Below are 55,294 nucleotides of genomic sequence, written 5' to 3'. Positions count from 1 at the left end.
GGGCATGGACTTCGCTTCGCTGGCCCGCGCCCGCAGCGAAGGCCCCAGCGCCGCGGACGGGGGCGACTTGGGCTGGTTCAAGCGCGGCGTCATGGTCGCGGCCTTCGAGAAGGCCGCCTTCGGTCTCCCCGAGGGCGGCGTCAGCGCGCCGGTGCGCACCAACTTCGGCTGGCACGTGCTGAAGGTGGAGGAGCGCCGCTCGGTGGCCGCCGCGTCCTACGAGGAGATGCGCTCCAAGCTGGAGGGCAAGCTGCTCCAGGAGAAGACGGAGAAGTTCCTCGACCAGTACGTGCAGGAGCTGCGGCAGAAGGCCAGCATCGACGTGAAGATGTAGCCGCCATGGGACTTCCGCTCGTCGGCATCTCCCTGGGGGACGTGTCGGGCATCGGGCCGGAGGTGACGGCCGCGGCCCTGACGAAGCCCGCCGTGCGCAAGGTGCTCGTCCCCGTCATCTTCGGGGACGGGCCCACGCTGGCGCGCTTCCCCGTCTTCCGCCGCTACGCCCGCGTGGAGCCCTCCGCCCTGGGCCGCGTGGAAGGCCCCACCGTGGTGGAGGTGACGCGGCTGCCGGAGAAGGACCGCGCGCCCGGGAGGCCCTCGCGCGAGGGCGGCCGTGCGCAGTACGCCTTCGTGACGGCGGCCATCGACGCGATGCGGGCCGGACACGTGGACGCGCTGTGCACCGCGCCCGTGTCGAAGGAGCAGATTTCCCGCGCGGGCATCCCCTTCATGGGCCACACCGAGGTGCTGGCGGAGGCCTTCGGCGTGGACGTGATGATGTTGATGGACGGGCCTCGCGTGCGCGTGGCGCTGGCCACCAACCACGTTCCCCTGGCGGACCTGCCGCGCCTGCTCACCGTGGACGGGCTGACGGCGCAGCTCAAGCTGCTGTCGCGCAGCCTGGAGCCGGTGGTGGGCCACAAGCCGCGCATCGCCGTGCTGGGGCTCAATCCGCACGCGGGCGAAGGCGGGCTCCTGGGACGCGAAGAGGTGGAGGTGATTGGCCCCGCCATCCGCAAGGCCCGCGCGGCCCGGGTGGACGCGCATGGGCCCATCCCCGCGGACGGCCTCTTCGCGAAGCCCGACGCGGTGGGCGCGCGCTACGACGCGGTGCTGGCCATGTACCACGACCAGGGGCTCATCCCGGCCAAGGCGCTGGACTTCGAGCGCACCGTGAATGTGACGCTGGGCCTGCCCGTGCCGCGCACGTCTCCCGACCACGGCACGGCGTACGCCATCGCTGGCAAGGGTGAGGCGAGCTGCGTGCCCATGGTGGAAGCGCTGCTCAAGGCCGCTCAGCTCACGGGGGCCCGTCTTTCGCACCGGACAACGCGGCGACGTGCTCGGCCAGGTCCGCTCCGTCCTTCGCGGGGTCGATGAGCTGGACGTGCGCCCCGGAGCCACTGTCCGGGAGCACCATCACCGTCACGAGGCCTTCGGGGCACTCCCCCAGACACCCTGACTCCATCACCCGCGTCCGCTCCGCGAGCCCCCGTCCCGCCAGGGCCTCCTGCAGCCGGCTCGGCAGGTCCACGCCACCGGCGCTGACCTCCAGCCGCATGAGGCAGCAGTGGCAGACGTGCAACTCGGTGGGCTCCGGGGGTTCGAGCGCTGACATTCCAGGAGGGAGCATAGAAGCCAGCGGGCCGACCCCGCCTCAGAAAATGAAGGGGAAGCGGATGGGCTCCCGCATCCGCACCTGATGCACCGGGAAGGTCCAGCGGCGCACCACGTCCTCGATGCAGCGCGACAGCGGCGTGGCGCGCAGCGCGGCGGTGTCCATGGACACGTTGAGCGTCTCACCGCTGGGGAGCACCGACCACTGCACCATGAAGCGGCCACCGGCCTCCATCGGCGTGCCCTGCGCGTGTGAGCGCAGGCATGCGGTGATGGCGGGCTGGTTCGTCAGCACCACCTGCTTCACGTCCTCCGGCGTGAGGTGCGCCTTCACGTCCACCGCGGGCGGCACGTAGACGGTGCGCGCGGGCTCCTCCGCCTTCGCGCCCTCCGCGTCCGCGTCTTCGGTGAAGCCCAATTCGCGCGCGAAGGCCTCGTCGAGGTCCGCGTACGGCCCCTGCTCCGACGTGTCCTCCTCCACGGCCTCCGCGGCGACGTCGCCCGGGGAAGTCGCGATGCCGTCCTGAGACGCCGCGCCTTCCGCCTCAGGGGCTCCGAAGTCGAGCTCGACGGGCGCGGGAGGCAGGGCCGACGCTGCGTCCGTCTTCGTGGGGGCCTTGCGCTGGATGGGCGCGGGGCGCACCACCGCGAGCGACTCCGCCACGGGCGTGCCCGGGTTTCGCGCCGGCTCCGAAGCAGGCGTGGACGCGCGCAGTCCCTTCGCCGCGTCCTGAAGCAGCGCCGAGCCCATGCCCGGCTGCGTGCTGGAGACCGCCACGGACGACACAGCACCGGAGACGTGCGACGGGGCCTCGAGTGCCGCGTCCGACGATGAGCCGCTCACGGCGGCCTCCGCGGACGTGCTTGCTCCGCTGACGTGCCCCGACGGGGCGGCGGTGCGCATCGCGGCGCCAGCCTGGGCGTCACCGCTCGCGCCGAGGACAGCGCCGTGCGCCGTGCGCCGGAGGGCATCATCGACGCTCGCCCGCGTCCCCGTGGAAGCTCCGCGCACGGAGAGTCCCGCGACCAGCAGCAGGCCCGCCGTCAGCGCGCCCACGGCCGCCGCGCCCATCAACGCCCCGGGACGAAGGCCCAGGACACGGCCTGTCTTGGTCGCGCGCGCACGACGCCACCGCGCGGACTCCGGGGGCGCATGCGTCGGCGCATCACCCCACATGGGCGCAGCCGGCGCACGCGCCAGCACATTCTCCGCACGCGGCGGCAACAAGGCACCCAGGGACGTCACCTGCTTCGCTCCAGGCGAAGTGCGCATCCACTCGGGAATCTCCACCGTGGGCTCGGGCAACACGTCCAGCGCGTGCGAGGTGGACGGCGGCAGGCGCGCCAGCCACGCCGTCTCCTCCTCCGCGAGCGCGAGCAGCGCGCGCATGCTCGCGGAAACCTCCGCCACGGGTGCGGTGGCCTCCACGGCCGCGTCGTCTTCTCCCGCCTCGAGGAGCTCACGGTCGAGATACGCGTCGAGGTCTCCCTCCAGCACCTCGCTCACGGGCACCACGCCGCGCGGCGCCAACGCACCTGGAGTGCTTTTGCCCTGAGTACGGAACTGCCCTTCAGCTCCGGAAAGAAGCTCGTCCACACGCCCTCCCTCGCCCGCGCTGCACTCACCGGCCCTGACTTCGACAGGGCGTGCAACGTAGGAACCAGTCCTCGTCGCGCCACCCCCCACTGTTCGTCCTAGAACGCTGTGCCTCCTGGAGGCACCACGCCTGTCCACTGCTTCACCGGATCAACTCACGGCGGATGGCGCACGCGGACCCGCAACTTCGCGTTTCGGAGATTCATTCCGCACGCGTGCACGCGCGTTGTGCTGACACCCCCCATGTATCGAGCACGCCTCGCATCCGCCCTGCGGGCCTCCAGCGCTCCGACCTGAAGATGACGGATGGCACCGACGCCGTGTCCTTCACCGACGTGTGGCAGCGCCGCGACGGGCAGTGGACGGGCAGTGGAAGAGGGGGTTCGCGTTCAGCAGGCCGGCCGCGCCCGCCGAGGCGCAGCAGGCGCCCGAAGCCGCACCACAGCAGCAGCAGGTCCTGCCCTGGCGTCCCACCGGGACGTTCCACACCCCACACCTCCGATACGCGGCGTCAGGCGCCGCGCACTCCGCACCGCGGCGCCGCCTGCGCAGCGCACGCAGCTTGATACCCTCCGAGCAGCGGGAGGCCGTCATGATGCAGCGCTTGCACGGTGAGCGCCGGTGGAGGCTGCCGGCCCAGGGGGAAGACTGGCTCGTCGTACCGTCCGTCGACCTGGAGCGCCTGAAACATCCACACGCGCCCGTCCCCGACGTCTTCGTCAGCGCCGCCTTGAAGCGCTGGCTGGCCACCCCCGCCGCGCACACGCTGTATGCGATGTACGAAGCGCTCGGAGGCAGCCGCCCGCTGGGCCTGTCCGGCCTGGAGCGCGGCCGGTACGAGCAGCGCCTCCAGCAGCGGCTCACCGAGGCCTTCACGCACCGCGAGCTGGTGGCCCTCCCCATGGCGCGGCCGGTGCTCCTGCCCACGCCCTGGCCGGAGCCACCGCCACAGACGTCCGAGGAAGCCCCCGTCGAGGAACAGACGTGGCTGGCCATCGAGCTGAAGGACGAAGAGGGCAGCCCCATCCCCCACGCGCGCTACCGGGTGACGCTCCCGGATGGAAGCACGCGCGAAGGCACGCTCAACAAGAATGGCTATGCGCGCGTGGACGGCGTGAATCCCGGCCAGTGCCAGGTCACCTTCCCGGAGCTGGACGGGCAGAGCTGGTCATGACGGCCTCGATGTCCGAGGCCTCCTTGGGGATGGCGGCGGTGAGCACCTCGTTGCCACCCGGCGTGACGAGCACGTCGTCTTCGATGCGGATGCCGCGCACGTCCGCGTAGCGCGCCAGCACGTCGCGCCGCAGCCTGTCCCCCGCGCGCGCCATGAGCCGCGCGTCCGACAGGATGGCGGGCACCTGGTACAGGCCCGGCTCAATCGTCACCGCCATGCCGGGCTCCAGGTCCCGGTCCAGCCGGAGTGAGCGGTGGCCGAACTCCGGCGAGCGCGCGCGGCCCGGCGCATAGCCCGCCCGGTCCCCCAAATCCTCCATGTCATGCACGTCCAGGCCCAGCAGGTGGCCCACGCCGTGCGGGAAGAAGAGCGCGGTGACGCCGTCCACCACCAGCTCCTCCGCGTCTCCCCGGAGGATGCCCAGCGCCACCAGGCCTCGTGCCAGCTCCCGGTGCGCGGCCAGGTGCACGTCGCGGTAGCGCGTCCCCGGACGGACGGCGTCGATGCTGGCCTGCTGCATGCGCAGCACGACGTCGTACAGCTCGCGCTGCGTGGTGCTGAAGCGCCCCGTCACCGGCCACGTGCGCGTCACGTCACAGGCGAAGCCAGCGGGGCTCTCACCGCCCACGTCCGCCAGCAGCAGGTCTCCCTCGCGCAGCGTGTGGTCATAGCGCAGGTTGTGCAGCACCTCGCCGTGCACGGTGACGATGGGCTGATACGCCGGCCGCACGTCGCGCGAGACGAACTCCGCCTCCATCGCGGCGCGCACCGCGGCCTCCAGGATGCCCGGCCGCGTGGCGCGCATGCCCGCCACATGGGCCGGCGCCGTGACTTCCGCGGCCTGACGCAGCTGCGCCTGCGCGGCGTCGTCATGGCGGAGCCGCAGCGCAATCATCGCGTCCGCCAGCGGCACGTCCACCGCCGCCAGGTGGCCGGGGCGCACCTCGCGGCCCAGCAGCGCGGCCACGTCCAGGCACGTCTCCCAATCTGGAGTGGGCAGCGTCGCCACGTCGCGGCCCTTCAGCGCCGCGGGTAGCTCGGCGCGCGAGCGCACGGTGCAGCCCGTGCGCTCCGCGATTTCAGCGAAGCCGGGCACCGCGCCGTCCCACAGCGCGTCGTCGGGGCCGGGCTCGGGCAGGTACAGCGTCCAGCCCTGGCCGTCATGGAAGCCCACGCCGTCCGGCGTCGCGAGCCCGAAGAGGTAGAGGAAGTGGCTCGACGCGCGAAAGGGGAACTGGTCGGCGGCGTAGTTGCGCGGGCGGGGGCGGCTCGACGCCAGCAGCGCGGGCGCGCTCCCCAGGACTTTCGCCAGCTGCTCCCGCCGCCGGGTGAGAGCGGAGCGCTCGGAAACGGAAGGGAGCAGCATTCTGGAACCTCGCGTTCAGGCCCCCAGCGGGCGCTGGGGCAACAACTTGAAGAGGAAGGCCAGCAGGTCGTCGAAGTGGCCGCCCTTGCGGAAGACGGCGTCCACCGGCATGTCGATTTTCCCGTCATGACCGGTGACGAAGACGACCTTGGTCTTCGGCATGTGGTGGCGCACCAGCGGAATCAGCCCCGTCCCAAAGCCGTCACCCAGGCTCTGGTCCAACAGCACGGCGTCATACGCACGAGGCCGGTTCAATAATCCCGCGGCCTCCGAATAGGAACCAGCGGTGACGACCGCGAAGCCCGCATCCTCCAGCAACGCGGACAGCGTCATCCGGTTGGAGGGGTCGTCCTCCACGAGCAGCAGGCAACGCCCGAACGTCCAGTTCGTCTCCATCACTTGCTCCCCCGAGTCACGTCACTTCGGTCATGCGCCCCGGCCTCCGCGCCCGTGAATTGAATCTCCACGTAGGTGCCCCCGGAGGGGCCCGCGCCCAGGTCCAGCTGCCAGCCATGCCGCACGGCCGTCCGGTGGACGATGCTCAGCCCCAGGCCGGCGTGGTGGGACCGCGTGGTGAAGAAGGGCTCCAGCGCGCGGGAGTACGCCTCCGGCGCCAGGCCCTCTCCGGTGTCCTCCACGCGCAGGCACACGCCGCTCTCGGTGTCGCGCGTGTGCACCGTGAGCGTGCCACCGCGCGGCATGGCCTCCAGCGCGTTGTCCACGAGGCAGCGCACCAGCAGCGCCAGGTCCTCCGCCTCCAGCGGGACGCCGCCCTGCTCCTTCAGGTCGCGCACCACCTCCACGGACGGCGGCACCTGGGCCTCGGCGAGCGCGTGCTCCACGCCGACGCGGGCGCTGCACCGGGGGCGCGTGCCACCCGTAGGCGGCGGCGCGCGCTTGGAGAGCACGTCCTCGGCGGACGTCAGCTCCTTCTCGATGAGCTGGAAGAACGTCTCCACGCGTGGGTCCGCGCTCCAGAGGTCCGTCTTCTTCACCTGCCGCATCAAGTAGAACGAGGCGTTGCGGATGCTGGCCAGCTTGTTGCGCAGGTCGTGCCGCAGGGTGGAGGCCACCACGTCCGCCACCGCCGCTCGCTCACGCGCCTGGAGGTCTCTGCCTGCCATGGGTCAAATCCTCGCGCCTTGCGGCCCTTGCTGAGGCCGGCCTCGCACCCGTGCAATCGCCTGTACCAGCTCGCGCAACGGTACCGGCTTGGTCATGCACACCACCGCGCCCTGCGCCGCCACCCTGCGCAGCATCTCCGGCACCACGTGGCCGGACACGGCGATGATGGCGACGGACAGGTTCGCCGCGCGCACCTTGGACACCAGCTCCGGCCCGCTCATCTCCGGCATCACCAGGTCCAGCACGCAGACGTCGTACTCCCCCGAACGCAGCGAGGACAGCGCCTCCTCGCCGCTGTACACGGCGCGCGCGCGCAGCCCCACCGTGCTCAGGGCGCGCACCATGCCGCGCGCCACCTGTTCGGTGTCGTCCACCACCAGGACCTGGGGCGCCGCCGCCGCGCGCAGCACCGTGTCCAGCGCGTGCGCCACGTCGAAGGGCTTGGGCAGCACGGTGAAGGCGCCCTCGGCGAGCGCGTCATCCACCAGCTCCTCCGCCGTGAAGGCCGTCATCAGCACCACCGGCATGTCGGGGCGCTCCTGCTTGATGCGGCGCAAGAGCTCCACGCCGTGCAGGCCGGGCATGCGGATGTCCGTGAGCACCACGTCCACGGACTGCTTCTCCAGGAGGCGCAAGGCCTCCTCACCATTGGCCGCCTCGAGGACCGTGTGGCCCTCCAGCTCCAGGTTCGCGGCCAAGGTGATGCGAAGCGACTCCTCGTCGTCGACCAGCAGGATGCGCGCGGGGGCCACTGCGACGTCCTCCATCATGCGGCCTGGGCCGCCGCTGCCGCGGGGAGCTCAATCAGGAACTCACTACCCCGCTCCGCTTCGCTGCGCACAGAGATTGTGCCGCCATGACGTTGCACCATGTTGGCGACAATGGCCAGCCCCAAGCCGGTGCCACGCGTCTTCGTGGTGAAGAGCGGTTCGAAAATCTTGGGCAGCACCTCCGGAGGAATCCCCGCGCCGTCATCCACGACCCGGACGCGCCAGGGGCTCGCGTCTCCACCTTCCGCCACGACTGAAACCTCCCCCGTGCGCCCCACGGGCATGGCCTCCACCGCGTTCTGCACCAGGTTCACCAGGACCTGGCGGAACTGCTCCTTGTCCAGGTGTGGCACCGGCAGCGACTCCGGCACGTCATTGATGATTCGCACCCCTTCCCGCTGCGGCACCACGCCAATGGCCTCGTCCACCAGCGGACGCAGCGGACACGGCTGGAGCGCGGGCGGACGCTCGCGGGCGAAGTCGAGCAGGTCGGAGATGATTTTCGCGCAGGCGTTCAGCTCGCGCTCCATCAGCCCCAGGAACTGGGGCACCCGTGGGTCATTCGCGGCCCCCGCCGGGTCCTTCGTGAGCTTCCGGGAGAGGTAGGCGTGGGAGTTGCGCACGGCGGCCAGCGGGTTTCGCAGCTCGTGCCCCACGCTGGCGGCCAGCTGTCCCACCGCGGCCAGCTTCTCCACGCGGATGAGGTGCTCCTGGAAGCCGCTGAGCTCGCGCAGGGCGCGGTCCAGCTCGCGCGCCTTCGCGTACTCACGCTCGCGGGCCAGCTCCAGCTCCGCCCGGCGCACCGCCACCTCGCGCAGCTCGCGCAGCATGCCCCGGCACGAATACACCAGCACCACGTCGATGAAGGCCACCCAGAAGGCGTGCTCCACGAAGCGCCACAGCTCCGGCGGAAAACCGCCGTAGAGCGAGTGCGACCACATGGTGCCGCGCAGCACGTGGTCCACGACGGTGGTGATGCTCGCGGTGAGCAGCACCCACGGGTCGCGGTACAGCGCCAGGAAGGCCAGCGAGCCGAAGATGTGGAAGTGCGTCTCCACCCGGCCGTCCGTCAGGTAGATGAGCAGCGAGGACCAGAGCGCCTGGCATACGGCCACCACGTGACGGGTGGGCGTGGAGCCCGGGCGCCAGCGGGCCATCAACATCGGGAAGGCGCTGAGCAGCGTGCCCACCAGCAGGGCCGCCTGGAGCTGCGCGCCGCTGCTCCGCGGACCGAACAGGGCGATGACGATGCCCACCCCCCACTGGCCCAGCATCAGCCCCGCGAAGAGCCGGTCCGTGCGGACCTGCACCGCGGACAGGTGCTCGCGGAACAGCCGCGCGGCGCGCTCCTTGAGCGCCAGGGGCGGGCTGGACGTCTCATCCCGCGCCGGGCTCATGGCGTGCTCCCGCGGGGGTCTTCCAGCTCACAGCCGTAGACGGCGTGTCCGGCCAGCGCTTCCGCCGGCGCGTCCTCCAGCAGGGCCTCCACCGCGGCGCGCCCGGCGTTGTCGCCCGCGTGGCCCCGGGCCGTGGTGATGCCGCCGCTGAAGCGCAGCGCCCCACCCGCGTCGTAGAAGAGCACCTGACCGGAGGTGACGGCGCCGAAGCGCTCCGCCTGGACGCCGCCCTCGTCGCGCAGCGCGGTGACGCCCGGAATCGCCGCCGCGGAGCGCCACAGCTCGCCCTGCTCCCAAGCCTCGCCGGTGCCCTCGGGCTTGAGGAAGAGCACGAAGGCGTCCAGCCGCCCCCGCGCCTTCGCCATCACCCACGAGAGCTCGCCCAGGCTCGCGCGCGTACAGGGGCAGCGCGGGTGCGCCAGCATCACCAGCGTGGGGCGGCCCTCCACGCGTGGCACGGTGGAATCCCCGGGCCAGCGCGCGGGCGCCGCCAGGGACTCGCCGGGCGTGAGGGAGTAGCGAGCCATGGCCAGCGAGCCCGCCACGACGCCGCCGAGCCAGACGACGCCGGACACCACCCACCACCCACGCCTTCCCACGGGGCCCCTCATCGCTCAGCCCCCGGACTCGCCCGCGACCCACGCAGGCGCCCCGCGCACGGAGCCGTGGCGAACTTGGCAAGTGAGGCTGTCGAGTGGACGGCGGCGGTGGTGACGAGGTGGGGAGCCTCGGCGTCGACCCGCAGCACCTGGAGGCGCTGGGCTTTCATGGCGTGACAAGCCCCACGATAGCGCTCAGCACCCCAGGCCTGTCATGGGTTTGAATGGCAAATGTTCGGAAGGTGCGCCGCGCGACCGCCCAGCTGGATGTCTGTAATGAGAATGAAGCGCCGCGCGAGGGACACCGTCACCGGTGGTGCGTGTGGAGCGCGTCCGCGTAGTGTTGGAGCTGGCGCCTGGCGGCGTCGAACGCGTCCGTCACCGCTTGATAGGCATCCTCGTGGCCGGTGCGCGCCTGGGGGTCCCGGGTGGCGACGATGTTCCTTCCCGGCACACTCACATCCACACGCACGTGGAAATGCCGGCCGTGCTGCTTGTGCCGGTGCGGCTCCTCCACCACCACATGGCACCCCACGATGCCGTCGTAGAACTGCTCCAGCTTGCCGGCGTGGTCACGGATGTACTCGCTCAGGGCCTCGCTCGTCTCCATGCCCCGATAGGTGATTTGCAGCGCTCGGTTCATCGTCCGCCTCGCGTGGTGGTGCCCCCCAAGAAGGGGGCATCGGGTTGCCTCCCTTCCGGATGCATTTGCGCGGCCAGCGCGCCAGGTCCGCGAAATTCCATCAGCGCCGCGAAAGCCACACGCTGCGTTTGCGGCGAAATGGGACACCGCCGCAGTCCCTGCGTGGCGATTTGCCCCACCACCCCTGGGAGGCGGGCGTGGGCTCGCCCGGCGCCACGCTCAACCCCCGGCGGCCACCTCGAGCACCGCCGCGCCATGGACCTGGCCCCGCCGCAGCGCGGTGAGGGCCTCGTTGGCGGCGGACAGTGGGAAGGTCTGCACCTGTGTGCGCACCGGCACCGTGGGCGCGAGCGCGAGGAAGTCCAGCGCATCCGCCCGGGTGAGGTTCGCCACCGAACGCACCACGCGCTCCTCCCACAGCAGCGCGTAGGGGAACGAGGGGATGTCGCTCATGTGGATGCCGCCGCACACCACCACACCGGCCCTGTCCACCGCCCGGAGCGCGGCGGGCACCAGGGCGCCCACGGGCGCGAAGAGGATGGCCGCGTCCAGCCGCTCTGGAGGCACGGTGTCCGAATCCCCCGCCCACTCCGCGCCCAGCTCCCGCGCGAACCGCTGGCCCTCCACGTCCCCCGGCCGGGTGAAGGCGAAGACGCGCCGGCCTTGATGGCGCAAGACCTGGATGAGCAGGTGCGCCGCCGCGCCGAAGCCGTAGAGGCCCAGCAGGCGCCGCTCCCTCCCCGCCATGCGGAGGCTGCGAAAGCCGATGAGGCCCGCGCACATCAACGGCGCGGCGTGGACGTCGGGGTACTCGGGCGGCAGGGGGAAGCAGAAGCGCTGGTGGGCCACCGTGAACTCCGCGTAGCCCCCATCCAACTGGTACCCGGTGAAGCGGGCCTGCTCGCAGAGGTTCTCCTGTCCAGCGAGACAGAAGCGGCAGCGGCCACAGCTCCAGCCGAGCCAGGGGACGCCCACTCGCATGCCCACGGGAATGGCCGTCGCCCGCTCGCCCGCCGCCTCCACCGTGGCCACGATTTCATGGCCGGGGATTAGCGGCAGCCTGGGCTTCGGCAGCTCCCCGTCCACGACGTGCAGGTCGGTGCGGCAGACCGCGCAGGCGCGCACCCGGAGCAGCAGCTCCTCCGGGCCGGGACGGGGAATGGGCAGCCGCGTCTCGCGCAGGGGCTGCCCGACCTCGCGCAGCACCATCGCGCGCATGCTTCCTTCCATGCTTCACCCCCTGGCGCCGTGCGCTCCAGGGCAGGGCGCCCGGGATGAAGATGGAGGGGCGCCTCAAATCTGGACACCCGCGAGCAGGCCCGGCCACATGCGCACGGTGGTGCGGCCCTCGTCCGCGACGTGGCGCCACTGCGGCCCGATGCCCAGCTCATTCCAGCGGTCGCTGTCCTCCCAGGTGACGAGCGTGTTGGCGCTGACGCCACCGAACACCGCGAAGTGCCGCGCCACCTGCCAGCCCGCCATCAGCCGCAGCTGCCCCAGGACATGGTCCGTGTCATCGAAGAGCCGCTTCGTGTGGACGGAGCTGCCCACCAGGTCGATGTCGACGAAGAAGCGGCCCGCGGGGATGTGGCCGCCCAGGCCCGCGCCCAGGACATAGCGACGACGGTCCTCGTCGAGGGAGGGGCTGTAGCCCACCGTGAACAGCGAGTAGATGTGACGGCCGCCCAGCTTCACGCCGACGTTGGTGAGCGCCACGTCGCTGGCCCAGGCCTGCACACGGGCCTGGCCGCCGCCAACGAGGCTGAGGATGCCCACCGCCTCGCCGTCCAGCTCGCGGGCCACGTTGAGGATGCCCACCTGCGCGCCCGCCACGTTGCTGGCGATGTTGATGATGCCCACCTGCGCGCCGTCCACGTCGCCGCCCACGTTGATGATGGAGAGCTGGGCGCCGGAGAGGCTCCGCGCGTAGCTGACCCCCGAGGACATCTGGAGCCCCGTCATCTGCCCCGCCACGTTGAGGCCCGCGGAGGCCTGGAGGCCGTGGACCCGCCCCGCCGCGATGTTGGCGCCCACGCCCAACTGCGCCCCCAACAGGCCCTTCCCCGCGATGTTGACGCCCACGCCCAACTGCGCGCCATTCACCGCGCCCGACGCGATGTTGCCGCCCACCGCGAGCTGCGCACCTTCCGCATTCCCGCGCACCACGTTGACGCCCACCGTGGACTGCAGGCCCAGCAGGTCCGCGCCGGCCACGTTGGCGCCCACGGAGAACTGCGCGCCCGTCACCGGCCCTCGGACCAGGTTGGCGCCCACCGCGAGCTGCGCGCCGCTCAGTCCGCCTTCCCCGACCCAGTTGCCAGCAATCGACATCGCCAGGCCGTCCACCCGCTTCGCGTGCGTCGCCACCAGGCCGATGGACACGTTGTTGACCACGTTGCCGGTGTGGAAGCCCGACGTGCTCAGGCCCGGCAACAGGGAGAGGCTGAACGGGATGTGCACTTCGTTCGCGTCCGTCTCCGCCTGCTTCTCCGCCGAGGCCTCCCCAGGCGCGGAGGCGCGCACCTCACCACCCACGGCCGCGTCCTCCGTGGAGGCCAGCGGCTTCGCATCCGGCCGAGACGTGTTTCCCACGGCGTCCGGCGTGGCGGGCACGACGGTCGCTTCCGCCGAGGGCGCCCCGTCCGCAGAGGTGTGAATCACCGGCTGCTCCGCCGCGGCCACCAGCGGCGGTGCGGACAGCTCGCGCGCCACGCCCTGCCAATCGACAAACGCCGCCCCGCGCGCGGAGGACGCGGGGCTCGAGGACGGCCCGCCCGCCGTCTCCTCGGCCGAGGCCGAGCACGCCACCACCGCCACCATCATCCCCGCGCACACCGAGACCTTGCGATTCATCGCCTGGACCTTCCCTGGACTGTTGTGAATGCGGCCCGGCCCGCATCGCGCGAGCACCCGGGCCAGGAGGAGTCATCGGGAGGCGTCACCGCCCCGCTCGTGCAAGGGAACACCGGCGCCGCGCGGAACTGTCACCTGTCCGCTTCAGCGCAGCCACCGCCCACGAGCGCCCTCCGCCCAGCCGCTAACATCGCGCGCCATGTCCTCCCGTGCCCCGTCCCGCCGCGACGTGCTCACCGCGACCCTGGGTGGCCTGCTCCTGCCCGGCGCCGCCGCCTCACAGCCCGCGCAGCCCCGCTCCACCGTGAAGCCCCCGGAGAAGACCGCCGCGCCCTCGCGCGGCCGAGGCGCCGCCATGCTCACACGCCCCATCCCCAGCACGGGTGAAGCGCTGCCCGTCATCGGCCTTGGCACCTGGCAGACGTTCGACGCCACCCCGGACGCGCGAGCGCCCCTGGTCGAAGTGCTCCGCACCTTCCTCGACTCGGGCGCGCGCCTCATCGACTCCTCGCCCATGTACGGCCGCGCGGAGTCCGTGGTGGGCGAGCTGCTGCGGAAGCTCGACGCGACGAAGACGCCCTTCCTGGCCACCAAGGTGTGGACCACCGGCAAGAGCGAAGGCATCGCGCAGATGCGTGAGTCCCTCCGGCGCATGGGCCAGGGCCGCATGGACCTGATGCAGGTTCACAACCTCGTGGACTGGCGCACGCACCTGCCCGTCCTGCGCGACTGGAAGGCCCGTGGCGCCATCCGCTACCTCGGAATCACCCACTACGCCCGCGGCGCCTTCAATGACTTGGAGCGCATCATCCGCGAGGAGAAGCCGGACTTCGTCCAGCTGCCCTACTCGGTGCTGGAGCGCGACGCGGAGAAGCGCCTGCTGCCCGCCGCCGCCGAGCACGGCGTGGCGGTGCTCGTCATGCAGCCCTTCTCCAGCGGCACCCTCTTCGAGCGCGTGCGCGGCCGTCCCCTGCCCGGCTGGGCCGCGGACATCGACTGCACCAGCTGGGCCCAGGTGTTCCTCAAGTTCATCCTGGGACACCCGGCGGTGCACTGCCCGCTGCCCGCCACCCGCAAGCCCTCGCACGCCGCCGACAACGTGCGCGCGGGCTTCGGCCGGATGCCCGACGAGAAGCTCCGCGCCCGCATCGTGAAGGCGCTGGAGGGCTGAGCGGCGACTACAGCTCCGGGTCCGGCGTGTACTGGAGCTCCCCCGTGGGCTCCAGCACCAGGCCCGTGCCGGGCTCGTCCGCGTCGTCGTCGCGGCCCACCTCCAGCACGGACTCCTTCGCGTCCCACTGGCCCAGGTAGTACTCGCCGCCCGCGGCCATGCAGGCGCGGCCCTCCGACACCACCGTCTCCACCACTTCCTTGAGGTCGCTGGTGGCGCGCAGCAGCGTCCACGACTTGCCGTCCTCCTTGAAGCCCTCCACCAGTTCCTTGAGCTCGGCGTCGCGAGGCGCGCCGTCGGGCAGCGCCTGACGCTCCCACGTGCGCGGCTCGCGCTGTGGCTGACGGGCCTTCCACGCGCGCGCCAGCGCCAGCAGCTTCTCCTCCGCCGCCTCCTGGAGCGCGTGCATCTCCTCGGGCAGGTCAATCTCCTCCAGCGCCAGCACCGCCGTCTCCAGTTGCAGCGCCTTGAGGCTCCACTCGTTCCACGCCGTCTTCAGCATCCGAACCCTCGCTTTCCTGTCCGGCCACCTACCACACGCCCGCCTGCCCTGGCGGCGGCCAACCCACCGCCCTGTGCCCGCCGACCTCCGCGCTGCCTACCTTGTGCTCCCAAGGGAGGCAGCGATGGCCAGGAAGAAAAAGGACACCCAAGACGTCACCGAGCACTTCGATGACCTCATCCAGGGCATCAAGGTCGCGATGATGACCACCGTGGAAGCGGACGGCAGCCTGCGCAGCCGCCCCATGTGGACCCACGCGCGGGACTTCGACGGCGAGCTCTGGTTCTTCACCCGCGAGCACTCACCCAAGGTGGACGAGGTGACGCACGACCACCACGTCAACCTCGCGTACTCGGACCCGACCCGGGACCGCTACGTCTCCGTGAGCGGCCGCTGCCAGTTGGTGCTCGACAAGGAGAAGGCCCGCGAGCTGTGGAACCCCACCCTCAAGGCCTGGTTCCCCAACGGCTTGGATGACCCCGAGCTCGCCCTGCTCTGCGTCCGCGTGGAGAAGGCCGAGTACTGGGACACGCCCAACAGCCGCATGGTCCAGCTCGCCGGCATGGCGAAGGCCGCCATCACCGGACAGCCCTACGCACCGGGCGACCACCAGAAGCTCGACCTGGATGACAGCGCCCCGCTGCCCCACTGAGCCGGACCGGGCCCACCGGAATGGGCCCATATAAAGGAGGGACGGCGCCTCGCGACGGCTCCGCCCCCTCCTGTCCCACTCACACCTTCTTCATCCTTTACGCAGGATGGGTCACCATGAACCCATGGCGAACCTGTCCGAGGAGTGTGCCGTGGATGTCGTCCTTCTGACGACCTGGTGTTTCTCTGACAGCGTCGATCTCCTCGCCTTGTACCTCCGGCTGGGCTGATCCATGAGTGCGGCGCCTTCGGGTGGTAAGAGCCGCCACGCTCATGACGTTGAAGTGACGAACGCTTTAGAGTATCAACCATCCGCTTTCGAGATTTTCCGCATGCACGACCGGTATCGTACCGACCCGCATACGGCCGACTCGAATACGTCTAACGAAGGAACATCACGATGGAAAACAAGAGGTCGGTCGCGAAGCCGGACGGCAAGCTCGCGGTCTTGATTCCGGGTCTGGGCGCTGTGTCCACCACGCTGATGGCGGGTGTCGAGCTGGCGCGGCAGGGCAAGGGTCACCCCATTGGGTCGCTCACGCAGATGGGCACGGCCCGCCTGGGGAAGCGCACCGACGGGCGCACCGTGAAGCTCAACGAGCTGGTTCCCCTGGCGGAGCTGAAGGACATCGCCTTCGGCGCCTGGGACATCATCCGTGAGGACGCGTACGAAGTGGCCGTGCGCTCGGGCGTGCTCAGCGACAAGCACCTGGAGGAGGTGAAGCCGTTCCTCCAGGGCATCAAGCCGAAGCAGGGCGTGCACGACGCGGAGTTCGTCCGCCGCATCGAAGCCAACCACATCAAGGCCACCAAGACGCACCGCGAGAGCATCGAGGCGCTGCGCCAGGACATCCGCGACTTCAAGAAGGAGCTCAACGCGACGCGCGCCGTGATGGTGGTGTGCAGCAGCGTGGAGACCTTCCGTCCGCTGCCCGAGTCCTTCAAGACGCTGGCCGCCTTCGAGAAGGCGCTGGACGAGAACAGCCCGGACATCAACCCCACCGCGCTCTACACCTACGCGGCCATCAAGGAGGGCGTGCCCTTCGCGAACGCCACGCCCAACGCCAGCGTGGACACGCCGGCGCTCCAGGAGCTGGCCAAGCAGGAGGCGGTGGCCGTCGCTGGCCGTGACCTCAAGAGCGGCCAGACGATGATGAAGACGGTCATCGCGCCCGCGCTCAAGGCCCGCATGCTGGGTCTGGACGGCTGGTTCTCCACCAACATCCTGGGCAACCGCGACGGCGAGGTGCTGGACGACCCCGCGGCCTTCAAGGCCAAGGAAGTCACCAAGTCGAGCGTGCTGGACACCATCCTGCAGCCCGACCTGTACCCGGAGCTGTACAAGAAGTACGCGCACAAGGTGTCCATCCACTACTACCCGCCCCGCGGCGACGCGAAGGAGGGTTGGGACAACATCGACATCACCGGGTGGCTCGGCTACCCGATGCAGATCAAGGTCAACTTCCTCTGCCGCGACTCCATCCTGGCGGCCCCGCTGGTGCTGGACATCGCGCTGTTCCTGGACCTGGCCAAGCGGCTGGAGTGGCGCGGCATCCAGGAGTGGATGTCCTTCTACTTCAAGAGCCCCATGGCGCAGCCGGGCCTGCCGGTGGAGCACGACCTCTTCATCCAGCTCACCAAGCTGAAGAACACGCTGCGCGTCGTCGCGGGCGAGGACCCCATCACCCACCTCGGGCTCGACTATTACGGAGATGACCTCCCGCTCTCCAAATAGGGTCACCGCGCTCACGTGGCTCTCCACCGTCCTGGGGTTGAGCCACCTGGCGCTGGTGTACGCCACCGGCCGGCTGCGGTGGGACCACGTCGCGGCGGACGCGCTGATTCTGGGGGTGGCCTGGGCGGGCCCCCGCCTTCAGCGCTTCCTCCGCGGTGGGCTCGCGTTGTGGCTAACCGGGATGCTGCTGGACAGCCAGGGCCTCTGGCTGTTCCTGCGGGGCCCCATCCACACGGGCGACCTGTGGGAGCTGGAGCGCCAGTGGTTCCCGGCGCCCGGCGGCACCCACTGGCCCGACTGGTGGGCCACGCGCTTCACCCCGGCCTTGGACCTGCTGTGCGGCTTCGCCTACGCGGCGTACCTGTACGAGGTCTTCATCCTGGCCCTCTTCTTCTTCGTGAAGAAGGACTCGCTCTTCGAACGGCTGTGCTGGGGCTTCCTGGCGGCGAACGCGATAGGCGTCGTCATCTACGTGCTCTACCCCGCGGCGCCGCCCTGGTACGTGCTCCAGTACGGGCCGGGACCGGCCGACCTGGCCGCGGCCCCCAACCCCGCGGGCACGGCCCGCTTCGACGCGCTGCTGGGGATCCGTTATTTTGCGGGCTTCTACTCGCGCAGCACCAACGTGTTCGGGGCCATGCCTTCCCTGCACGCGGCGTACCCGTTCCTGGTGATGATGTTCGTGTGGTCGCGCGGCTGGGCCTGGCGCATCGCCACCGGGCTGTTCGCGTTGCTCGTCGCCTTCTCCGCCGTATACCTGACGCACCACTACATCCTGGACGTGCTCGCGGGCCTGGGTGTGGCGGCGGTTGCATTTCTGGCGGTCGAAAGCGTCTACGCCCGCGTGACGGCCTCCGCACCCTGGGCCGTGTCGTTGACTACAAGAGGAGACACCCGTGCTTGAGAACCTGATGGCGTGGTTGACCGGAAACATGTCTCCGTCCGCCCGCATCTGGACGGCGCTGGCTCCGGCCATCGTCGCCTGCACCTACTTCCTGGGTGGGCTGCTCGTCTTCTGTATCCGCTGCGCCTTCAAGGGCATCCCCCGCGACGAAGAGACGCTCAAGCGCGGCAGCACCGTGCTGGTGGGCTTCTTCCTGCGGCACTACTTCTTCTGGATCATCCAGCCGCTGTGGGCGGTGATTCTGCGCTCGGGCCTGCCGGCCAACGCGCTGTCCATGCTGTCGGGCCTGCTGGGCGTGTCGTCCGGCGTGGCGGTGGCGGCGGGCCGCTTCGCGCTGGGCGGCTGGCTCTTCCTGTTCGCGGGCATCCTGGACGTCATGGACGGGCGCATCGCCCGCACGCGCAAGGAGGCCAACCCCGCGGGCGCGGCGCTGGACTCGGTGCTGGACCGGTACGTGGACTCGGCGATGCTCATGGGTCTGGCCTGGTACTACCGGGACACCTGGGTGCTGCTGCCCGCGCTGATGGCGCTGCTCGGCTCCTCGCTGGTGCCCTATGTGCGCGCCAAGGGTGAGGGCCTGGGCGTCAACGTGCGCGACGGCGCCATGCAGCGGCTGGAGCGGGTGCTCTTCATGGGCGCGGGCACGGCGCTGTCGCCCATCCTGGAGGCCGTCTTCTGGCCCGAGGAGAAGCACCCCATGCACTGGCTGGCGGTGGTGGGGCTGGTGTTCGTCGCCGTCATGAGCAACGTCACGGCGCTCTCCCGCTTCCGCAACCTGGTGAAGGCGCTGGCGCCCCAGCGGCAGGAGGCGCGCTCTGGCAAGGCCATCATCGGCCTCAACGCCGTGGCGGGCGCGCTGGCCACCGCGGTGGACTTCGCGCTGGTGCTGGCGTTGGTGGAGTGGGTGGGCATGCTGCCCGCCTGGGCCACGGTGCTGGGCTGCGGCCTGGGCGCGGTGGTGAACTACTCCATCAACCGGGTGCTCACCTTCAAGAGCACCGGCGCGGTGGCGCGGCAGCTGGCGCGCTACTCGGTGGTGAGTGGCACCAGCGCGCTGCTCAACGCGGGCGGCGTGGCGCTGCTGACGCTGCACCCGCAGCTGGCCTACGCGCTGGGGTGGTGGCTGGTGCGCGGCGTGGTGTACTTCGCGTGGAACCTGCCGCTGCAGCGTGACTACGTCTTCAACAATGAGACGACGGCCGCCGAGGACCCGCTCATGGAGCAGCGCCCCCATGCGGCCTGAAGGGCGCTTCCAGGTGCTGAAGGGCCTGGCGGTGGCCACCGCGCTCGTGCTGCCCTCGGTGGCGGCGGCGGGCGCGGTGCTGGAGCCGAAGGTGTCCCCCAGTGACAACTACGGGGAGAACTTCACCTTCATCGGCGACCTGGACGGCGGCGCCTTCATCTTCGTGCAGTTGACGGTGACGAACATTGGTCCCGGCTCGCGCATCGGCCTGTGCCGGACCACGGTGCTCACGCCGGGACAGAAGGCCTGGTCCGCGCAGGCGAAGGTCAAGGCGCGCGACTGGAGCCATGACGCCAAGACGTCGACGCTGAAGATGGGGCCGTGCTCGGCCCGCTCCGCCGAAGGGGCCACGCGCGTGGAGGTGCCGCTGGAGGGCGGACGGGTGCTGCTGGAGTACGCCGCGCCCATGACGCCCCAGGGCCAGGAAGGCACGGCGGTGGAGGTGGGCAAGGACCGCTACCACCACGAGGTGACGCTGGCCTTCAGCGCGTTGAAGGCGACGGTGAGGCGGCCCAAGGGCGAGGACGTCGTCTACACGGGTGGCGGGTACGCGGACCACACGCGCTCCACCATCGCTCCGGCGAAGCTGGCGAAGCGGTGGGTGCGCTTCCGGGCGCTGCGCGGCGGCGAGAAGCTGGTGCTGCTGGCGCGTGAGGGGCAGGACGGTGAATACGGCCCCGTGTACGCGTGGGAGGAAGGCGCCAAGGCCCGCTCGCTGGAGCACTTCACGCTGGCGCGGGAAGGCGTGAAGGAGCGGAGCTCGTGGAAGGTGGAGCTGTTCGCGGACGGCGCCTCCGCCATGGTGCTGCGCTCCACGTCGCTGCTGCAGCGCAGCGCGCCGGTGGAGGAGCTGGGCGCGGTGCTGGGCGGGCTGGTGCGCACGGTGGTGGGCTCGCCGGTGACGTACCTGCACCGGGCGGTGCTGGAGCGCGAGGGCAAGGCGCCGGTGACGGGGCTGATGGAAGTGACGCTCGAGGGCGACCTGTGAGCCTTGCGCTGCTGCGGGAAGTGCACCACGTGCCGGGTGTGCGCGGCTGGGTGCGCAAGCAGGTGCTGCGCTCGGTGGCGCGCTGCGTGGAGTGGACCACGAAGCTGCCGGGGCGCGGGCTGAACGTGTCGCGGGTGAATGACTGGCTGTACGTGGGTGGCGCGGTGCCTCGCTCGCGGTACGCGGAGCTGAAGGCGCGTGGCATCACCGCGGTGATTGACGTGCGGGGTGAGCGCTGTGACGACGCGGAGGCGCTGAAGGCGCTGGGCATCGAGCTGCTGAATCTGCCGGTGACGGACCGCTATCCGCCGTCGGTGGAGCAGGTGATGCGGGGCGTGGAGTGGGCCCTGCCCCGGCTGGAGCAGGGCGGCACGCTGTATACCCACTGTGAGCACGGCGTGGGCCGGGGCCCGCTGGTGGGGCTGGCGGTGATGGTGGCGCGTGGCTGGGAGGCCCCGGCCGCGTACCGCGAGCTGCGGCAGGCGCGGTGGCAGTCCACGCTGAATGACCGGCAGCTGAATGGGCTCGCGGACTTCGTCGCCGCGTGGCGGGCTCGGACGTCCGAGCGGGCGGCGTAGGCCACAGATGACACCCCAGGGTCCCCTATCCGCGACGGTGGCATGGACTGTCGTGCTGGCCCTTTCGACAGGCGCACTGGGGTGCGGAACCAACCCCAACGTTCGGGTCAGGCGGCTGGAGAACGGTCGGCTCCAGGTTGACGGTCCCCTTGCCGGGCCGTTCAAGACGACAGAGGAACTCGCCGCCACAGGCTGCGAGCTCATGACCCGACAGGGTGGCGCTTCGGCAGGCCCCGCAGGCTCCGAATACTGCGCGCTCAACTACTACGCACCTGACGAGGATGCGTTCTACTTGAGCTACCTCTCCGACTTCAGAGACCGGGCGGACACTCGCGAGGCAAAGACCTGCTCGATGCCCGAGCTCCTCAACGACCCGGAACGCGTGAATGCCATCATCACGGGCGGCGACCACACGCATCCACACAATCCCCGCTTCTCCGCCGCGGACCTGAGTGGCAACTGGCATCCCACCCGTGCCGTGTCCCCGCGCTCAGGCCGAGTGCTTCAGCGCGAGCTCTACGTCTTCCATAAGCGAGGCGACGCCCCCTGTACCGCGTACAGCTTCAACTACGCGACGCGGATTGTTGCTGCACTCCGTGACGGCCAATGGGTCCCCATTGGCCACGTGTACGACGATAGAGGCAACATCCGGATGTTTGAAGGCATGGGCTGGCACGTCGAATGATGGGAATCACCTCATGAAAACGTTCCCGCTGGTCGCGCTCCTTGCCTGCTCAAGCCTGCTGCACGGCTGCGCCCGGTTTGGCTACTACAAGCTCCCCAAGGCCGAGCGAGCCCCCGCGGAGGAGGCAGCGAAGGTGACGTTCCCCGACTCCATGGAGCAGGGAACGCACCTGGATGGCCCAGCGATGGCGGCACTCGAAGTCGCGATGAACGACTTCCTTCCCCCGGACGCCAAGGCGGAGGCCCGCACCGAGGAACTGGCACGGTGCCTGTCACAGCGGAGCACCTACGACGTGACGGTATTGAAGCAGGACGACCAGCTCTACTTCGTCAGCTTCCTGCCCAGGCTTTCCCGATGCGGAATCGAGCTCGCCGCCCCCATCATGGATGCGGGCGCGACCTATGCCATCGATGGGCACGGACGGATTCTGAGCGAGCTCTAGCAACTCGCGCAGACGCTACGGCCCACTGAAGAGCGCGAGGCCCCGCGCCACCCAGGCGCGCGCTCTGTCCTCCACGGCATAGGTGAAGCCATCACGCGAGCCGCGGGCATACACCTCCTGGGAACCCGCCGGCGCGTCCGGAACCTCATTCCCGATCCACAGCGTCTGCACGGCGCCGCCCTCCTCGCGCACCTCCACGGAGGCCACGGGCGGAGACAGGCCCGCCTGCGCGTCCTGCACCGCTCCATCGACGAGGCGCGAGGCCTCGAGCTGTTGGAGCCAGACGAGCCGCGCCTCCACCTGTGACGCGTCGAACCGGAAGGACTCCGGCGGCGACTGTGGCTCACGCAGCACCCAGCCCTGCGCTTCCTTCGCCACCACCACCGTCGTGTCACCGGTCTGGATGCGCACCTGGTTCACCTTCTCCAACGCGAACCGCAGCAGGCGCAGGTCACGGAAGTCCACCAGCCGCTTGCGCATCTGCGCCGCCGACACCGCGGACACCTCGTACACCCGCGCATCTCCCTCCAACTGGACGAAGACGGTGTCCCGGGCCTCCGCCGCGCGGCCCAGCCGCAGCACCACCGTCTTCCCACTCTTCAGGCGCGCCTCCACCGTGTCATGCGCCTGGGCGAGCGCGGCCTTCGCCTCCGCGGCGGCCTCCCCCGCGAGCACGTCCTGCGCCTCGACCTCCAACAAGTCCCGCACGACCTGCTCGACCCCGCGCGCGCTGAACCGGAAGCCCTCCGGCACCTGCGTCCCCTCCGCGAGCCGCCAGCCGCCCGCCGCGCCACTCGACGTCACCGTCACCGGCGCATCATCCCCGACACGAAACACCAGCTGCGTGAAGTCCTCGGGCGCCCCGCGCACCAACCGCGCGTCACGCCAGTCCATGACGCGCCGGCGCCACAACCAGCCCAGCCGCGTGGGGTGCTCGAAGACGTCCGCGTTGGCTGCCTTGCGCACGTAGGTTCCACCGTTCGACGCCCCATCCTTCCCCAGCACCAGCGCCAGCGGAGGGCGGTCCTCCTGGAGGATGCGGACCTTCAGCCCACGCGCGTCATTCAGCCAGAAGTCGTTCAGCCGGTCGGCCTCTCCGCTGACAAACTTCGCGCCCGCCACCCGGGACAGGGCCTCCAGCGCGCCCTTCACCATCGCCTCGTCCGCCAGGTAGCGGCTCTCCGGCGAGCCCGGCTCCGCGACCGTCCACCCAGCGCCGTCCCGCTGCAGCGTGGCGCTGCGGACGCCCGAGAGCTCCAGCCCGGTGACACGCGCCGGGTCGAAGCCCGACAGGTCCAACTGGCGTCCACCCCCGCTGGCGCCCGGCTGCTCCGGCGGCTGCTCACCGGCGACGAACATGAACACGAGCAGCAGCACGGCTGCGCCAACGACGATGACCAGCGCCTTCTTCATGGCTCTCCCTCGGCTCCGGGCCCAGGGAGAACCCTTACTTCACCCCCGCACGTCCCGGCATCCCCCTCCGTGACTTTCGGCGGGGACGGCTCATGGCGCCCCCGCCGTCGCCTTGCGCCGCCACGCGGCCGGCGTCACCCCGTGGACGCGGCGGAACTGGCGGATGAAGTGCGTCACGTCCGCGTAGCCCACGCGCTCCGCGATGATGTCCACGCGCTCGTCCGTGCCACGCAGGCGGCGCCGCGCCTCCGCCATCCGACACTCCAGAATCCACTCGCCCACCGTGCGGCCCGTCTCCTGCCGCACCACGCCCGCGACGTGCGCGGAGGAGCGCCCCAGCGCCTTCGCCACCTGCGCGAGCGACAGCGGCTCCAGGCAGTGCGTCTCGATGTACGTGAGCGCCTTGCGGCTCAAGCCCAGGGAGGGTGGCTCGCTCGCGCCCGTCTGTGCCGTCATCCGCTCCAGTTCGATGAGGACCAGCCGCAGCAGGGAGCGCGCGGCCTCCTCATGCCCGGGCTCGTCGCGCGCCACCTCCTCCGACAGCAGCCGCATCCACCGCGCCAGCCGCCGGCGCTGCGGCACCGTGGGCCGCAGCACGGGGTGACAGCCCTGGCGCACCCGCAGCAAGGGCCCCAGGCGATTCGCGCCCCCGCCGTCCTCGCCCAGGGCATCCGGATGGAAGGCCACGCCCCACCCTTCCGCGTTCGAACCACCGGCCCCGTGCGCGTCCCCAGGCGGAATCAAGTGGACGTCTCCCGCCCTGACGACCAGGTCCCCCGCGTGCCGCATCTTCGACTCGCCTCGCGTCACCAGCATCACGACCGCGTAGGCGTGCACGGAGGTGGCGCGCCCGGCCCGGTGGTGGACGTGGAGGCGCCCCGCCCATATCGGCAGCCGCCCCTGTTCGAAGTCCAGGCGCGACGACGACGAATCGGGCCCACAGGACGGCGCTTGTGGCTCGGACGGCATCGCCCCTTCGTAGCGAGCGAAGCGCCCGGGCTCAACCCTGAGCAGGTCCATGCGCGGCGCCCGCCCGTTCCAGGTTCAGCTCATGGTTCACCATGCCCGCCGCCATCATCCCCGCGGACGCCGCCGCGATGGCCGCCTGCATCCGGGTGCCGAGGTCCCCCGCCGCGTAGATGCCCGGCACCGACGTCTCGCCCGGCCCCTTCAGCTTCACGAAGCCGTCCTCGTCCAGCTCCAGCCCCAGCCGCAGCACCAGCGGAGACTGCCGCTGAGCGGGACGGTCGAAGAGGAACTCCCGAGGCACCCGGGTGCCATCCTCCAGCTCCACCGCCTCCAGCTTCTCCCCGGCCGCGATGAGGCCACGAATGCGCCGCGTCTCGAGCCGGACCCCCGCCTTCTCCAGCAGCGCGCGCTTGTCGGCGGGCACCTCGAAGCCGTCCAGCGCGAACACCACCAGGTCGCGGGTCCACCCCGTCAACATCACCGCGAAGTCGAGCGTCATCTCGCTCGCGGCCAGCACGCCCCAGGCCCGGTCCTGAATCTCCCAGCCGTGGCAGTACGGGCACTGGAAGATGGCCTTGCCCCACAGGTCGCCGTAGCCGGGCAGCTCGCGCATCACGTCCACCATCCCCGTGGCCAGCAGCACCCGGCGCGCCTCCACCACGTCGCCCCCTTCGAGCGCCACGCGGAATACCGCCCCGGCGCGCTCGACGTTCAGCACCCGCGCCTCGCGCAGCGCCACGTCATAGGGGCGCAGCTGCTCCCAGGCGACGCGCCGGAACTCCCGGGGCGGGATGCCATCCCGCGTGAGGTAGGTGTGCACCTCCTCCGCCGCCGCGTTCCGAGGCGTCCCCGCGTCGCACACCAGGACCTTCTTGCGGCCACGCCCCAGCGCCAGCGCCGCGCTCAAGCCACCCGGGCCGCCACCCACCACCACCACATCCACCACGTCCTTGCGCTCCATGTCGTCCGTCCTCGTCGCGTCCATCGCGTGTCTGCAGCCCAGGGGCAGCGCGGCACCGGCCAGTCCCAGCCCGGCCAGCGCCAGGGCCCCACGGCGCGTCCATGCCGCTCGATTCGTCATGGAGCAGTGCTAACCGGCGGCTCCTCGACTCGGGAGGGCGCGGCTTCGCGCCGAATCGGCGGATTCGCGCGTTCGCGCGTTCGCGGCGGCACACCCTCGAAGGGCGCCATGGCGGGCGGCCTGACGCCAGGGTGTGGCTGTCCGGCCGCAGTCCGAGCCTCCAGGCCCTGGTACACGCATTGCTATCCCAGCCAGCATCAGGAGGATGTCATGCGCTACGCCATGGTGCTGGGAGTCACGTTGGCCTCGTTCGGGGCCGCCGCCGAGGAGCGGTGGACCGCGCCGTATCAGCTTGAAGCGGTCTCCGGCCGCACCACCCGCGTCATCCTGGGCGAGCAGGCGCCGGAGGACGTGGCGTCACGGCTCCAGGTCATGACGCTCGTCGGCACGCGGGGCCTGGCGGTGGCGCGCTTCCAGCGGACGGAGGCCGTGTGCACGGGCGAAGAGGACGCGGGCCTGCCGCCGGTCTGCCACACCGTGGGCGTCTACACACAGGCGGAAGGGACGCCGGACCTCGGTGAGCACCTCGTGGCCCTGGCGGGCACCGTCACCGGCACGGTGAGCCTGCCCGCGCCCAGGACGGCGCCGGAGCGCCCTGTCCCCGGGCAGTGGACCTCTGACACCTTCGAGCGTCCCGTGGACGAAGGCGCCGACCCCTTCACGCCCGAGGGCCTTCCCGTCCCTGGCTACCGGTGGAGGACCTCGCCCGAGGGGCACGTGACGCTGGAGTCCAGCCGCGACGGCCAGAGCGAGAACACACGCGTCCCGCTGGACACCTGCACCCAGGAGCGGCAGGGCCCCTTCACCCGGCTGGAGTGCTTCCCGGGCCCGACACCTTTCGCGCCAGCTGACTCCCCCGCCGCCTCATTGCTCTACGTGGACCGGCGGCCCCTCGTTGTCAGCTTCGCGGACTACGGCGAGGCCAGCACGGACCTCGTCGCCTCGCTGCGAGTCGGCGGCGACACGCAGTACCTGGTCCGCGTGGGGCTCAAGGGGCAGGCGGTCACCGGGCTGCTCTTCCGCGAAGGGAGCGCGTGGCGCCTCCTCCTGCGCCCCGCGGACTATCCCGTGCTCGGCTGCTGACACGGCCCGCGCGCGGGCGGCCCACTGTGACGACCTACTGACGCCGCTCCGGCGTCATCGCCTCCGGCCGCCGGTAGTCGGTGGGCTCGAGCACGTTCTGGCTCCTGCACTGGCACGTCTGGCAGCCGCGCTCGCGGTCCATGGTGCAGTTCGTCCCGCCCAGACAGGTGAGCTCGCGTGACTCCGGGCAGCGGGTATCACCCGCCTTCTCCTCGCGCTCGCCCGAGTGACGACACCCCGCCAGGGTCGCGGCCCCGAGGAGTCCCATCAGCAGCCACCAGCGACCCGCGCTCCGCATCCGGCTCATCACGCCACCTTGATGAAGGGTTGAGGGCCTTCGCGGCCCGGCCCCCTGTCATATCGAGCGCGGGCGCACGGGGCCAACGGTGTCTGCCTTCACGCCTCCGGCGCGGGCTGCTCGGTCTGCTCATCCGGAGACGTGCTGTGCTTGCGGCGCCAGCGCTCCACCATCAGCAGCAGCGACGGGAAGCCCAGCAGCACGATGACCAGGTTGATGCCGAAGCCCAGGTTGGCCAGGTCCCCGATGGAGTTGAGGCCCGGGTGCTTCGCCAGGATGAGCGCGACGAAGCCGATGGCGCTCGTCAGCAGGCCGCCCGTAATCGCCCGGCCCGTCTCCGCGTACACGGAGACGAAGTCCGCGCCGCGCTCGCCCAGCCGCTGCACCAGGTGCACGCCCGCGTCCACCGTGGTGCCCACCAGCACCGGCAGCACCATGATGTTGAGGTAGTTGAACTGCAGCCCCAGCAGCGACATCAGCCCCACCAGGCCGATGACGGACAGCAGCGTGGGCAACATGCAGATGAGCGCGGTGCGCAGCTTGCCCAGCGTCAGCCACATGGCCACCAGCACGCTCAGCACCGCCGCCGCCAGGATGCGCGGCCCCTCGCGCGACACCATGTCCAGGATGTCCGCCAGGATGAGCGCCTCGCCCGCCGCCGACACCTGGCTGCCGTCCGGCATCTGCAGGCCACGCACCTCCTTGGCGAACTTCCGCGTGCCCTCGCCGTCCGACAGGCTGACGCCACCGGCGTACACCAGCACCACGCCGCCCGTGCTGCCATCCAGGCTCTCGAACTGGTGCCGCACGCTGGTGGGCAGGGCCTCCTGGGTGAAGGGCTTCGCCTTCGCCATGTTCAGCGCGCGCGCCAGCGTGATGCGCGTGTCCTCGGGCAGCCGCTCCGGGTCCAGCTTCTCCAGCTTCGTGGAGATGGCCTGCAGGATGGCCTGCTTCTCGTCCTGCCGCTTGGGGACCAGGTCATCCAGCGCGCCCACGAAGTCGATGGTGGAGTCCTTGCCCCGCGCCGCCTTGCGCGCCTCCAGCTGGCGCACCACCTCGCGCTCCATCTCCTGCGAGTCGGTGAGCACCACCACCGGCGTCTGCGAGTAGCCCAGGATGTCGTTCACCTTCTGGTCCAGCACCGCCGACGCCTGCTTGTAGTCCTCCAGCGTGCGCGAGTCGTAGTTGAACGAGATGCGGTGCGCCTGGGACACCAGCGCCAGCACGCCCACGCCTACCACGAGCCCCACGCCCCGGTAGGAGCGCGGCAGCCAGCGGGCCAGCAGGCTCAGCGGCCCGGCCGACTCCGCTTGCTGCACCCGCGGCGCCCAGCCCCAGCGCGTGGCCAGCCCCAGCAGCGCGGGCAGCAGCAGCACGTAGGAGAAGATGCTCACCAGCATGCCCACCGCGGCGATGATGCCGAACTCGCGGAACGCCCTGAACTCCGACATGGCCAGGCTGAGGAAGGTGAGCGCCGCCACCAGCGCCGCGATGAGCGCGGAGAAGCCGGTGTGCCGGAAGGACTCATCCACCGCTTCCTCGGAGTCCATCCCCTCCGAGCGCAGCGTCGTGTAGCGCCCCAGCAGGTGGATGCCGTGCTCCACGCCCAGGCCGCCCAGCACCGCCGCCAGGAAGCCCGTCAGGAGGTTCACCTGCCCGTAGGCCAGCCCCACGAAGCCGTACGTCCACCCCAGGCCCGCCATCACCGGCGCCATGGTGAGGCCCACCGACAGCGCGCTGCGGAAGTGGAAGGCCAGGTACGCCAGCAGCAGCACCATGGCCAGCGTGGACGCGCTCGCCAGGTCGCTGACGATGACGCGCTGCTGATCAATCTTCTTCTTGAAGGTGCCGGTGACGGCCGTCTTGAAGCCGGGCCCGTACTTCGACAGGTCCTGCTGCGCCAGGAAGTCCTCCACCTGGGTCACGACCGTCTTCGAGTAGTTCAGGTCCGCGGCGCTGCCCCGGGGCTTCGCCATCAGCACCACCATGCGCTCGGTGGGGTTGATGTAATAGAGGTCGCCCTGGCCGGAGAGGCGCTGGTTGGCGCGGCCGGTGTATTTCTGCTCGATGTCGGCGAAGTCCACCGACGGCGGGTCCTCCTCCAACAGCGAGACGAAGAGCGGGTTGGCCTGCTGCTTCTCCCAGAGGATGCGCGCGTCGATGCGCTCCTGGATGGTCTCCAGGTCCTCGACGTCCACGTAGTAGAGCGAGTGCTCGTCGAAGAAGGCCCGGGGCCGCTGGTGGGAGACGTAGCGAATCTCCGACAGCGCCCCCAACTTCGGCGCCAGGTCGTCCGCGAAGCGCTTGAGCACCTCCGGGTCCGCGCCCATCCCCACCACCACCACGTTGCCCTGGCCACCGAAGCGCTTGCGCAGCTTCTCGATGTCCTGAACGCTGGGGAAGTTCTTCGGCAGCAGCCCCACGAAGTCCGCGTTGAGCGTCAGCGTCCTGGCGAAGTACGCGCCGAGCACGGTGAGCACCAGGGCCAGGAGCAGCGCCTGGAAGGGCTTCCGGTGGTTCCGCACCGCCAGGCGGCCCATGGCGCCCTCGAACCGCTCCGACCAACGCTTCTCACTCATGCTTTCGACACCTGCATCTGTTGACTGGCCGAATCGCCGGACACCTTGGGCACGCGCTAACGGGAGAGTCAACGCGTTTATGCCGTGAGGCGGAAAGTAAGGCTACGAATCACCTGCCTCGTGTAACGCGCCCTTCGAGCGAATGCTCGCCTGCTTGCGCGCCTCCGACACGCCGTCGCCCAGGGGAATACGGCGGGTTGAATGGACGCCATGCGCGCTGTTCGCTGTCCCTCCCTGGTGGGCAGACAAGCAGGCGTGGACGCCTGCATCGCACCCCCACCGTGGTCACGTTCCCCGGCGACACGGGCTCGCGCGTGCGAGCACACGAGGGAGGGGAAGCCGCTCCGCCCTCCGCGCGACCGGGAGGACCGGGGCCGCGGGTGGTGGCCGCGGGCCGATGATGGGACCGCATCCGAACGACACGACTCCTCCGGGCGAGTCGCGGTGGATGGGGCGCGTGGAGCGCGCGCTGGGCGCGATGGCCGCGCACAACCACCGGCGTCCGGTGGTGGCGCTGCTGCTGGCGCTGGTGCTGGCCGCCGTGGGTGGCCTCTTCGCGCGCGGCCTGCACCTCAACGCCAACCTGGTGGACCTGCTGCCGTCCTCCTTCGAGAGCGTGCAGGACTTGCGGGAGCTGGAGCGCCGCTTCGGCGCGCTCGGCTGGGTGGCGGTGGTGGGCGAAGGCGCGGACCCCGAGTCCCTGAAGCGCTTCGCGGAGGACCTGACCCCCAAGCTGGAGGCCTTGCCCGGCATCCGCTTCGTCGAGTCGCAGCGCCCCGGCGCCTTCTTCCGCGACCGGGCCCTGTACTTCCTGTCGGAAGCGGACTTGCGAGAGGTGCACCGCCGCCTGGAGGCGCGCCTCCAATGGGAACAGCAGCGGGCCAACCCGCTCTACGTGCCGCTGGTGGAGGAGGAGCCGCCGTCCCTGGACTTCTCCGACCTGGAGGCGAAGTACGCGGGCGGCGCCGGGCAGCGGCTGTCCACCCGCGAGGGGGACTACTACCTGGATGAGGGCCAGCGCCGCATCGTGCTGTTGGCCAAGCCGGACACCACGTCCGCGGACCTGGGCTTCTCGCGCAAGGTGACGGACGAGGTGCGCGGGCTGCTCGCCGCGCAGGACCTGTCCAAGTACGGGGCCGGCTTCAAGGTGGACATCACCGGCACCTTCCAGAAGAAGCTGGACCAGCAGCGGCAGATTGCGCGCGACATCGGCGTGGCCTCGGCGGTGGCCACCACGCTGATGCTGCTCTACCTCCTCTTCCACTTCCGCAGCGCGCTGGCGGTGGGGCTGGTGCTGACGCCCGTGGGCGTGGGGCTGGCGTGGACATATGGCCTGGTGGCGCTCGTCTACGGCGAGGTCAACCTCCTGACGGGCTTCCTGGGCGCCATCCTCGGAGGCCTGGGCCTGGAGCACGGCATCCACCTGCTGGGACGCTACCTGCACCTGCGCGGCGAAGGCCACGCCTCCGAATCCGCCACGCGCGCGTCCTTCACGCACACCGGCGGCGCGGCGCTCGTCTCCGCGTTGGTGGCGGCGCTCACCTTCTTCGTGCTGGGCACCTCGCGCTTCCGCGCGTTCCGTGAGTTCGGCGTCATCGCGGGCGTGGGCATGGGGGTGCTCATCGCCGCCTACGTGCTGGTGCTGCCCGCGCTGCTGGGCCTGGCCTCGCGCTGGGGGTGGACGCCCCGGCGCGCCTCCGTCACCACCGCGCGCGCGCCCATGGGCCACCTGCTGCTGCGCCGCCGGTACGTCGTCACGGCCGTGTCCGCCGTGCTGCTGCTGGGGCTGCTGAGCCAGACGGGGCGCGTGCGCTTCGACTTCGACTTCGGCTCGCTGGAGGACCAGGACCTGCCGTCCTTCACGCTGGACCGCGAGGTCAACCGGCTCATCGGCTATTCGCAGAGCCCGGTGGTGGTGCTCACCCGGTCGCCCGAGGAGGAACAGGCGATGGTGGAGCGGCTCCACGCGCGGCAACGCGAGCGGGGCAAGGACTCCACCATCGACTTCGTGGCCTCGCTGTCCTCGCTGGTGCCCGAGGACCAGCCGCGCAAGCAGCGCGTCCTCCAGGACATCTCGCGGCTGCTGGAGCGCGTCCCGGAGGACGGGCTGGAGGCCCGGCAACGGGCGCAGGTGGCGTCGCTGCGCAGGCAGGCGGCCGCACCGCCCTTCACCCGTGACGACCTGCCGCCGAGCGTCCAGCAACAGTTCCTGGGCCGGCAGGGCACGCCGGGGAGCTTCGTCATGGTCTACCCGTCCGTGGAACAGTCGGACGGGATGGCGGTCCGCACGCTGGCGCGGGAGGTTCGCGGCGCGGGGACACCGGACGGCTCGCGCGTCTCCGCGGCCGGCGAGTCCATGGTGCTGGCGGACATCCTGGACATGGTGACGCACGAGGCGCCGCGCATCCTCGGAGTCACCACGCTGGCGGTGCTGCTGGCCATGTGGCTGACGCTGGGCGGCCTGCGCATCGCGCTGCTGTGCATGGCACCCACCGTGCTGTCCCTGGTGGCGCTGCTGGGGCTGATGCCGCTGCTGGGGCTGGAGTTCAACTACCTCAACATCCTCGTCATCCCGATTCTCATCGGAACGACGGTGGACGCGGGCGTGCACCTGCTGACGCGCTTGTCGTCACCGGGTCATGACTTCGTGTCGGTGTATTCGGAGACGGGGAAGGCCATCTGCGGCGGCTTGCTGACCAGCGCGATGGGCTTCGGCGCGCTCTTCCTCGCCGACCACCCGGGCCTCAACTCCATTGGCGCACTTGCCAATCTGGGCTTCGCCACCAACCTCCTCATCATGCTGGTGGCCTTCCCGGCCCTGCTGCTGGTGCTGTCGGAGCGCAGGCTGAAGCGCCATCCCGCCCGAAAGGAATCACAGAAACCGGAGCCGCCGCGTCGCTCGGGGCGCGGCGAGCCCACGCACGCAAGCTGAAACACACACCCACGAAGGAGGGAGCAACATGGCGAAGCAGATGAAGCGGGGTTGGATGTGGGCCGGAGCACTGGCGGGCACCCTGGCGTTGGGAACCGCGTGTAGCGCGACGGAGGCGCCGGTGCAGGTGGCGCAGGTGGACCCGTCCACCGGACAGACGGTGACGCCGGGCACCGCGCCGGGCAACACCACGCCGGGCACGGGCTCGACGAACACCAACCCCAACACCCTGCCCCCGGCGACGAACCCCAACACCCTGCCGCCGGGAACGTCCACGACGACGCCGGGCACGGGCGGCTCCGGCACCACGCCCTACGACACGGGCGCGGAGGGCGCCACGTCCACCGTCCCCGGCACCACGCCCTACAGCGCGGACGCGGGCACGGGCGGCTCCGGGGTGCTGCCCACGCCGGGCATCGGCACCACGCCCGAGCTCGACGCCCCGACGGGCACCGGGACGTCCAACACCGTCCCCGCGCCCTCCGGCGTCCTGAACGACGCGGGCACCGGCTTCTAGCCCCGCGCGGCGTCACCCTGAAGCAGCGCCCCATCCGGCACCGCGGGCCTCGCGGTGTCGCTGATGGGGCGTTGCCGTGCTGGACAGGCACGTCCGCGCCTGCTTTGTCCCACGGGCATGGAGACCCTCGTGACGCGCCTGTTGTCGCTGCGAGTGGGCCTGCCCCGGGAGCTGGGCGTGGCCGGTGCCACCTCCCCGCTGGAGCGGCCCTGGACCAGCGCCATCTTCAAGGAGCCGGTGACAGGCCCGGTGTGGCTGTCACGCACGGGGCTCGCCGGAGATGGCCAGGCGGACCGCAAGGTCCATGGCGGTCCGGAGAAGGCGGTCCTCGCCTACCCCGTCACGCACTACGACTTCTGGCGCGAACGCCTGGCGCGAGACGACGTCGGCCCCGGTGCCTTCGGTGAGAACTGGGTGTTCTCCCAGGGCACGGAGGCGGACGTCTGCATCGGAGACGTGCTGCGCGTGGGCGGCGCACGCGTGCAGGTGTCCCAGCCTCGCCAGCCCTGCTGGAAGCCCGCGCGCCGCTGGGGACAGCGCGACCTGTCGCTGCTGCTCCAGCAGACCGGCCGCACCGGCTGGTACTACCGCGTGCTGGAGGAAGGGCCCGTCCAGGAGGGCGACGCGGTGGCGTTGCTCGAGCGGCCCTTCCCCACCTTCACCGTCGCCTTCGCCCACCACGCCATGCACGGCCACGCGCCGGAGGACGCCGCGCTGCTGGCGGAGTGTCCCCTGCTGACGCCGAACTGGCGTGACTCGCTCCGCAAGCGCGCGCAGGGCAACCGGGGAGACGACCGGCCGCGGCTGGTGGGCCCCAACAGCGCCGACTGAAGGACACTGCGCGTTTATCAAGCCGCCCCCGCGTCTCATTCCCGCCGCCGCCTGGAGAGCAGGCGGCCATGGGAGGGGCCTCTAGCAGACCGCTCATCGGCTGCTCACGTTCCCGGCCAGCAGCAGCCAGACAGCCACTGACCGGAGAACGAACCATGACGAAGTTCCTCAAGACGAAGGCCGTCCTTGCCTCTCTCGCCGCCGGTGCCCTCGCCTTTGGCACCGCCTGTAAGTCCGACTCGGGCGCGACCCGAGAAACGACGGACACCCCGGACACCAGCGGCATGGGCACGATGAGTGACCCGAACACCGGCACCAGTACGGACACCAGCACGGACACCACGACACCACCTGGCACGGGCGGCACGGGCATGGATGACCCGGCCCTGTCGCCGGAGTCGGAGACCGTGGACCCGAACAGCATGGACCCCAACGCGGACCCGACGCTGAACCCGGGCACCGGCACGGAAGTGGACCCGAACCTGGACCCGGACATGAGCAGCGAGCCGGGCACTGGCGGCGCGGGGGACGTCGAGCCGCTCGACACCTCGGACCCCGAGGACCTGGAGGCGGATGACGACTCCACGCTGGAGCCGGGCACCGGCGGCAGCGGCATGATGGAGCCGGACACCCGGATGACGCCGCCCACGCCGCTCCCGGAGACGGACTCGACGCGCTAGGCCGGCCCGCACTTCACGGCGGCAAGACGATGCCCGCGGCGACCGTGCCGCGGGCATTGCCCTTTGTGGCGCGAGACACGACGGCGAAAAAGACGATGCCCGCGGCGACCGTGCCGCGGGCATCGCCCTGTGTGTCGTCAGCGACGGACTCAGCTCACGCTGAAGCCCGGATTCGGCTGCGGTGACTTCACCGGCTCGATGATGCGTTGGCTGCCACCCGTCCCCGGCGTGCCGGCGGGACCACCCTCCGGCTGCAGCGCGGGCGGACTGCCGCGCGGCGAGCGCTGCGCGTCCTCGGTGTCTGCGTTCCGGTCAGGCGCGGTGGGTACGGCTTCAGGTGGAATGTGCAACACGTCCTTCTTGCTCATGGCGGCCTCCTTTCCTCCAACCTGGGGACACCCTCTCAAAAGGGCACCTGGCAGCGGGCCCCCTGCCTGAACGGTTGCTGATGACTTTGGATGGTTGCCCGCACACGGCCCGCCGTATGGATGCACCCACGCCTGCCGTGCGTGACCACGTTGAGGACGAGCGGGCAGCCACTGCCCGTCAGTGGCACCTTCGAGGAGAGCCACGCTGAAATAGTGAACAGAACCTGAACCACGGTTCAGAAGCGGGGTGGGATGAGATGAGCGTGAAGTTGGCATTGGCCGGCAGGCGGCGGGGAAGCGAACACCTGTTCTCCCCTCCCGAGGGCCCCATCCCCTGGCTCCAGCGGATGTCGTCTTGGTTCCACGAGCACCACGGCGAGCTGCTCGAAAGCGCCGTCCTGGGCACCGGCCCCCTGGGCGCCCCCACGCTCCGGCTGCGGCTGCACCCGGCGGCGGGCGAGGTCGCGCTGGTGGCCACCTCGGGCGCCCACGTCTCCGTGTCCGCGGAGACCTCCGCCGTGGGCCCCGGCTACCACCGCTTCCTCTGTGAAACGCTGAGGGCCCTGGGTGACGCGCTCGGCATCGCCTGGGCGGGGGAACGCGCGGCCGTGAAGGGCGGCGACCCCACCGGCTACTTCCACACGGGAGACGCCGGGCCCGTGGACGTGCACATGCTGGCGTCGCTCCAGGAGGCCGTGGGGCGGGTGCTGCGCATGCGAAGCCACGGCGAGTCCGGCTTCGCGCTGTCCATGCGCTTCGGCCACACCTTCGAATATCCCGGCGCGCTGCTCACGCCGCTGGGGCCCCGCGACGCGCGCTGGCTGGTGGACGTGTACGAGGACCCGCGCCGCGGCATCGACGTGTTCCCCTGGTGGACGCCGGGCATCGACGCGCGCATGCGGCTCAACCGCGCGCGGTGCCGCTTGTGGACGGACGTGGTCTGGCGCCCACCGCTGCTGGACGACGAGCGCCACCTGCTGCGCGACGTGGCCCGCCTGCTGGAGCAGGCCTGGCGCGAGGACCCCTCGCTGCCCTACCCCTGGCGAGAGTGGCAGGAGGTGCTCGGCTTCCTGGGCGTGGGCGGCACCCTGGCCGAGGAAGTCCACCGGCGCGCCTCGCAGGCCCCCGGCGGCCCACCCCTGGGCTACCGGCGCGGCGAGGTCCAGGTGGCGCTGCCAGCGGGCTGGGAGATTCGCATCCCCGGGTCGCTCGCGGAGGCGCACCTGCAGGATGGGACGTGGGTGGCGCGGGACCACCGGCGCAGCGTGCGCTTCGTCCCCTTGGAGGACGGCGGCGCCAATGGCCTCATGCCGTCCTTCATGGAGCGCCGGGCCATGGACCTGGAGCACCACGGCGTGCGGGTCAGCGGACGGGCCTCGCTCCGCGTGGAGCCGGGCGAGTGCCGGCTGACCGCCTTGTGCAGCTCGGGCAAGCGCCGCGCCCTGTGCGTGGTGAGCTTCGACGACCCGGACGAGCAGGACTGGGCGCTGGGGACCTGGCGCTCACTGGACCACGCTGCCGCCGCGTGACGCTTGCCAGCCCAGAGGGGCCATCCCACATTGGGCGGGCCTTTCCATCAGAATCGAGAGCCTGCAATGAGTAGGGAAGTCTGGCCGGGCAAGCCCTGGCCTCGTGGCGCCACCTTCGATGGTTCTGGGGTCAACTTCGCCGTCTACTCCCAGGTCGCGACCCGCGTGGAGGTCTGCCTGTTCGACCCCGCGGACCCGACGCGCGAAATCGAACGGTTCGACCTGCCGGAGTCCACGGACTTCGTGCACCACGGCTACGTGCCGGGCCTGGAGCCGGGCACGCTCTACGGACTGCGCGTCCATGGCCCGTATGAGCCCGCGAAGGGCCACCGCTGCAATCCGCACAAGCTGCTGGTGGACCCCTACGCCAAGGCGCTCTACGGCGACGTGGACTGGCGCCAGCCGGTGTTCGGCTATCCGCTGGGGCACGCGCAGCAGGACCTGGCGCGCGACGAACGCGACAGCGCGGCGGGCGTGCCCAAGTCCGTGGTGGTGAGCGACTTCTTCGACTGGGGCAATGACCGGCGCCCGGACATCAGCTGGCGCAAGACGGTGCTGTACGAGGCCCACGTGCGCGGCCTCACCATGCGCCACCCCGGCGTGCCCGAACACCTGCGCGGCACCTACGCGGGCCTGGCCTGCCCGCCCGTCATCGAGCACCTGCAGAAGCTGGGCGTCACGTCGGTGGAGCTGCTGCCGGTGCATGCCTTCGCGGACGACTCGTTCCTGGACGACAAGCAGCTGTCCAACTTCTGGGGCTACAACACGCTGGGGTACTTCGCGCCGGAGCAGTACTACGCCAGCCGCAAGACGCCCGGCGCCGCCGTCGCCGAGTTCAAGGGGATGGTGAGGGACCTGCACGCCGCGGGCATCGAGGTCATCCTCGACGTCGTCTACAACCACACCTGCGAGGGCAATCACCTGGGGCCCACGCTGTCGCTCAAGGGCATCGACAACGCGAGCTACTACTGGCTGATGCCGGACGGGCGTCACTACCTGGACTTCACCGGGTGCGGCAACAGCGTCAACGCGTCCAACCCGCAGGCGGCGCGGCTCATCATCGACAGCCTCCGCTACTGGGTGACGGAGATGCACGTGGACGGGTTCCGCTTCGACCTGGCCACGGTGCTGGGCCGCACGGGTGAAGGCGCGTTCGACCACAACGCGGCGCTGTTCCAGATTCTCCACCAGGACCCGGTGCTGGGCCGCGTGAAGCTCATCGCCGAGCCCTGGGACGTGGGCCTCGGCGGCTACCAGGTGGGCGGCTTCCCTTCGCCCTGGCGCGAGTGGAACGGCAAGTACCGGGACGGGCTGCGCCGCTACTGGAAGGGCGATGAGAACCTCGCCAGTGAGATGGGCTACCGGCTCACGGGCAACGCGGACCTGTACGCGGAGGCGCGCCGCCGGCCCCAGGCGAGCATCAACTTCGTCACCGCGCATGACGGCTTCACGCTGCACGACCTGGTGACGTACAGCCACAAGCACAACGAGGCCAACGGCGAGCACAACCGCGACGGCGCGGACGACAACCAGTCGTGGAACTGCGGCGTGGAGGGTGAAACGGACAACGCGGACGTCATCGCCCTGCGCGAGCGGCAGAAGCGCAACCTGCTGGCCTCGCTCTTCCTGTCCACCGGCATCCCGATGATTGTCGCGGGTGACGAGATGGGCCGCACGCAGGGCGGCAACAACAACGCGTACTGCCAGGACAACGCGCTGTCGTGGGTGGACTGGAACCTGGATGAGCGGCGGCAGAAGCTGCTGGAGTTCACGCGGAAGCTCATCCACTTCCGCCACCGCCAGCCGGTGCTCCAGCGCCGCCGCTTCTTCAAGGGCCAGCACCTGTGGGACTCCGAGCACAAGGACCTGACGTGGTTCCGGCCGGATGGAACGGAGATGAAGGCGGAGGACTGGGAGAAGCCCTTCGTGCGCTCGCTGGCGTTCCTCCTGGGCGGCGACGCCATCCCCACGCCGGACGAGCGCGGGCAGCGCATCATCGGTGACGCGCTGCTGGTGCTGCTCAACTCGCACCATGAGCCGGTGACGTACAAGCTGCCGCCCGCCGCGCAGGGGCAGCGGTGGGAGCTGGAGCTCTGCACCACCGACGACAACCGGGGACCGGAGCCGGTGAAGGGCGCGACGTTCGAGCTCATCGGCCGCTCGCTCGCGGTGTTCCGGCAGGTCACGGACGTCACGGACTGAGGCAGACGCTGCATGTTAGGGTTCCCCGCCGAGGCCTTCCTCGGCGGGTGCGGCACGCCGGTGCCGGAGCGAGCGCCTGAGCGCGGCAACTCGCCGCCAGGGCGCTCGCACGCGCCGGAGGAACCGTGTCGCGGGATGCGCAGGAAGCGGGCGTGAAGCAGGTGTACGGGGAGATTGCCTCGGCCTACGAGGCGCTCTTCCCCGCGCTGCACCGGTACGAGGAGCGGGTGGAGCGCTTCCTCGCGGCGGTGATTGCGCCCGGCGCCCGCGTGCTCGACGTGGGGTGCGGACCGGGGCTTCACACCCGGGGCCTGGACGCCTCCATCGCCGTGGTCGGCACCGACCTCTCCGAGGAGATGCTCGCGCTGGCCCGGACGGCGAGGCCCGGTGGCGCGTGGCATGCGCACAGCTACCACCAGCCGATTCCTTCCGAATGGGGCCGCTTCACCGTCGCGCTCGCCATCGGCTGCCTGGACTTCTGCGACGACCTGCCCCGCGTGCTGAAGCACCTCGCGGAGGCGCTGGAGCCGGGCGGCAAGCTGCTCTTCACCGTGCTGGAGCGGCGGCCGGGGTTGGAGGGGCACGAAGCGCCCGTGCAGCCCATTCAGACGGCGGGGCCGGCGGTGACGCTGCACCTGTACTCGTTCGAGGAGACCGCTCGGGCCGTCACGGCGGCGGGGCTGCTCCCTCGCGCGTACGCGCATGCGCCCGGCTGGGTCCAGCTCACGGAGCAGCGGACCATGTGGTTCGGCTGGTGGGAGGTGGAGCGGCGCTGAGCGTGTGGCTCTGGGGCCGCGCTTTCGTTGCCTGAGGACCACGAACCGGCCATTCCAAGGTGTGCACGGGGCTTGCACTGGCGCCCTCCCAGGAGGCATCGACACGTGAATCAGCTGCGTTGGACCTACATCGGGGCGTCTGTGCTGGCAGTGGCAGTGGGTTGTACGGAAGCGCCCCTCCGTGGCGAGGCGACGCCGCAACGGGTGGCGGTGGCGCTCGTGGAGGAGGGCTGCGACCCGGAGACGAACTTCCGGTGCCTGTGCAAGGGCACCGTCGGAGACGCAGCGCCCCACCTCGTGGAGGTGGGCGTGGACCTGGAGGTCCTGAGAGAGCGCGGATGGCCGTGCGTGCCGGGTGACTTCGACCAGGACGGTGAGCAGGACTACGCCTTTCCGGGCGAGGGCTACTCGTGCAATGGGTCTGTCCCCGTGCAGGTGCTCTTCACGCGGGGCGGGCACATGAGGGACGTCCAGACGCTGCCGCGCAAGTTGAGCTGCCTTCAGCGCTACGTCTCCAATGACGCGTCCCTGCCTCCGGGACAGGGCTTGGTCGACTGGGGTGAGGGGAACGCCACCTGGATCTACCGGTTCGACGGCAAGGGCTGGCTCGCCACATCCCATCTCTCCGAGACGCACTGATTCGGTACAACCGGGGCCGCTCGAATCCCTCCACTCCGACGCGGCATCGCCGCTGCCGAGGCTCTTTGACGATGACGCTGCTTCCTCCTCGCTGGCTTTGTGCCACTGCCCTGCTCGCGCTGAGCACCGCCTGCACCCGAACCCCACCCGCCGCGGCGGTGGAGCGGAGTGTCCCCGCGAAGGCGCAGGGTCCGGACGCGTACGTGCTGGCGGATGACGTGAGCGTGCGGAAGCTCGCGCCTGGCGTGTGGTTGCACGTCACGGTGGTGACGTTGGAGCCATTCGGCCGCGTCTCCACCAACGGGCTCATCATCGAGGACGGTGAAACGTCCTTGTTGGTCGACACGGGCTGGGATGCACGGCAGGGCGCGCTGCTGCTCGACTGGGCCCGGGACACGCTTCGGCGTCCGGTCCGCACTGCGGTGGTGACGCACTTCCACGAGGATCGCCTCGGCGGTGTTCCGGCGCTCGTCCCTCACGGCATCCCCGTCCATGGCTTGGCGGAGACGGCACGGATTGCCACGTCCCAGGGCCGGCCGGGCCCCACGGAGACCTTCGCCGACACGCGCACGGTGGGCTCACTGGAGCTCTTCTTCCCCGGGGCCGGCCACGCGAAGGACAACATCGTCGTGTGGCACAAGGACAGCGGGGTGCTGTTCGGCGGCTGCTTCGTGAAGGACGGCGCCGCGACGAACCTGGGCAACGTGGAGGACGCGGACGTGGTGGCCTGGCCCGCGAGCCTCTCGCGGACGCGACAGCGGTTTCCAGAGGCTCGCGTCGTGGTCCCGGGGCACGGACAGCCCGGTGGGCCGGAGCTGCTGAGCCACACGGAAGCGCTGCTCCGCTGAAGCCGCGACGGACGGCAACCGGTCAGGCGCGAGCAGGGTGACAGTGCCTCGCCCGCGCGGGCAGGAGCGTTGGCCAACGCACCGTGGTGGGTCGTCCCACGCTCGCCTGCCTGCCGATGAGGGTCCGTCCCCGGACATTCCCACACGGCGCCAGGGTTCACGGACATGGGCGCGGCTCCGTGCCGTCCCTACCGTCCCGCGGAGAAGCACGGGCCGGTGGGCGCAGGGGACGGAGGGAGACATGAGGCTTGTGGCTGCGGTGTCGCTCGCGATGGTGGCGAGCGCGTGTACGTCAGTGCGGATGGAGCAGCGGGACAGTTGCTGGGTGAAGCAGACCCGGGCCTTCCCCTCCACGCTCAAGGAGGAAGTGGGGCCCTGCGCCCGGCCCGTGCCCGTCTGGTCCGAGGACCGGCTCACGCGGCTGGTGCAGGAGTGCGTGATGCACACGGACTACCGCTGGCAGAGCAGCGCGCTGATGGCGTGGAACCGGAGCGAATCCCTGCCGGAGCGGGAGGCCGAGGAGAAGGTCCTCGCGGCCTGTATGGCCCGGGCGGAGACCATCCTCAACACGGAGAAGGGCGCGCTGGAGCAGCGGCTGAGCGAGGTGGCGCGGGAGCGGGACACGCTGAAGGCGAGCATCGAGCAGGAGCGCAACCAGCACCAGGCCACCCTCACGGAGCAGCTCACGCGTCACGACGCCAGCATGGAGCGGGCGCGCGACCAGATGCATGAGAGCAACAACCTGCTCGCGGAGGCGCTGGGGGAAGCGGCGAAGAAGCCCGCACCCTCGGCGGTAGCGACGGCCACCTCCACGTCCAGCAGCGAGGGACTGGCGAACACCCAGACTGACTCCACGCAGCGCAGCGACGCGGCGCTCCGGGGTGACGTGTCGTCCTCGGCGCGGCGGAGCTCGTCGTCCCAGGGGACACAGACCGCGCCGCCGCCGAGGGTGATGAAGCCCATCATCGACACGGACACGCCGCCCATGTGCGAGCTGTCTTCGGCGACGCTGGCGAAGGCGAATCCGTCGCGCGCGTCCTCGGGGAAGAAGCGGACCGGCGTCCAGACCGCGGCCGAGTGCACGCCGATGAAGCCTGAACCCTCCTTCCTGCCCACCGAGCCGGAGGAGGCCATCCTGGCGACGCCCGCGCAGCAGACCGCGAAGGCGCCCATCCCCCTGGTGCCCCAGGACGCTGACGACGTGAAGTGAAGTCGCACGAAGAACGGCCGCCCCTTCACACGAAGTGGGCGGCCTCCAGTGCATAGCCCTGGGCAGGCAGCGCCTGCAGTGCGTCTCGGAGACGAGGGGAAATGAGCAAGCGCGGCTCCGGCCTCAGCTCACCACGCCGGTCGCCGAACAGCTTGTCGGTCACCGCAACGTCGGCGTCGTCGAGGCTGGACCGTTCAACGTACAGCTCCGAGATTTGATTGAGCCCCGCGATGTGCCCCAGCGGGCATCGGAACGCGTCATCCTCGTCGAGGTCGAACGGGTTGTTCCCCGCCACCGTTCGTGTGCTCAAGCTCCGAGGCTTCGACGTCACGATGAGCTGCAACCAGTCTGAGGACAGTGGTTTTCCTCGCCCTTGATGGAGCACGGGGCGCAACTCCGCACCTCGCAGGCCGCTCTCGCGGAATGCCGTCGCGAATCGGGAGGACACCACCACCTCACCCGCGATGGTTTGTGCGATGTCCTTGCTCTTCGGAATACGCCGGGTGTCGAGAACCAGGTCGGATGCTTGCCGAGCGCCCGCACCGCAGTGCCTGCACGTAGAGGACTCGTCATAGGTCGTTCCACACATGGCGCCTGTCGGCTCGAACCGCGCGCGAACAATGAGGTTGAGAAGCTCCGCGGCACGGAGTTCCTTCTCGGTGTAGCTCCGGTGGAGATTCCACGACAGGAAGAACGCGTCGCCACGTTCTCCATAGGCCCGATGAAGCTGCGCGATTCGCCCTACCCGCGCATCATCGACAGGCAACACCACCTTACGGATGGAGCCCCCTAGCGAGACGCCCAGCCCGGGGTCGAGGTGCATGCGCGCATCCCGCTCGGCGATTCTGAATTCGATGGTCTCTCGCATGGTCAGGGCGTGATGCCAATCAACTGAGGGATGGGATACTCGGAGTAGACCGCCAGGAGAAGCTTTTGAAGCTCCTGCGGGGTGGGTCGCCGACCCTGGCCATACGGCCAAACACGCCGAAACTGCTGAGTCACGGCCTTGTGGTAGGCAGTCGGCAGACGGTACGTCTGTCCGTTGCTCGCACCGCCCAGATACAATGGGATGAAGTGATGGTTCTCATACCCGGTGCTGTTCGGGTAGGCATCTTGAGCGGCCTTGAGTCGCTGCACGTAAAGATGCCGCGCTTGAGCCACCACCGCGTGGTCCGCACCACGACGCGCGGCGCGCTGTGCCTGACCGGGAGTTGGCCGTGGATTGAGCGCCGGTGGCCGACGCATCGGCCCACCACCCCCCCGCCGCATGGGCCGTACAGCGAGAGGCTCCGCCTCCTCCCAGGCAAGCGCATCCCACTCCAAGGGCAGAAAAGCGCTAACGGGCCCGGAGTCTCCCGCGTGGGGACCCTCGACATAGGAAGTACCATGACCGGGCGGCAATGCGGCTTTCGGTCCTGAGGCACAAGCAAACAGGAACTGCGCCAGCGCAATGCCCACGAGGGCCAGAGTGGGATGACGCAACGGTTCACTCCTTTCAAAAGTGATGAACACGTCCGGCTTTCGCGTTCCGACTCCACAATCCCGATGCGGCGCGCCGACTCATCCATTCCAGCACGCATTCGGTCCACAGAGACATGCCGGAGACGCGCTCCCCACTGTCAGGCCAGCCGCCGTCCCCCGTCCCTCAGCCCCGGCGGAATCCAGAGGTGTCACGGGGCTGTCCCCGGGCTCCCGGCTCTTGACGTGGGTGCGCTGCACCCAGGTTCCGGAGGGGGCGTCCCCGGGTCCATCGCTCGCAGTGATTTCCTCGCGTCGGACCGCCCGGCCGGGCCTCCGTCAGGTCCAACAAGGAACAGGCGCCAGCCGCGCCTGCTCCGAACTAGCTCACTGGTAGAGCACAGGTCCCAATCCTGCGGAGAAGGTTCGATTCCTTCGTTCAATCCAGAGGGCTCCGCCGCGAGCTGACTTGAGCGCGAGTCCACCGCTCCCACTCCTCCCACCGCGATGCCCGGCCTTCCGCCAGGGCGACAGGCCCCCTTCCGAGCATTCAGCGGAAGCCCCTGCCGCCGTCCGCGGAAGCTGCCCGGCGCGCGGGCGCGAGTTGCCAGGAAGCGGCCAGGACAGGCAGTCCGCGCTCACCGGTCCGTGAACGGTGGGGCCCTCACTTTTCAGCAGTGCCCGGGACACGCGCGACAACGCGCACGGAAACGTCCCGGTTCTTCAAGCTCCCCCGGCGGGGGAAAGGAGGTGCGCGATGAGCATCATGCGTGTGGATGTCGGGCAGAACGAACGGGCCTTCGTGCTGGTGGACGAGAAGCCGAAGCAATACCTCGTCCCCGGCCGGCACTGGCTGCTCCACCCCTTCCAGAAGGTGCGGCTGGTGCGAGTGAGCACCGAGCAGCCGCTCGCCCAGCTCGACCCGGCCCTCCTGGCCCTCGTGCCGGAGACGGACCTGCAAGTCATCGAGCTCGGCGCCGACGAGCGCGCCATCCTCTTCCACAAGGGCCGCCCCGTGCGGTGGCTCGGCCGGGGCCTGCACCAGGTGTGGACGGTGGAGCGCCTCCCCAGCCGCGACCTGACGCCCAGCGCGCCCACCGTGCGCGTGGAGCGCGTGGACACCTCGGGTGTCACCACCACGCCCCTGCGTGACGACGTGCGCGCCCTGGTCCCCGCCGGCGACTACACGGAGGCCACCGCCACCGAGGGCACCGTCGTGCTCCGCTACGTGGAGGGCGTGCTGGACGCCGAGCTTCCCCCGGGCCGCCACGCCGCGTGGACCGTCGCCCGCAAGGTGCAGCTGGCCGTCATCGACCTGCGCGAGCGCCTGCTCCACGTCACCGGCCAGGAGGTGATGACGAAGGACCGCGTCACGCTGCGCCTCAACCTGTCAGCGGCCTTCCGCGTCTCGGACGCGCGCCGGCTCGCCGTCGTGTCCCGCGCACCGGATGACGTCCTCTACCTGGCCATGCAGCTGGCCGCGCGAGAGGCCGTGTCGGAGCGCACGCTGGATGAGCTGCTCGCCTCGCGCGAAGCCGTGGCCGAAAGCCTCTTCACCCAGGTGAAGGACCGCGCCCACACAGTGGGCCTGGAGCTACTGCGCTTCGGCATCAAGGACGTCGTCCTCCCGGGTGAGATGAAGGAGCTGCTCAACCGCGTCATCCAGGCGCAGAAGGAAGCGGAGGCCAACGTCATCATGCGGCGCGAGGAGACGGCCGCCACCCGCTCCATGGCGCAGACGGCCAAGGTGCTGGCGGAGAACCCGCTGCTGGTGCGCCTCAAGGAGCTGGAGGCCTACAAGGACCTCGCGTCCAAGGTGGGCCAGGTGCACCTCGTCCTCGGCGAGGGCGCGGTGCCCACCCTGCAGCTCAAGAGTCACTGACTCGCGAATCAATCTCGGGTTAGCCTCGCGGCCCCACCCCCGCGAGGAGCCCGAGATGTCGTCTTCGAACCACTACGTCCCCAACCTGCGCGATATCGAGTTCAACCTCTTCGAGTTCCTCGATATCGGCCGAGCCTCGCTGGGCCACGCACCGTTTGGCGACCTGGACGAGACGGCCGCGCGCCAGATGCTCCAGATGTTCGCCCAGCTCAGCGTCAACGAGCTGGCCCAGAGCTACGAGGAGCCGGAGCACCACCCGCCGAAGCTCGAGAATGGCGAGGTGACGCTGCCGCCGGGACTCAAGAAGGCGATGAATGCCTTCTTCGACGCGGGCATGCACCTGCTGGAGCAGCCGCCGCACCTGGGCGGCATGGGCGCGCCGCCCTCCCTGGGCTGGGCCGCGTTCGAGCTGCTGGTGGGCGCCAACTCCTCGCTGGCCTTCTACACGCTGGGCAACCTGCTGGCGCGCATCATCGACCGGCTGGGCACGGACGCGCAGAAGCAGCGCTTCCTGCCGCACATGCTGGACCGCCGCTGGGGCGGCTCCATGGTGCTCACCGAGCCCGACGCCGGCAGTGACGTGGGCGCCGCCCGCACCAAGGCCCGCCGCGTCTCCGACGACGTCTGGGAAATCGAAGGGGTGAAGCGCTTCATCACCAACGGTGACTCGGACATGTCCGAGAACATCATCCACATGGTGCTGGCGCGTCCGGAGGGCGCGGCGCCGGGCACCAAGGGCCTGTCGCTGTTCGTCGTGCCCAAGTACTGGGTGAACGAGGACGGAAGCATGGGTGAAGCCAACGGCGTGGTGTGCACCAAGCTGGAGAAGAAGATGGGGCTGAAGGGCTCCGTCACCTGTGAGATGACCTTCGGCGACGGGAAGCCCTGCCGCGGCCTGCTGCTGGGCGAGGTCCACGACGGCATCCGGCAGATGTTCTACATCATCGAGCAGGCCCGCATGGCCGTGGGCGTGAAGTCCATGGCCACGCTGTCCGCCGGCTACGGCCGCGCGCTGGCCTTCTCCAAGGACCGCCTCCAGGGCGCGGACCTGATGCAGGCCCGGGACAAGACGGCGCCGCGCGTGCCCATCTTCCGCCACCCCGACGTGCGCCGCATGCTGATGGCGCAGAAGGCCCATGCGGAGGGCATGCGCGCGCTGTGCCTCTACACCGCGTTCATCCAGGACGGCGTGGAGCGCAAGGGCGGCCACCGCGCCACCGAGGCGGGCGAGCTGGACACGCTCAACGACATGCTGCTGCCGCTGGTGAAGGGCTACTGCTCGGAGAAGGCCTACGAGCTGCTGGCGCTGTCGCTCCAGGTCCACGGCGGCTCCGGCTACCTGCAGGACTACCCGGTGGAGCAGTACATCCGGGACCAGAAAATCGACACGCTCTACGAGGGCACCACGCACATCCAGGCGCTCGACCTGCTCATGCGCAAGGTGGCGCGTGACGGCGGCGCGACGCTCCAGGGCCTGCTGTCCCAGATTCGCGAGACGGCCGAGCGCACCGGCGAGGGGCTGGAGGCCGAGCGCGCCGCGCTGGGCCGCGCGCTGGGCGACCTGGAGACGATGCTCGGCACGCTGATGGGCAAGCTGGGCGAGTCCGTCTACCACGTGGGCCTGCAGGGCAACCGCGTGCTGGCCGCCGTCGCGGAGGTCGTCATCGGCTGGCTGCTGGTGCGCCACGCGGAGGTCGCGCAGGAGCGCATGAAGAGCAACCCCGGGGACCACGCCTTCTACGTGGGCAAGCTCGCCAGCGCCCGCTGGTTCTGCCACGAGGTGCTGCCCGGCGTCGCCCACGCCACCCGCATGGTGGAGCACGGCAACCTGGACCTGATGGAGGTCCCGGAAGAGTCGTTCTGACGCGGAGACACCGACGCGCGCCTGGCCACCGGTGCCAGGCCCGCCGTCGCGGCCGGGAGGCGCCCGCTACTTCGGCACCGGCAGCCCGCGCGCCGCCAGGTCCCGCTCCACGTACAGCCGCAGGACATGCATGAAGTCCTGCGCGTTCGTCACCACGCCGAAGGCCTGGTGCGTGCCGCGGTCCTTCAGCTTGCTCACCACGAACTCGGACGAGTCCACGCAGATGGTGGGCAGCTCCCGCAGCGAGCCGTCCTGCTCCGTGACGAACGCCGGCAGCATGTTGCCGGTGGCGATGGCATGTAGCGCCGTGGCGATCATCACCGCCATGGTGGCCTTCACCGCGTGCTCGCGCATGGCCACCTGCGCCTCCAGGTTGTCCGTCACCACGTCCGGCAGCGGCCCGTCGTCACGGATGGAGCCTGTCAGCACGAAGGGCACGCCATGCACCACACATGCGTGCATGATGCCGTTGGTAATCACCCCGGCCTCCACCGCCTGGGCGATGGAGCCCGCCGCCCGCACCTTGTTGATGGCGCGCATGTGCAGCCCGTGGCCGCCCGAGGTGGCCTCGCCCGAGCCGCTCATCCCCAGCGTGGTGCCGAAGATGGAGGCCTCGATGTCGTGCACCGCCACCGCGTTGCCCGCCAGCAGCGCGCCCACGAAGCCATGGGCGACGAACCACGTCATGTCCGCGCGCGCCCGCGAATGCACCAGCGCCGGCCCCGTCACCCAGATGGGGTAGCCCCCGCGCTCGCGCTCGTCCACCAGCACCCGGGCCATGTGCGCGTAGTCGATGGGCTTCTCGCGAGACACCGCGCTCGTCATGAACTTGAACTCGCCTTCGCCTTCACCCGCGAGGTAGGCGGTGTTCACGTACACGCCTTCGCTGCCGTCCTCCGCGAATCCCACCACCACGCGCTCGCCCGCCCGCACGCGACGGCCTTCGCGAATCCACAGCTCCCCCTGCGCATCCAGCACCAGCGCCCCGTCCATGCGCGGCTCGCGCGGCATGCGCCACGCGCCGCCCACGCGCACGTAGGTGGGCAGGTTCGTCGTGGTGAAGAAGCCCTCCGGCAGCACGCCGTCCGCGGGCGCCGGCTGGAAGCGCGCGTCCGGACAGTGGGAGAAGCGCGCGGCCGTGAAGTCAGGATGAGGAATGGAGCTCACCCCGGCACCATGCGCGGAGCCCTGCCCCGCTTCAAGCGCCTCGGCATCCGCGGGCCGCCAGATGTCGGGGGGCGACAGTAACGAGGGGATTGCCCGTCATTATATCTGCGCGCCCACACCCACTCCGCCCGTCAGTGGACGGCTGCTGGTCTGGGCCAGCTCACGACGCAGCAGCTCCGCGTAGCGAGCCGCGGCATGCCGCAGCCGGGCCGCCTCGTCCGGCGCGTGGGCGTCGTAGGACGCGGCGGCCAGCGCATGGTCCCCCAGTTGGAAGGCCAGGTAGGCCTGCCGGTGGAAGCGCAGCAACTCCTGGGGCGGGAGCCGGCCCTTGTGGCGCTCCACCACGGCGCAGAGCGCGGCCAGCTCCTCCGCGTCCAGCGACAGCTCCACCGCCGCGCCCGCCAAATCCCAGGACAGGTCCTGGCAGCCCACCAGGTCATGCGCCCGGTGGTGGTCCACCGCATCCGCCTTGAGCACGCGGCCACCGGGCAATACCAGCCACTCCCACGCATGCATCCGGTTGTCCGTCACCGTCCGGCGCACCATCCGCTCCAGCGCGCCCAGCCGGGGAATCCACACATGGAGCGCCTGCGCCACCTCGCGTCCCAGCGCGACCTCCGTGTTGTAGCGAGCCATCTCCCACAGCTCGCGCGAGGAGGCGCCGCACCCATCCTCCACCCGGCCGAAGTGACGCGAGCGGAAGCCCAGGTACGCCCCCACGCGCGCCACCAGCTCCCAGCGGTCCCCCCCGCGCTCCACCGTGCTCAGGGGCCGCGCCTCCTCCAGCCACGGCTGCACCAGGAAGCCGTGCTTGAGCCCCGAGACAGGCACACCCAAGCCCGCGTCCGCCAACACCCGCGTCTGGAGATAGGCGCGCGCGCCATAGGCCCCCAGGCCCGCGAACTTCAGCAGCCACGGCCGGCCGCCCGCGCGCAGCAGGTACTTGCGGCGCTCACGCCAACGGTGCACCGGGGGCCACGCCGCCTTCGGCAGGTCGTGCAGCAGGTGCTTCCGCCAGCCACCCGCGCCCAGGTCCTCCAGCGGCGCGGTCGCAGTGCCCGTCACGTCCTCCACCCAGCTCGCGAGCGAATGGGAGGGCTCGGCCGGCGTCACCATCACCGACTCGAAGTCCACCACGCCGCGCTGGGCACGGCGCCAGAGCTCCCGGTGCCTCGGCGTTGCGTGAGGTCCCACGTCACCGCCGTGGCCCGGCAGGAAGTACAGGGACGAAGGCGCCACGCCATGCGCCTCCAGGAATTCGGCCACCGCGCCGAACGACGAGCCGGACCGCCCCGGTCCCTCGTCCACCACCACGAAGCGGTAACCCGCGCGTGCCTCGTCCACCCACTGCGCGGTCCGCTCGGGGGACAGCGACAACGTGCGCCGGTAGGGATGCCCGCGAGGCCGGACGAAGCACACCGCCTGGGTGCCCAGCGCCGCGGCCACCACGCCCGCCAGCCCCGTGCCGATGCCGCGAATGCCCACGACGCGCCAGGGACCGCCCTGCGCTGGCAGCGCCCGCGCCGACGCCAGGTAGCGCTCCGGGTAGAGGCCTTGAAACGCGTACCCGCGAGGCACCTTGCACCGCACCCGCTGCGGCAGCCCCAGTCCCCCCAGCGCCTCCAGCGCGCTGCCCACCTGCGACAGGTCCGCGCGGAAGCCGTCCGTCCAGGACGCCACCACCGCGCGGCCCAGCGCCAGCAGCGTGGACTCGCAGGCCCGCGCCAGCACCGTGTCGCCGTCCTCGCCCTGCTGGACCACCTGCTCCGCGTCCAGGACGCCCTGCGCCCACTCCCCCGCGCGGATGAGCAGCGACACCAGCGCCGAGTGACGCGTCAGGCCCGGAGGCAGCGCGTCCACCTCCCACCAGGCGCTGGCCAGCGCACGCGCCTCCGCGGTCGGGTCCACCTCTCGCGGATGTTCTCCGGACACCAGCATCACGGCGCTCCCTCAGTCCTCATTCCCACGGGAAGAGGGTGGCGGCTGCGTCAGATGGCTGTGCGCAATGGCGGCCAGCGCCTCCAGCGTGGGCACAGCCCACGTCACCGCGTGACGCTGGCGCCAGGCGTCCGCCCACGCCATGAAGGTGCGCAGCTGCTCCGTGCTGGGCGACACCTGCCAGCGCCGCCGCTTCGCCAGGGACAGCGCCTCCAGCGGCGGATGCCCCAGCGCCACCAGGACGCACAAGGCGAGCAGCGCGCTGCGCCCCACCCCGTGCTCACAGTGGATATAGACTTTGTGGCCCCGGGCCAGTTGCTCCGTCACCCACGCGACGCCGTCATCCAGCCGGTCGCCCCGGATGGCCCGGAGGTCCTCGGTGGGCAGGTGCAACAAGGTGATGCCGTGCTCGCGCAGGACGTGCTCGTCGTCACAGGCCTCCACCCGCACGTCCACCACGCAGCGGATGCCCAGCGCCCCCGCGAGGTGCTCCGCCGTATCGACGGGGAAGCGGCCCCCCACCGCCAGCGAGGGCAGCACCCAGTCCAGGTTCAATCTCCGGGACGGCGCGCTCATGTCGCCCAAGGTAGGGCCGCGCACCGACGCTGGCACCCTCCGCGGACGCCCAAGGCCCTTTTGAAGTGTTTTTCGACCCACCTCTTGGAAAATCCGCTGGAATCACGGGGGGTTCCGGGGCGCTGGCCTTGAAAATCCAGAGGCACGCAACTCCGGGTCTCAGCCTTCGAGAATAGGAGCAAGACGTACATGCGACGCCCCCAGCGCCGCTCCACACCCCCACGGAGCCCCCCATGAGCAGCTACCGCATCAAGTCGGGCGACACGCTCTCCCACCTGGCGCAGCGCCACAACACCAGCGTCAGCGCGCTGATGAAGGCGAACCCGCAGATCAAGAACGCGGACCTCATCTACGCCGGCAAGTCGCTGAACATCCCGGGTTCGCGGGACTCCTTCGAGAGCGGCTCCGCGGGCAGCGCGGGTGGCGCCACGGGCGGTGGCAGCAGCGGCGGCGCGCAGGGCGTGCAGGGCCCCAACAGCTCCGGCCCCGGCACCCGCGGCCCCAAGGGCAGCCCCTTCGACATCGCGTCGCAGCACCTGAACAAGAACGCGAGCTCGCTGAAGCTGGAGAAGAACGGCGTGGGCGCGGACATGGAGGACTGGGTCCCCAACAACGTCAACTGCGCCAACTTCGTGTCCGCCGTGCTGGAGCAGTCGGGCCAGATTTCCGACGCGCAGCACGACAACAGCGTGATGGGCCTGATGGCCAAGCTGGACCGGGACCCCAACTTCAAGCGCATCGACCTGAGGGACGCGAAGCCGGGTGACGTGGTCTCCATGAAGACCAACGGCGGCCAGCACGTGGTGATGTTCGCGGGCTGGAAGGACGGCAAGCCGACGTTCATCGGCTCCAACAACGTCAACTCGGATGGCTCGCAGCGCGTCACCATCTCCAGCATGAACTACCCCATCATGGCGGTGCACCAGTACCAGGGCTGAGCACCCGCCCGCAGCTGAGCGAGCACCTCCGGGGCTCCGCGTCCGACCTTCCAGGCGGGCACGGGGCCCCGCTGGCGTTCAAGCGCCCGCGGCGGCTCAGCGCCGGGGCGCCAGCGACAACGCGGCCTGGATGAGCGGGCTGCGCGCGGCCGTCTTCCGCCAGGCGGCATGGACGGAGCCCGTGCCCGCGCCCGGCAGCGCCTTGGACACCACGCCGGCTTCGCGCGGCCCCCCCGGCAGGAGCGAGGCCAGCAGCGAGAAGCCCAGCCCCGCGGCCACGAAGCCCAGAATCGTCTCCGAGGAGTCCGCCGCGTGCAGGCGCCTGGGGGTGACGCCCGCCCTGGCCAGCGCCGCGAGCTGCAAGTCCCGCAGGTACCGGTCCGTGCTGTAGGCGATGAACGCGTCGTCGCGCAGCTGCTCCAGCCGCACCCGCGGGCGCTTCGCCTGCGGGTGGTGCGCGGGCAGCACGAGGAAGGGGTGCGTGCGCCCCACCTCGCGCGTCTCCACGTCATCGGGCACCGCCGGCAGGTGGTCCACCACCAGGTCCGTGTCGCCCGAGCGCAGCACGTCCAGCGCGGGCGTCTTGGACTCGAAGAGGGCGACCTCGATGTCCGGCCGCTTCGCCTGGAGCTTCCGCAGCCACGCGGGCAGCAGGTGCCGCAGCACGTGGCCGGAGGCATGAATGCGCAGCGTGCCGCCCACCTCGCCCTTGCGCAGCGACTGCACCACGGTGTCCAGGCCTTCGAGGAACGGCGCCACGTGCGCGTACAGCGCCCGGCCTTCGGGCGTGAGCACCACGCGGTCCTTGCCCACGCGCTCGAAGAGCGGCACGCCGACCTCCGCCTCCAGCCGCTTCACCTGCTGATGGATGCCCGGCTGCGTAATCGGATACGGGAAGGTGGGCACGGCGCGCGCGTACCCTTCCGCGCGAGCCACCCGGTAGAAGCCTTCGAGCCGCTGGAGCTGAATCATTCACTCCAGGTTATCAACGGCGCTTGGATTAGTTCCATGCGCTTTACGGTGGAACGGCGCATCGTTCTTCCTGTCAGCGAGCACGGCTCGCCACGAGGAGGAAGTCCCCATGTCCCGCGCCACGCCGAAGGTCGTCGTTGCCCACAGCCCCGCCTGGGTCGCCCAGACCTGGCTTTCCTTCTTCCTCTCCGTCGGAGTGACGGCCGTCGGCATCTGGAACCTGCCCGTGGACATCTGGGTGAAGTCCTTCCTGGGCATGGGCCTGCTCTTCACCGTCGGCTCGACCTTCAGCCTGTCGAAGACGGTGCGCGACCAGCACGAGATGGAGCAGCTCGGCACGCGGCTGGACGAGGCGCGCGTGTCCCGGCTCCTCTCCGAGCACGACCCGCTGGCCCCGCCCAAGCTGTGAGGGCTCAGGGCGCGCCGCGCCCCGCGTGCAGGCAGACCACGGCCTCATCCAGCAGGTCGAGCGCCGCGTCGGACCAGCCCCGGAGCTTCATGCGCGGGGACACCGGCGAGGTGACCGGGATGAGGCCGGCCACGGCGGCGTCCTCGATGAGCTGCGCCTGTTGCTCGGGGTTGAGCTGGGCCCACCGCTTCTCGCGGCTCACGCCCTTGCGCCAGTCGTAGCCATCGCCGGACCACTGCGCGGCCAGCGCGGCGCTCAGGTAGGCCGTGCCGCCGTGCTGGTGCTGCCACACGTGCGTCAGCTCGTGGACGAGCAGGCCGAAGTCCACGGCCCCGCTCCGAGGCGGAACGAAGACGGTGTTGCCGTGCGCGAAGGCCCGCCCAGGGAGGCCCAGCAGGCCCAGCCGGCCGACCTTCACCCGCACCGCCGCGTAGTCCAGGCTGTCTCCGAAGACAGGCCGCAAGCGGACGATTTCCTCCGCCGAGAGGCGGCGGCCCGGCGGCTCCAGGCCGACCAGCACCTGCACCGAGCTGAGCACGCGCCCGCCCACCATCAACACGGCGTCCGCGGGGAGCTGCGCCACGCGCGTCAGGCCCTGGCCCAGCTGGGGCAGTCCCTCGCGAGGCCGGCCGCGCGCGCACTGCGCCACGCCTCCGCCCATCGCCTTCAGCACCACGCCCACGCTGCGGGCCACGCCCACCGACGCGCTCGAGACTCCGGTGAGAAGTCCCCGGCCCGCATCCACCAGCCGCTCGGAGAAGGTGGCCGCGTGGCTCATGCCATGTTCCTCAGCGCCCCACCGTCATGGCGCGCAGCCCGGAGAGCCCCATGACGGACTCCACCAGCGTGCGCAGCGCGCCCGGGCGCCACGGGCGGGACAGCGCGAAGTGCGTGAGGCTGGAGGCGCTGTAGGCCGCCGCCACCTCGGGACGGAAGTGGGACGACACGAGGATGCGCGGCCCCGACAGGTCCCTGTCCACCAGCCGCGCCAGGAAGGTCGGCACGGCCGCTCGCTCCACGGAGTCCAGGTCCACGATCACCGCCTCGGGCACCACGCCCAGGTCCATCCGGCGGTCCGCCGACGCGATGCCCAACGTGGGGACCAGCTCGAAGTCTGACGCCAGCTCGCGGCCCATGGCCAGCCGGAAGAGCGGCTCCTCCGAGACGAGCATCACCCGAGGACCCTTGGGCACGCTCCGGTGACGCCGTGCGGGCACGGGCGTGGGCTCGATGGGAAGACGCAGTGCGCCAGCCTCCACCAGGTGGCGGGCATCGAGGAGGGACTGCGCACGGCGAATCAGGGGGGAGGGGGCGCTGGACACAATGCGACAATAACCAGCAATAGCGGAAATATCAAACTTTACTTCAATTCTCGGACACAGTTCCTGGATTACGGACCTTCAAACCCGTGAGGATGGGCGTGATGACACGCCTGTTCAGTGGGTCATAAGTAACACCTATCCAGGTGTACCAGGTTATAGATGACCCATTCATTTCAGGTGCGGATGGATGCGCTCCCGCTGCTTGCGCGGGAGCTCCCAGGGCAACAGTCGGTCGCCCAGCATCTCCAAGACAGGCAGGTCGGTGGAGCCGCCGTGCTCCATCGCGTGCGTGAGCACGGCCACGAGAGAGGTACCCACGACAGGAACCTCCGAGGCCGGCTGCTGGGCACTCCAGTGGCGCATCCCTGGCCGCCCCCCCGTCACCGTCCAATAGTCCAGCTCAATCCCAGCCATCTCGGGACGCAGCAGGGGCACCAGTTGGCTCGCGTCCAACCGGACGACGCATTGGAGACCGCTGCCCAGCCCGTCCCGCCACGCGAGCACGGAGCCGTCCGGGAGGTCCACCAGCGCCAGGACCGGCGTCACCCTGTGCCCATCCTTGTCGATGGAGATTTGGATCTCCGCGTGCTCCGAACAGGGCCGGAGGCGCCACGCGCGGTCACCGGAGAAGAGCGTGGCCTCCTGAAGCTGATCATAGAGGGCGTTGAGCTCCGCCCCACCAAAGAAGGTCCCCGCGCAGGTGGCGCGTGTCCCTGAGTGCTCCGCGAGGACGCGCTCCACGAACTCCAGGAGCGAGGGCCCCTCCCCCCGGC

52 protein-coding genes, 1 tRNA gene and 1 pseudogene (1 of these 54 cut by a window edge) are annotated in these 55,294 nt (G+C 70.5%); 28 read left to right on the top strand and 26 right to left on the bottom strand.

Features of this window, described 5'->3' with window-relative positions; translation table 11 throughout:
- Both G4D87_RS00545 and pdxA read left to right on the top strand, forming a co-directional pair.
- On the top strand, positions 1-334 hold the 3' portion of the coding sequence (locus G4D87_RS00545) for a peptidylprolyl isomerase (RefSeq protein ID WP_176409922.1). Its footprint begins 635 nt before the window's first position; only the last 334 of its 969 coding nucleotides appear in the window; the start codon falls outside the window, past its left edge; it ends in the stop codon at positions 332-334.
- A gap of 5 nt (positions 335-339) precedes the next feature.
- The gene (pdxA, locus tag G4D87_RS00540) at positions 340-1,380 is read left to right on the top strand and encodes a 4-hydroxythreonine-4-phosphate dehydrogenase PdxA (RefSeq protein ID WP_163777170.1); all 1,041 of its coding nucleotides are present in this window, start codon (positions 340-342) and stop codon (positions 1,378-1,380) included.
- Here the strand turns inward: pdxA and G4D87_RS00535 are convergent.
- Both G4D87_RS00535 and G4D87_RS00530 read right to left on the bottom strand, forming a co-directional pair.
- On the bottom strand, positions 1,301-1,618 hold the full coding sequence (locus G4D87_RS00535; protein ID WP_163777169.1) for a (2Fe-2S) ferredoxin domain-containing protein: 318 nt from the start codon (positions 1,616-1,618) through the stop codon (positions 1,301-1,303). The genes pdxA and G4D87_RS00535 overlap by 80 nt on opposite strands.
- Before the next feature lie 39 nt (positions 1,619-1,657).
- The gene (locus G4D87_RS00530; RefSeq protein WP_163777167.1) at positions 1,658-3,214 is read right to left on the bottom strand and encodes an AgmX/PglI C-terminal domain-containing protein; all 1,557 of its coding nucleotides are present in this window, start codon (positions 3,212-3,214) and stop codon (positions 1,658-1,660) included.
- A gap of 592 nt (positions 3,215-3,806) precedes the next feature.
- On the opposite strand from G4D87_RS00530, the gene G4D87_RS00525 reads away from it, so the two are divergent.
- Positions 3,807-4,388 carry a carboxypeptidase-like regulatory domain-containing protein gene (locus G4D87_RS00525; RefSeq protein ID WP_240357895.1) on the top strand — a complete coding sequence of 194 codons (582 nt, stop codon included), beginning with the start codon at positions 3,807-3,809 and terminating at the stop codon, positions 4,386-4,388.
- Here G4D87_RS00525 and G4D87_RS00520 read toward each other — a convergent pair.
- The 9 genes from G4D87_RS00520 to G4D87_RS00480 all read right to left on the bottom strand — a co-directional run bounded on the left by G4D87_RS00520 (position 4,351) and on the right by G4D87_RS00480 (position 13,141).
- Entirely contained in the window at positions 4,351-5,754 is a 1,404-nt protein-coding gene (locus G4D87_RS00520) for an aminopeptidase P family protein (RefSeq protein ID WP_163777165.1), read from the bottom strand. The two genes, G4D87_RS00525 and G4D87_RS00520, sit on opposite strands and share 38 nt — an antisense overlap.
- A 15-nt stretch (positions 5,755-5,769) precedes the next feature.
- Positions 5,770-6,150 carry a response regulator gene (locus tag G4D87_RS00515; RefSeq protein ID WP_013936365.1) on the bottom strand — a complete coding sequence of 127 codons (381 nt, stop codon included), beginning with the start codon at positions 6,148-6,150 and terminating at the stop codon, positions 5,770-5,772.
- Positions 6,150-6,878: a sensor histidine kinase gene (locus G4D87_RS00510; RefSeq protein ID WP_163777163.1), complete on the bottom strand. Its 729-nt coding sequence runs from the start codon at positions 6,876-6,878 to the stop codon at positions 6,150-6,152. The genes G4D87_RS00515 and G4D87_RS00510 overlap by 1 nt, the downstream gene beginning before the upstream one ends.
- A gap of 3 nt (positions 6,879-6,881) precedes the next feature.
- Positions 6,882-7,649 carry a response regulator gene (locus tag G4D87_RS00505; protein WP_163777161.1) on the bottom strand — a complete coding sequence of 256 codons (768 nt, stop codon included), beginning with the start codon at positions 7,647-7,649 and terminating at the stop codon, positions 6,882-6,884.
- On the bottom strand, positions 7,646-9,046 hold the full coding sequence (locus G4D87_RS00500; RefSeq protein ID WP_163777159.1) for a sensor histidine kinase: 1,401 nt from the start codon (positions 9,044-9,046) through the stop codon (positions 7,646-7,648). Before G4D87_RS00500 ends, G4D87_RS00505 begins: the two co-directional genes overlap by 4 nt.
- Entirely contained in the window at positions 9,043-9,657 is a 615-nt protein-coding gene (locus tag G4D87_RS00495) for a thioredoxin domain-containing protein (protein WP_163777157.1), read from the bottom strand. The genes G4D87_RS00500 and G4D87_RS00495 overlap by 4 nt, the downstream gene beginning before the upstream one ends.
- Positions 9,658-9,952: 295 nt before the next feature.
- Positions 9,953-10,288 carry a ribosome hibernation-promoting factor, HPF/YfiA family gene (gene hpf, locus G4D87_RS00490; RefSeq protein WP_140797039.1) on the bottom strand — a complete coding sequence of 112 codons (336 nt, stop codon included), beginning with the start codon at positions 10,286-10,288 and terminating at the stop codon, positions 9,953-9,955.
- A gap of 219 nt (positions 10,289-10,507) precedes the next feature.
- The gene (locus tag G4D87_RS00485) at positions 10,508-11,518 is read right to left on the bottom strand and encodes a zinc-dependent alcohol dehydrogenase family protein (RefSeq protein WP_163777155.1); all 1,011 of its coding nucleotides are present in this window, start codon (positions 11,516-11,518) and stop codon (positions 10,508-10,510) included.
- A 63-nt stretch (positions 11,519-11,581) separates the two neighbouring features.
- Positions 11,582-13,141, bottom strand: a complete 1,560-nt coding sequence (locus G4D87_RS00480) for a hypothetical protein (RefSeq protein WP_205507355.1) — start codon at positions 13,139-13,141, stop codon at positions 11,582-11,584.
- Positions 13,142-13,340: 199 nt separating this feature from the next.
- Between G4D87_RS00480 and G4D87_RS00475 the strand changes: the two genes are divergently transcribed.
- A complete protein-coding gene (locus G4D87_RS00475; RefSeq protein ID WP_240357894.1) occupies positions 13,341-14,312 on the top strand; it encodes an aldo/keto reductase in 972 nt (323 codons plus the stop codon).
- Between the two features lie 7 nt (positions 14,313-14,319).
- Here G4D87_RS00475 and G4D87_RS00470 read toward each other — a convergent pair whose 3' ends face one another.
- On the bottom strand, positions 14,320-14,814 hold the full coding sequence (locus tag G4D87_RS00470; RefSeq protein WP_163777153.1) for a hypothetical protein: 495 nt from the start codon (positions 14,812-14,814) through the stop codon (positions 14,320-14,322).
- A 124-nt stretch (positions 14,815-14,938) separates the two neighbouring features.
- Between G4D87_RS00470 and G4D87_RS00465 the strand changes: the two genes are divergently transcribed.
- The 8 genes from G4D87_RS00465 (at position 14,939) to G4D87_RS00430 (ending at position 22,040) form a co-directional block, all read left to right on the top strand.
- On the top strand, positions 14,939-15,466 hold the full coding sequence (locus tag G4D87_RS00465; protein ID WP_163777151.1) for a pyridoxamine 5'-phosphate oxidase family protein: 528 nt from the start codon (positions 14,939-14,941) through the stop codon (positions 15,464-15,466).
- 399 nt (positions 15,467-15,865) lie between these two features.
- A complete protein-coding gene (locus G4D87_RS00460) occupies positions 15,866-17,200 on the top strand; it encodes an inositol-3-phosphate synthase (protein WP_163777149.1) in 1,335 nt (444 codons plus the stop codon).
- Positions 17,178-18,104, top strand: a complete 927-nt coding sequence (locus G4D87_RS00455; RefSeq protein WP_163777148.1) for a phosphatase PAP2 family protein — start codon at positions 17,178-17,180, stop codon at positions 18,102-18,104. Before G4D87_RS00460 ends, G4D87_RS00455 begins: the two co-directional genes overlap by 23 nt.
- Positions 18,097-19,347 (top strand): GtrA family protein, encoded by a 1,251-nt coding sequence (locus G4D87_RS00450; protein ID WP_163777146.1) that lies wholly within the window; start codon positions 18,097-18,099, stop codon positions 19,345-19,347. Before G4D87_RS00455 ends, G4D87_RS00450 begins: the two co-directional genes overlap by 8 nt.
- Entirely contained in the window at positions 19,337-20,335 is a 999-nt protein-coding gene (locus tag G4D87_RS00445; RefSeq protein ID WP_163777144.1) for a hypothetical protein, read from the top strand. The genes G4D87_RS00450 and G4D87_RS00445 overlap by 11 nt, the downstream gene beginning before the upstream one ends.
- Complete coding sequence (locus tag G4D87_RS00440) at positions 20,332-20,913, top strand: protein-tyrosine phosphatase family protein (RefSeq protein WP_163777142.1); 582 nt, start codon at positions 20,332-20,334, stop codon at positions 20,911-20,913. The genes G4D87_RS00445 and G4D87_RS00440 overlap by 4 nt, the downstream gene beginning before the upstream one ends.
- Positions 20,914-20,965: 52 nt before the next feature.
- Entirely contained in the window at positions 20,966-21,598 is a 633-nt protein-coding gene (locus G4D87_RS00435) for a hypothetical protein (RefSeq protein ID WP_240357893.1), read from the top strand.
- 13 nt (positions 21,599-21,611) lie between these two features.
- On the top strand, positions 21,612-22,040 hold the full coding sequence (locus G4D87_RS00430; RefSeq protein ID WP_163777137.1) for a hypothetical protein: 429 nt from the start codon (positions 21,612-21,614) through the stop codon (positions 22,038-22,040).
- 15 nt (positions 22,041-22,055) lie between these two features.
- Here G4D87_RS00430 and G4D87_RS39885 read toward each other — a convergent pair whose 3' ends face one another.
- The 3 genes from G4D87_RS39885 to G4D87_RS00415 form a co-directional block, all read right to left on the bottom strand.
- Positions 22,056-23,453, bottom strand: a complete 1,398-nt coding sequence (locus G4D87_RS39885; protein ID WP_163777135.1) for a DUF4340 domain-containing protein — start codon at positions 23,451-23,453, stop codon at positions 22,056-22,058.
- A 90-nt stretch (positions 23,454-23,543) separates the two neighbouring features.
- Positions 23,544-24,473: a helix-turn-helix domain-containing protein gene (locus G4D87_RS00420; RefSeq protein WP_163777133.1), complete on the bottom strand. Its 930-nt coding sequence runs from the start codon at positions 24,471-24,473 to the stop codon at positions 23,544-23,546.
- Positions 24,454-25,503: an NAD(P)/FAD-dependent oxidoreductase gene (locus tag G4D87_RS00415; protein ID WP_163777131.1), complete on the bottom strand. Its 1,050-nt coding sequence runs from the start codon at positions 25,501-25,503 to the stop codon at positions 24,454-24,456. The genes G4D87_RS00420 and G4D87_RS00415 overlap by 20 nt, the downstream gene beginning before the upstream one ends.
- A gap of 210 nt (positions 25,504-25,713) precedes the next feature.
- Here G4D87_RS00415 and G4D87_RS00410 point away from each other — a divergent pair, with 210 nt between their 5' ends.
- Positions 25,714-26,586: a hypothetical protein gene (locus G4D87_RS00410; RefSeq protein ID WP_163777129.1), complete on the top strand. Its 873-nt coding sequence runs from the start codon at positions 25,714-25,716 to the stop codon at positions 26,584-26,586.
- A 34-nt stretch (positions 26,587-26,620) separates the two neighbouring features.
- Here G4D87_RS00410 and G4D87_RS00405 read toward each other — a convergent pair whose 3' ends face one another.
- A complete protein-coding gene (locus G4D87_RS00405) occupies positions 26,621-26,893 on the bottom strand; it encodes a hypothetical protein (RefSeq protein ID WP_163777127.1) in 273 nt (90 codons plus the stop codon).
- An 89-nt stretch (positions 26,894-26,982) separates the two neighbouring features.
- A complete protein-coding gene (locus tag G4D87_RS00400; RefSeq protein ID WP_163777125.1) occupies positions 26,983-29,463 on the bottom strand; it encodes an efflux RND transporter permease subunit in 2,481 nt (826 codons plus the stop codon).
- 397 nt (positions 29,464-29,860) lie between these two features.
- Between G4D87_RS00400 and G4D87_RS00395 the strand changes: the two genes are divergently transcribed.
- The 4 genes from G4D87_RS00395 (at position 29,861) to G4D87_RS00380 (ending at position 34,423) form a co-directional block, all read left to right on the top strand.
- The gene (locus tag G4D87_RS00395) at positions 29,861-32,395 is read left to right on the top strand and encodes an efflux RND transporter permease subunit (protein ID WP_371928466.1); all 2,535 of its coding nucleotides are present in this window, start codon (positions 29,861-29,863) and stop codon (positions 32,393-32,395) included.
- Positions 32,396-32,423: 28 nt separating this feature from the next.
- Positions 32,424-32,912: an Erp protein gene (locus G4D87_RS00390; protein WP_163777123.1), complete on the top strand. Its 489-nt coding sequence runs from the start codon at positions 32,424-32,426 to the stop codon at positions 32,910-32,912.
- A gap of 117 nt (positions 32,913-33,029) precedes the next feature.
- Complete coding sequence (locus tag G4D87_RS00385) at positions 33,030-33,743, top strand: MOSC domain-containing protein (RefSeq protein ID WP_163777121.1); 714 nt, start codon at positions 33,030-33,032, stop codon at positions 33,741-33,743.
- Positions 33,744-33,898: 155 nt separating this feature from the next.
- A complete protein-coding gene (locus G4D87_RS00380; RefSeq protein WP_205507352.1) occupies positions 33,899-34,423 on the top strand; it encodes a hypothetical protein in 525 nt (174 codons plus the stop codon).
- 149 nt (positions 34,424-34,572) lie between these two features.
- Here the strand turns inward: G4D87_RS00380 and G4D87_RS00375 are convergent, their stop codons facing one another.
- Positions 34,573-34,791, bottom strand: coding sequence for a hypothetical protein (locus tag G4D87_RS00375; RefSeq protein ID WP_240357892.1), 219 nt, complete (start codon positions 34,789-34,791; stop codon positions 34,573-34,575).
- 257 nt (positions 34,792-35,048) lie between these two features.
- Here G4D87_RS00375 and G4D87_RS00370 point away from each other — a divergent pair, with 257 nt between their 5' ends.
- The 6 genes from G4D87_RS00370 to G4D87_RS00345 all read left to right on the top strand — a co-directional run bounded on the left by G4D87_RS00370 (position 35,049) and on the right by G4D87_RS00345 (position 41,995).
- Positions 35,049-36,320: a hypothetical protein gene (locus G4D87_RS00370; RefSeq protein ID WP_163777117.1), complete on the top strand. Its 1,272-nt coding sequence runs from the start codon at positions 35,049-35,051 to the stop codon at positions 36,318-36,320.
- Positions 36,321-36,386: 66 nt separating this feature from the next.
- Positions 36,387-38,522, top strand: a complete 2,136-nt coding sequence (gene glgX, locus G4D87_RS00365; protein ID WP_163777115.1) for a glycogen debranching protein GlgX — start codon at positions 36,387-36,389, stop codon at positions 38,520-38,522.
- A gap of 125 nt (positions 38,523-38,647) precedes the next feature.
- Complete coding sequence (locus tag G4D87_RS00360) at positions 38,648-39,298, top strand: class I SAM-dependent DNA methyltransferase (RefSeq protein ID WP_163777113.1); 651 nt, start codon at positions 38,648-38,650, stop codon at positions 39,296-39,298.
- Positions 39,299-39,403: 105 nt separating this feature from the next.
- Positions 39,404-39,937, top strand: coding sequence for a hypothetical protein (locus G4D87_RS00355; RefSeq protein ID WP_163777111.1), 534 nt, complete (start codon positions 39,404-39,406; stop codon positions 39,935-39,937).
- A gap of 71 nt (positions 39,938-40,008) precedes the next feature.
- The gene (blaMYX, locus tag G4D87_RS00350; RefSeq protein WP_163777109.1) at positions 40,009-40,785 is read left to right on the top strand and encodes an MYX family subclass B1 metallo-beta-lactamase; all 777 of its coding nucleotides are present in this window, start codon (positions 40,009-40,011) and stop codon (positions 40,783-40,785) included.
- Positions 40,786-41,026: 241 nt separating this feature from the next.
- Positions 41,027-41,995 (top strand): hypothetical protein, encoded by a 969-nt coding sequence (locus tag G4D87_RS00345; protein ID WP_240357891.1) that lies wholly within the window; start codon positions 41,027-41,029, stop codon positions 41,993-41,995.
- A 25-nt stretch (positions 41,996-42,020) separates the two neighbouring features.
- Here G4D87_RS00345 and G4D87_RS00340 read toward each other — a convergent pair whose 3' ends face one another.
- Entirely contained in the window at positions 42,021-42,863 is an 843-nt protein-coding gene (locus G4D87_RS00340; protein ID WP_163777107.1) for a hypothetical protein, read from the bottom strand.
- Between the two features lie 968 nt (positions 42,864-43,831).
- Between G4D87_RS00340 and G4D87_RS00335 the strand changes: the two genes are divergently transcribed.
- From G4D87_RS00335 to G4D87_RS00325, 3 genes are all read left to right on the top strand, one after another.
- Positions 43,832-43,896 (top strand) — tRNA-OTHER (locus tag G4D87_RS00335).
- Positions 43,897-44,210: 314 nt separating this feature from the next.
- A complete protein-coding gene (locus G4D87_RS00330) occupies positions 44,211-45,335 on the top strand; it encodes a slipin family protein (protein WP_163777105.1) in 1,125 nt (374 codons plus the stop codon).
- A gap of 55 nt (positions 45,336-45,390) precedes the next feature.
- Complete coding sequence (locus tag G4D87_RS00325; protein WP_163777103.1) at positions 45,391-47,199, top strand: acyl-CoA dehydrogenase; 1,809 nt, start codon at positions 45,391-45,393, stop codon at positions 47,197-47,199.
- A 66-nt stretch (positions 47,200-47,265) separates the two neighbouring features.
- On the opposite strand, the gene G4D87_RS00320 is transcribed toward G4D87_RS00325, so the two are convergent.
- The 3 genes from G4D87_RS00320 to G4D87_RS00310 all read right to left on the bottom strand — a co-directional run bounded on the left by G4D87_RS00320 (position 47,266) and on the right by G4D87_RS00310 (position 50,880).
- A complete protein-coding gene (locus G4D87_RS00320; RefSeq protein WP_163777101.1) occupies positions 47,266-48,366 on the bottom strand; it encodes a putative NPN-dependent ornithine cyclodeaminase in 1,101 nt (366 codons plus the stop codon).
- Between the two features lie 99 nt (positions 48,367-48,465).
- Complete coding sequence (locus G4D87_RS39155; protein ID WP_240357896.1) at positions 48,466-50,304, bottom strand: hypothetical protein; 1,839 nt, start codon at positions 50,302-50,304, stop codon at positions 48,466-48,468.
- A gap of 12 nt (positions 50,305-50,316) precedes the next feature.
- Positions 50,317-50,880, bottom strand: coding sequence for a protein-tyrosine phosphatase family protein (locus G4D87_RS00310; protein WP_240357890.1), 564 nt, complete (start codon positions 50,878-50,880; stop codon positions 50,317-50,319).
- A 233-nt stretch (positions 50,881-51,113) separates the two neighbouring features.
- Here G4D87_RS00310 and G4D87_RS00305 point away from each other — a divergent pair, with 233 nt between their 5' ends.
- Positions 51,114-51,818 carry a C40 family peptidase gene (locus G4D87_RS00305; protein ID WP_176409903.1) on the top strand — a complete coding sequence of 235 codons (705 nt, stop codon included), beginning with the start codon at positions 51,114-51,116 and terminating at the stop codon, positions 51,816-51,818.
- Positions 51,819-51,914: 96 nt separating this feature from the next.
- On the opposite strand, the gene G4D87_RS00300 is transcribed toward G4D87_RS00305, so the two are convergent.
- Positions 51,915-52,790, bottom strand: coding sequence for a LysR family transcriptional regulator (locus tag G4D87_RS00300; RefSeq protein ID WP_163777096.1), 876 nt, complete (start codon positions 52,788-52,790; stop codon positions 51,915-51,917).
- Positions 52,791-52,899: 109 nt separating this feature from the next.
- Between G4D87_RS00300 and G4D87_RS00295 the strand changes: the two genes are divergently transcribed.
- A complete protein-coding gene (locus G4D87_RS00295) occupies positions 52,900-53,199 on the top strand; it encodes a YiaA/YiaB family inner membrane protein (protein ID WP_163777094.1) in 300 nt (99 codons plus the stop codon).
- Positions 53,200-53,203: 4 nt separating this feature from the next.
- Here G4D87_RS00295 and G4D87_RS00290 read toward each other — a convergent pair whose 3' ends face one another.
- The 3 genes and pseudogenes from G4D87_RS00290 to G4D87_RS00280 form a co-directional block, all read right to left on the bottom strand.
- Positions 53,204-53,977, bottom strand: a complete 774-nt coding sequence (locus G4D87_RS00290; RefSeq protein ID WP_163777091.1) for a DUF4157 domain-containing protein — start codon at positions 53,975-53,977, stop codon at positions 53,204-53,206.
- A 10-nt stretch (positions 53,978-53,987) separates the two neighbouring features.
- A complete protein-coding gene (locus G4D87_RS00285) occupies positions 53,988-54,392 on the bottom strand; it encodes a hypothetical protein (RefSeq protein WP_240357889.1) in 405 nt (134 codons plus the stop codon).
- A gap of 297 nt (positions 54,393-54,689) precedes the next feature.
- Positions 54,690-55,294: pseudogene (locus G4D87_RS00280) on the bottom strand (DUF4419 domain-containing protein); the annotation flags it as partial.

The organism is Myxococcus vastator, from assembly GCF_010894475.1.
Taxonomy (GTDB): Bacteria; Myxococcota; Myxococcia; order Myxococcales; family Myxococcaceae; genus Myxococcus; species Myxococcus vastator.
The sequence above is the reverse complement of the archived record's forward strand: the minus strand, read 5'-3'. Positions and strand labels throughout refer to the sequence as shown.

Excerpts from the sequence above, each read along its gene's own strand:
- pdxA (WP_163777170.1), top strand. The coding sequence starts at position 340 with ATGGGACTTCCGCTCGTCGGCATCTCCCTGGGGGACGTGTCGGGCATC.
- G4D87_RS00290 (WP_163777091.1), bottom strand. The coding sequence starts at position 53,977 with ATGAGCCACGCGGCCACCTTCTCCGAGCGGCTGGTGGATGCGGGCCGG.
- blaMYX (WP_163777109.1), top strand. The coding sequence starts at position 40,009 with ATGACGCTGCTTCCTCCTCGCTGGCTTTGTGCCACTGCCCTGCTCGCG.
- G4D87_RS39885 (WP_163777135.1), bottom strand. The coding sequence starts at position 23,453 with ATGAAGAAGGCGCTGGTCATCGTCGTTGGCGCAGCCGTGCTGCTGCTC.
- G4D87_RS00495 (WP_163777157.1), bottom strand. The coding sequence starts at position 9,657 with ATGAGGGGCCCCGTGGGAAGGCGTGGGTGGTGGGTGGTGTCCGGCGTC.
- G4D87_RS00385 (WP_163777121.1), top strand. The coding sequence starts at position 33,030 with ATGGAGACCCTCGTGACGCGCCTGTTGTCGCTGCGAGTGGGCCTGCCC.
- G4D87_RS00510 (WP_163777163.1), bottom strand. The coding sequence starts at position 6,878 with ATGGCAGGCAGAGACCTCCAGGCGCGTGAGCGAGCGGCGGTGGCGGAC.
- G4D87_RS00525 (WP_240357895.1), top strand. The coding sequence starts at position 3,807 with ATGATGCAGCGCTTGCACGGTGAGCGCCGGTGGAGGCTGCCGGCCCAG.
- G4D87_RS00500 (WP_163777159.1), bottom strand. The coding sequence starts at position 9,046 with ATGAGCCCGGCGCGGGATGAGACGTCCAGCCCGCCCCTGGCGCTCAAG.
- G4D87_RS00380 (WP_205507352.1), top strand. The coding sequence starts at position 33,899 with ATGACGAAGTTCCTCAAGACGAAGGCCGTCCTTGCCTCTCTCGCCGCC.
- G4D87_RS00520 (WP_163777165.1), bottom strand. The coding sequence starts at position 5,754 with ATGCTGCTCCCTTCCGTTTCCGAGCGCTCCGCTCTCACCCGGCGGCGG.
- G4D87_RS00400 (WP_163777125.1), bottom strand. The coding sequence starts at position 29,463 with ATGAGTGAGAAGCGTTGGTCGGAGCGGTTCGAGGGCGCCATGGGCCGC.
- G4D87_RS00480 (WP_205507355.1), bottom strand. The coding sequence starts at position 13,141 with ATGAATCGCAAGGTCTCGGTGTGCGCGGGGATGATGGTGGCGGTGGTG.
- G4D87_RS00330 (WP_163777105.1), top strand. The coding sequence starts at position 44,211 with ATGAGCATCATGCGTGTGGATGTCGGGCAGAACGAACGGGCCTTCGTG.
- G4D87_RS00405 (WP_163777127.1), bottom strand. The coding sequence starts at position 26,893 with ATGAGCCGGATGCGGAGCGCGGGTCGCTGGTGGCTGCTGATGGGACTC.
- hpf (WP_140797039.1), bottom strand. The coding sequence starts at position 10,288 with ATGAACCGAGCGCTGCAAATCACCTATCGGGGCATGGAGACGAGCGAG.
- G4D87_RS00375 (WP_240357892.1), bottom strand. The coding sequence starts at position 34,791 with ATGAGCAAGAAGGACGTGTTGCACATTCCACCTGAAGCCGTACCCACC.
- G4D87_RS00295 (WP_163777094.1), top strand. The coding sequence starts at position 52,900 with ATGTCCCGCGCCACGCCGAAGGTCGTCGTTGCCCACAGCCCCGCCTGG.
- G4D87_RS00410 (WP_163777129.1), top strand. The coding sequence starts at position 25,714 with ATGCGCTACGCCATGGTGCTGGGAGTCACGTTGGCCTCGTTCGGGGCC.
- G4D87_RS00465 (WP_163777151.1), top strand. The coding sequence starts at position 14,939 with ATGGCCAGGAAGAAAAAGGACACCCAAGACGTCACCGAGCACTTCGAT.
- G4D87_RS00305 (WP_176409903.1), top strand. The coding sequence starts at position 51,114 with ATGAGCAGCTACCGCATCAAGTCGGGCGACACGCTCTCCCACCTGGCG.
- G4D87_RS00395 (WP_371928466.1), top strand. The coding sequence starts at position 29,861 with ATGATGGGACCGCATCCGAACGACACGACTCCTCCGGGCGAGTCGCGG.
- G4D87_RS00470 (WP_163777153.1), bottom strand. The coding sequence starts at position 14,814 with ATGCTGAAGACGGCGTGGAACGAGTGGAGCCTCAAGGCGCTGCAACTG.
- G4D87_RS00485 (WP_163777155.1), bottom strand. The coding sequence starts at position 11,518 with ATGGAAGGAAGCATGCGCGCGATGGTGCTGCGCGAGGTCGGGCAGCCC.
- G4D87_RS00535 (WP_163777169.1), bottom strand. The coding sequence starts at position 1,618 with ATGTCAGCGCTCGAACCCCCGGAGCCCACCGAGTTGCACGTCTGCCAC.
- G4D87_RS00370 (WP_163777117.1), top strand. The coding sequence starts at position 35,049 with ATGAGCGTGAAGTTGGCATTGGCCGGCAGGCGGCGGGGAAGCGAACAC.
- G4D87_RS00345 (WP_240357891.1), top strand. The coding sequence starts at position 41,027 with ATGAGGCTTGTGGCTGCGGTGTCGCTCGCGATGGTGGCGAGCGCGTGT.
- G4D87_RS00325 (WP_163777103.1), top strand. The coding sequence starts at position 45,391 with ATGTCGTCTTCGAACCACTACGTCCCCAACCTGCGCGATATCGAGTTC.
- G4D87_RS00300 (WP_163777096.1), bottom strand. The coding sequence starts at position 52,790 with ATGATTCAGCTCCAGCGGCTCGAAGGCTTCTACCGGGTGGCTCGCGCG.
- G4D87_RS00515 (WP_013936365.1), bottom strand. The coding sequence starts at position 6,150 with ATGGAGACGAACTGGACGTTCGGGCGTTGCCTGCTGCTCGTGGAGGAC.
- G4D87_RS39155 (WP_240357896.1), bottom strand. The coding sequence starts at position 50,304 with ATGCTGGTGTCCGGAGAACATCCGCGAGAGGTGGACCCGACCGCGGAG.
- G4D87_RS00415 (WP_163777131.1), bottom strand. The coding sequence starts at position 25,503 with ATGACGAATCGAGCGGCATGGACGCGCCGTGGGGCCCTGGCGCTGGCC.
- G4D87_RS00460 (WP_163777149.1), top strand. The coding sequence starts at position 15,866 with ATGGAAAACAAGAGGTCGGTCGCGAAGCCGGACGGCAAGCTCGCGGTC.
- G4D87_RS00475 (WP_240357894.1), top strand. The coding sequence starts at position 13,341 with ATGTCCTCCCGTGCCCCGTCCCGCCGCGACGTGCTCACCGCGACCCTG.
- G4D87_RS00390 (WP_163777123.1), top strand. The coding sequence starts at position 32,424 with ATGGCGAAGCAGATGAAGCGGGGTTGGATGTGGGCCGGAGCACTGGCG.
- glgX (WP_163777115.1), top strand. The coding sequence starts at position 36,387 with ATGAGTAGGGAAGTCTGGCCGGGCAAGCCCTGGCCTCGTGGCGCCACC.
- G4D87_RS00420 (WP_163777133.1), bottom strand. The coding sequence starts at position 24,473 with ATGGACCTGCTCAGGGTTGAGCCCGGGCGCTTCGCTCGCTACGAAGGG.
- G4D87_RS00340 (WP_163777107.1), bottom strand. The coding sequence starts at position 42,863 with ATGCGAGAGACCATCGAATTCAGAATCGCCGAGCGGGATGCGCGCATG.
- G4D87_RS00455 (WP_163777148.1), top strand. The coding sequence starts at position 17,178 with ATGACCTCCCGCTCTCCAAATAGGGTCACCGCGCTCACGTGGCTCTCC.
- G4D87_RS00310 (WP_240357890.1), bottom strand. The coding sequence starts at position 50,880 with ATGAGCGCGCCGTCCCGGAGATTGAACCTGGACTGGGTGCTGCCCTCG.
- G4D87_RS00505 (WP_163777161.1), bottom strand. The coding sequence starts at position 7,649 with ATGATGGAGGACGTCGCAGTGGCCCCCGCGCGCATCCTGCTGGTCGAC.
- G4D87_RS00430 (WP_163777137.1), top strand. The coding sequence starts at position 21,612 with ATGAAAACGTTCCCGCTGGTCGCGCTCCTTGCCTGCTCAAGCCTGCTG.
- G4D87_RS00445 (WP_163777144.1), top strand. The coding sequence starts at position 19,337 with ATGCGGCCTGAAGGGCGCTTCCAGGTGCTGAAGGGCCTGGCGGTGGCC.